This window comes from Thauera sp. 63, assembly GCF_000310165.2.
GTDB lineage: Bacteria > Pseudomonadota > Gammaproteobacteria > Burkholderiales > Rhodocyclaceae > Thauera > Thauera humireducens.
This window is the reverse complement of sequence record NZ_AMXC01000003.1, coordinates 1-56,886: the sequence shown is the minus strand read 5'-3', so window position 1 is coordinate 56,886 and position 56,886 is coordinate 1. Positions and strand designations below refer to the sequence as shown.

The window sequence follows — 56,886 nt, the reverse complement described above, 5'->3', positions numbered from 1 at the left end:
TGCCTCGTTGCGGCGAAGGGCGCGAACGTGACGGTGCCCATCGTTTTCAAGCACCTGATCGACGACCTCACGATCACGCGCGAACAGGCCTTCATCGTCGTGCCCGCGGCGCTGCTCCTTGCCTACGGCGCCTTCCGCTTCTCGACCTCACTGCTCACCGAGCTGCGCGAGGTCGTCTTCGCCCGTGTCACGCAGCAGGCGGTGCGCGAGATCTCGCTGCGCGTGTTCCGCCACCTGCATGCGCTGTCGTTGCGATTCCACCTGGAACGCCAGACCGGCGGCCTGACGCGCGACATCGAGCGCGGCACGCGCTCGATCGGCTCGCTGATCAGCTACACGCTGTATTCGATCCTGCCGACACTGATCGAAATCGGACTGGTGATCGGCATCCTGCTGGTGCAGTACGACGCGGTGTTCGCGTTGATCACCCTCACCGCACTCGTGATCTACATCGTGTTTACGGTCAAGGTCACCAACTGGCGCACCGCGCTGCGCCGCCAGGCAAACGAACTGGATTCCGCCGCCAACGCGCGCGCCATCGACAGCCTGATCAACTTCGAGACGGTGAAGTACTTCAACAACGAGGCGTTCGAGGCGCGGCGCTACGACGAACAGCTGCAGAAATGGACCAAGGCGCAGGTGACCAACCAGTACTCGCTGTCTGCGCTCAACGTCGGCCAGGCGGCGATCATCGCGGTGGCCGTCACCGCGATGATGTGGCAGGCGGCGATCCGGGTCGCCTCCGGCGAAATGACGATCGGCGACATCGTGCTGGTCAATGCCTTCCTGATCCAGCTCTACATCCCGCTGAACTTCCTCGGCGTGCTGTACCGCGAGATCCGGCAGTCGCTCACCGACATCGAACGCATGTTCGGCCTGATGCACCAGCACCGCGAGATCGCCGACGCAGCCGACGCCCTCCCCCTGCCGGCCGGCCCGGCCAGCGTGCGCTTCGAGAAGGTCAGCTTCGCCTATGACGCCAAGCGCCCGATCCTGTTCGACGTCGATTTCGAGGTTCCGACCGGCAGCACGGTGGCGGTCGTGGGCCACTCCGGCTCGGGAAAGTCGACGCTCGCCCGCCTGCTCTACCGCTTCTACGACGTGCAGGGCGGCGCCATCCGCATCAACGGCCACGACATCCGTCAGCTCACGCAGGACAGCCTGCGCGCAGCCATCGGTATCGTTCCGCAGGACACTGTGCTGTTCAACGACACCCTGTTCTACAACATCCAGTACGGTCGCCCCACCGCCAGCCGCGAGGAAGTGGAAGCTGCGGCGCGCGCCGCCCAGCTCGAGGACTTCATCCGCCAGCTGCCAGACGGCTACGAGACGCGTGTCGGCGAGCGCGGGCTGAAGCTTTCGGGCGGCGAGAAGCAGCGCGTGGCGATCGCCCGCGCCCTGCTGAAGAACCCCGCCATCCTGATCTTCGACGAGGCCACTTCGGCCCTCGACTCCAAGACCGAGAAGGCGATCCAGGCGCAGATCGAGCGCGCCGCGCAGGGCCGCACCGCGCTGGTCATCGCGCACCGGCTGTCGACGATCATGGATGCGGACGAGATCATCGTGCTCGACGGTGGACGCATCGTCGAGCGTGGCCGCCATACCCCGCTGCTGGCGAAAGGCGGCGCATACGCGCAGATGTGGCTGCTGCAGCAGCAGGAAGAGGCCGCGGACACACGCGCCTGAACGCCGACAAGAAAACGGCGCCCGCAGGCGCCGAATTCCTTCACTTCAGGCCGAGGCGCTCAGTGGGCGCGTTCGCGACGACGCAGACCCACCATGCCGAGCAAGGCGATGCCGGCGAGCGCGAGCGAGCCGGGTTCGGGCACCGTACCCACACTGGAGCTGGGCGGCTTCACCGTGCCGGTGACGTTGGCAAGCTTGAGGTAGTCGTACTTTGGCTGATCGCCCCAGGCCTTACATTTCCCCCATTTGTCAAAACTGATGCAACCACTGGACGTATCGTTAGTCACACCAACACCCGCCGCGAAACCGCCGGCCCCGATCAGCCAGAAGCTCGAATAGGTGTTCTCGAACGCACCCGAAGTCGTACCGAGGTTCCGCGTGCTGGTACCGATGTCGGCGTAGTTGCCGATCAGCGTCCAGCCACGGCTGGTCAGATTGGAGAAGGTCCCGCCATCGAGCGACTGGACGGCAGTCATCGACCCGAGCCCGGTGAACGCCATCACGAAGATGTCCGTGTCGTTGTAGGTCCAACCCGCCCTGACCGACTCCAGCCGAACCGCACTGTCGAAGCTCAGCAGCGCAAGCTCGTAGCCATCCTTGTTATCGAGCGCGTGCTGGCCATCGGAGGACGACTCGCCGCCGACACCGATACCGCTGCCGCTCCAGTATCCGACCGAAGTCTTGTAGATGTCGGAAGCATTGGATGTGGCCTTCCATCCAGTCACCTCGGGCTCGTTCGCTGCCGAGTTCGTCAGCGTCCAGTTGGTGGCGGCCATTGCGGAGAGGGATCCCGCACACAGCACCGCAGCCAGAATCGACCTCAATACATTTTTTTTCATTTTATTGCCTACTCACAAGATGCTCTGGCTACTATCTAGCAAAAATCGAGCCAAATAAGCACTTCCCATTCAAATCAGCTCATTGCGAAAGGCGCCTTTCGCAATGAGCTACGCGACCGTCAAGATTTCCGACACTATTGAAGCTCCCTGAGCAGCGCGCTGGCTTCGTCGATCCACGCGCCGCCCGGCGCCCCTTGTAGTGCAAGCCGCAGTTCGGCACGTGCTTCGTCGATGCGTCCTTGGCGCGCGAGGGCATAGCCAAGATGCCAGCGGATCTCCGGGTCGTGCGGCGCCCGCAAGCGGGCGTCCCGCAGGTGGCGCATGGCCTCGTCCAGCCTTCCCGCGCGGGCCAGGGACCAGCCCAGGGTATCGATCACCCCAACATTCCCCGGCGACAGCGACAAGGCCTTCTCGGCCAACGCCACCGGATCACCCTCACCCAGCATCAGCAGCACATTGGCCAGATTGTTGTACACGTTCGGCCCGGCACGATTGTCGGCAAGCAGACGCTCATATTCGGCACGCGCCGCCTTCCAGTTGCGGTCACGCATCCACAGTTCGGCAAGCATTTCCCTTACCCCGGCGTCCTCGCCCCTGTCGGCCAACCAGGTCGTCAGCAGGGGCACGGCGGACTTCGGTTCGCCCTTCAGCACTGCGACGCTGGCGCGCCGCTTGAGCAGCTCCAGCGTCGGCTGCAGCCTGAACGCCTCTTCGTAGTGTCGTTCCGCCTCGCCATAGCGCTCGCGTGTGACGGCAACATCCCCCGCAAGACGGAGGCCGCTCGCGCTGCGGGGGTGGGTCGATCGCAGTGAGGCCACGAGCCCGTCGATCGTCGCCGGCCCCACCTCCGCATCGAGCAGCGCTGCCTCGATCTCCAGCACCATTGCCGCCTCGTCCTTCGGCTTGCCCTGCAACGCCTTCTGCGCGGCGTAGGCGGCACCGGTAGGATTCGATGCAGCGAGTTGCAGGTAGCCGACGCGCACCAGCTTCGCGGCATCGTACTCGGCAAGCTTCGTCATCTCGCGCAAGGTCTGCTGCGCAGCCTTTTCGTCCCCGATGCCGATCTGGGCTTCGGCGAGCGCCGCCAGCACCGGGAGATCCGAACTGCGCCGGGACGCCAGTGCCTTGGCCGCCTCCAGGGCGCCGGCCTTGTCGCCCGCCGCCGCCCTGGCCGAAACCAGGGTGATACCGAAAAGCGGATCGGCAGGGCGCTCGGCCACGGCCTTCTCGAACCAGCGTATCGCCGCATCAGGATTGCCCACCCTCTGCTCGAGCAGGCCGGACTCGTACATCGCCACGGCATCGCTGCGATTCGACTTCAGCAGCGCGGCGTAAGCGCTGCGGGCCTGCTCGAAACGTCCGTCGGCCACATCCAGGCGCGCCAGGTTGAGTCGGGCCGGAGGGAAGTTCGCATCACGCTCCAGCGCTTGCGAATAGGCGGTGCGCGCACCGGCTGGATCTCCGGCGGCGGCCCGCATGCCACCGAGCAGATTCAGCGACAGGGGGCTACCCGGCAATGCAACCGCCGCCTTCTCGGCCACGGCCAGTGCCCCCTTTGGATCCCCCTGCCGGATCAGGGCGTTCGCCAGCGCGTTGGCAACGACGAAATCATGCGGCGTCCTGTCGAAGGCCGCCTGCAGACTCTCGACCGCAGCCGCCGTATCTCCTCCCGCGAGACGACTGAAGCCCAGCGCCGCCTGCGCTCCGACGGCCCCGCCCCGTGCCGCCCGCTCGAGCAGTTCGGCCGCCTTGCCATAACGCTGCTGGGCGAGATTGACCCGCCCCAGCAGGTGAAGCGCCTGCGGGTCGTCCGGCTGGACGCGCAACACATGCTCGAGCAAACCGGTCGCTCGCGCATGGTCGCCCATGTCGAGATGGATCGACGCCAGCAGCCTGCGCGCCCCGAGATTGTTCGGGTAGCGGCCAACGGCGGTCTCGAGGTACTTCCTCGCTTTCTCCAGCTGTCGCCCTGCGTGGTGCGCCAACGCCCCAACCATCAGCAACTGCTCATGGCCCGCGACCCAATCCGCCGGCAGGGCATCCACCAGCCCGGCCGCCTCGGCGAGATGCCGGGCTGACTGCCCACTGTCGCCCGCTCGCTCTGCAAGCAAGGCCAGCAGATAGGAAGCCCGCGGCTCCACTGCCCCGTCGAGCACCGGCACCAGCGCTGCGCGTGCCTCATCGCCGCGCCCGAGATCGATGAGGATGCCCGCGCGGGCGACGCTCGCATCGACCAGGCCCGGATCGAGCGCAACCGCCCGCTCATAGTCGCCGAGCGCAGCAGCCAGGCTTCCCGTGGCATGCAGCACCGAGGCGCGCGCATTGAATGCGGGCGCGTACTCGGGCCCGAGCCTGACGGCCTGCTCCGCCCGCTCGCGCGCGAGATCGCGCTTGCCGGCGGCAATCAGCATCGGCACCTCGGCCGCGAGCGGCACCGGAGATGCCGGATCGATCGCCCGCGCCTCGGCGTAGCTGCGCTCGGCCTCGGCATGCTGACCGAGCGCAGCGTGCGCCGAGCCACGAAGCGTCAGCACCTGAAGGCGAACAGCCAGCGGCAGACCTTCGGCCGACACCGTATCGAGCAGAACCTTGGGCCGCCCCTGCAGCAGGTAGATTCGCGCCATCGGCACCGCCACCTCGGCCCGGCTGACGCCGAGCCTCGAGGCCTCGCGAAAGGCCACTTCCGCGGGACCGACATCACCCTGATCGAGGTAGGCACGCGCAAGAAGCAGATGCGCGGCGAGCATGCCGCGGTCCTCCTGCAGGGCGTTCTTGAGCTGGATGATCGCCCCTGCGACATCCCTCGCCTCGAAGCGCTTCAGGCCATCCTCGTAGTAGCGGCCTGCCGCCGCAGAGTCGGCCAGCACGTTGCCCGACAGAAAAATGGCAAGGACGCCCGCAGCGAGCAAACGGAATGGAGCGGTCATGATTTCAAGGGGTACGAAGACGGTCGCGCCGAGTATACCGAGGGCATCCGGGTGACACCTGTGCATTGCGTCACCGCCGCATGCACGCCCGTGTCGATCGGACGATGGCTCCTGACTTGCGCCATCACTTAGAATCCAGACTTGCTCGCTCGCTCGCCCCTTTGATGGATGCCCACGACTCGGTTCCTTTCCTGAAGGAGATCATCCTCTTCCTCACCCTTGCCGGGGTGCTGATGCCCCTGCTCGGCCGGCTGAAGGTCAACCCCGTGCTCGGTTTCCTGACAGTGGGCACGCTACTGGGCCCTTATGGTCTGGCTTCGTTCGCGGCGGACCTGCCCTGGCTGGCGTGGCTGACCTTCGGCCGGCCGGAAGACGTGGAGTTTCTCGCCGAACTGGGCGTGATCTTCCTGATGTTCATGATCGGCCTCGACATGTCGGTCGAACGCCTGTGGTCAATGCGGCGGCTCGTCTTTGGCCTCGGCGGCTTGCAAGTGCTGCTGACGGCCGCAGCGATCGGCCTCGTCGCCGCGCAGTTCGGCAATCCGGTCGAAGCCTCGGTGATCCTCGGCACGGTGCTCGCGTTCTCGTCAACGGCGATCGTGATGCAGCTGCTGATCCAGCGCCGCGAACTCGGCACCCCGCTGGGCCAGTCCTCGTTCGCCATCCTCCTGTTCCAGGATCTCGCGGTCGTTCCGCTGCTCGTGCTGATCAGCATTCTCGGCGCGACCAGCGGCGAGAGCAGCTTCGGATTCCTGCTCGCATCGGCGGCGCTCAAGGGCGTGCTCACGGTGGTGGTGCTGTACCTGGTGGGGCGTCGCGTCATTCGGCCGCTCTTTCACCAGATCGCATCCGACCGCCAACCCGACACCTTCACGGCGCTCACGCTGCTGACGACGCTGGGGGTCGCCGCCCTGACCTGGTCGGCGGGTTTGTCGATGGCGCTCGGCGCCCTGCTGGCGGGCCTGATCATCGCCGAGACCGAGTTCCGCCACGAGGTCGAGATCACCATCGAGCCCTTCAAGGGACTGCTGATGGGGCTGTTCTTCCTGTCGGTGGGCATGGGCATCGACCTGCGGGCCCTCGCCGAGCAGCCGGTCTGGATCCCGCTGTCGGTCCTCGGCCTGCTGGCCCTCAAAGGGCTCATCGTCGCCGGGCTGCTGCGCGTGTTCGGCATGTCCTGGGGGCGTTCGGTCGAGGGCGGCCTGCTGCTCGGCCAGGGGGGTGAGTTCGCCTTCATCGTGATCGGCCTCGCCCTCGGATTCGAGCTGATTTCGCGACCGATCGGCCAGTTCATGCTGATCGTCGTCGGCGTATCGATGCTGGCAGCGCCGCTCGTCGCCCGCCTTGGCCAGGTACTGGGCGACGCGCTGGACCGCAAGATCACGCCCGACGCCCCGCCGCCCGATGAGGAACTGGGCGAACTGCACGAGCACGTGATCGTCGCGGGCTACGGACGGGTCGGCCAGATGGTGGGGCAGATGCTCTCCGAGCAGGGGGTCTCCTTCATCGCGATCGAGCACGACACCAAGCTCATCGACCGCCACCGCGGCGTGGGCACGCCGGTGGTGTTCGGGGACGCGAGCCGGCCAGAGCTGTTGCGCAAGCTGCACATCGAGCGCGCTCGCGCGGTGGTGCTGACCATGGACAACACCGCCGCGGCCACGCACGCGACGCAGGGCATTCGACGCATCGTCCCGGAGATGCGTATCATCGCGCGCTCACGCGACGAGAAGCACGCGCTGATCCTGCGCGAGGCCGGCGCATCGGTCGTCGTGCCCGAGACGCTGGAGTCTGCCCTGAAGCTGGCAGGTGCCGCACTCGAAGCGCTTGGCGTGCCCTCCGATGCGGCGGCGCGGCTCCTCGAACAGGAGCGTGAGCGGCGCATCATGGCCTTGCGTGAATGAGCGCCGTACCGCGCCCTTGCCCGCCACCACACCCCCTGAGCCAAACCTTCAACTGCGGACCACGATACCTTGAGCACGCGCAAGCCTCGCATCGCCCTGCTCGCCACCGGCGGCACCATTGCCGGTGTCGCCAGCTCGCCAATCGAAACGAAGGGCTACACCGCCGGTCAGCTTGGCGCGGACGACCTGCTCGCGGCCGTGCCGCAGCTGGCGACGCTGGCCGACATCCGCGGCGAGGCGCTGTTCGCCATCGACAGCAAGGACATGGGTCCGGCGCACTGGCTGATCCTGCTGCGACGCGTGCAAGCCCTGGTGGACGATCCCGAGATCGACGGCGTCGTGATCACGCACGGCACCGATACGCTCGAAGAGACCGCCTACTTCCTGCACATCACGCTCGCCACCGCCAAGCCGGTGGTGATGACCGCCGCGATGCGCCCGGCCACCGCGCTATCGGCCGACGGCCCGCTGAACCTGTACCAGGCGGTGCAGCTGGCCTGCCGCCCCGCCGCCGGCCGCGCCGGCGTGCTCGCCGTGCTGGGCGACCGCATCCTGCCGGCCGCCCTCGTCACCAAGCGCCACCCCAGCGCGGTCGATGCGTTCAGCACACCGGAGGCGCTCACCGTCAGCGCGACGGACGCCCAACTGCAGGCCCTCGCGCCCTACCGCTACAGCCGCATCAGTCTGCCCGACAGCGTGCAGGTGCTGCCGCCCGTCGAACTGCTCACCGTCGGCGCCGGCAGTTCCGCCGCACTGGCGTCGGCCGTCGTGCGTGCGCTGGCCCGTGCCAGCCTGCTGACCGGCGCGGCCGGGCTCGTGCTCGGACTGCCGGGCAACGCCAGCCTGCCGCAGAGCTGGGAGGCTGCCATCGAAGAAGAACTGCCCGCGTCGGTGCCGGTGGTACTGGCCAGCCGTTGCGGCGGTGGCGTGACCGCAGACCTGGCGGGCCGTCCCAACAACTGGCTGCAATGCGTGGCGCTGGACCCGCTGAAGGCCCGCGTGCGCCTGATCGTGGGTCTTGGCGCCGGCCTGCGCGGGGTGCGCCTGAAACGCTGGTTCGAGCGCGGCTGACGCAGCGCCGACCCGCCTACAGGCCGGCGTCCGTGCCGCCGCCGGCGAGCGCCGCATCCACGATGCGCCGCGTCAGGTGCGGCGCGAAGCCCTCGATGAAGGCATAGATATAGGCGCGCAACCAGGCGCGCTTGCGCAGTCCGATGCGCGTCGTACTCGATTCGAACAGGTGCGATGCCTCCACCATGCCCAGGCGCCGGTCCTCCTCCGGGTTGTAGGCCATGCGCGCGAGGATGCCGATGCCAAGATCCATCTCCACGTACTTCTTGATCACGTCCGAGTCGATCGCCGACAGCACCACGTTGGGCTTCAGCCCACGGCCGAGGAAGGCCTTGTTGATCAGGCTGCGGCCGGTGAAGGCGTCGTCGTAGGTGATCAGCGGATAGCGCGCGATCGCCTCCAGCGTGAGCGGCGCCTCGCGCAGGATGGGATGGCGCGGCGTGGCGACGATGCAGCGGTTCCACTGGTAGCAGGGCAGCATCACCAGGTCGTCGTAGTCGGCGATGGCCTCGGTGGCGATCGCGATGTCCGCGGTGCCGTCGAGCACCATCTCGCACACCTGCCGTGGGCTGCCCTGGTGCAGCGACAGCTTGACCTGCGGGTAGCGCCGCATGAAGTCGCGGATCACCGACGGCAGCACATAGCGCGCCTGCGTGTGGGTAGTGGCGATCGACAGGCTGCCCACGCCTTCGTTGGCGAATTCGTCACCCACCTGCTGCAGGTTGTCGAGGTCGCGCAGCACGCGCTCGGCGATCGCCAGCACCGCACGCCCGGGCTGGGTCACGGCGACAAGGCGCTTGCCGTGGCGCTCGAAGATCTCGATGCCAAGCTCGGTCTCGAGCTGGCGGATCTGCTTCGACACCCCCGGCTGCGAGGTGAACAAGGCGTCGGCCGCCTCCGAGACATTCAGCCCGCGACGGGCGACTTCGTGGATGTAGCGCAGTTGCTGCAAATTCATGGCCGAACTTTATAACTTTCAATTCTTAGAGTTTAACTCCGAACACCTTCTGAGCCCTAAGGCAAGCCTCTACGATCGCGGCACTCCCAGGGATCGGTGCCCCGTCACGGCGCACCGGCTCAAAGAATTGCAATCCGGCGCCTCCGCGGCTCCCCTCGACGAGAGACAGAACATGTACCAGTACGACGAATACGATCAACGCATCGTCGATGAGCGCGTTGCCCAGTTCGCCGACCAGACCCGCCGCTACCTCGCCGGCGAGCTGACCGAGGACGAGTTCCGTCCGCTGCGCCTGCAGAACGGACTCTACATCCAGCGCCACGCGCCGATGCTGCGCATCGCCGTGCCCTACGGCAACCTGAACTCGAAGCAGCTGCGCACGCTCGGGCACATCGCTCGCACCTACGACCGCGGCTATGGCCACATCACCACGCGTCAGAACGTCCAGTTCAACTGGCCGCGCCTGGAGGATGTGCCCGAGATCCTAGACCAGCTCGCCAAGGTGCAGATGCACGCGATCCAGACCTCGGGCAACTGCATCCGCAACGTCACCTCCGACCCGTTCGCCGGCGTGGCCGCGGACGAGATCGTCGATCCGCGCCCGTGGTGCGAGATCCTGCGCCAGTGGAGCACCTTCCACCCCGAGTTCGCCTTCCTGCCGCGCAAGTTCAAGATTGCGGTCAACGGCGCGAAGGAAGACCGCGCGGTGATCCGGGTGCACGACATCGGGCTGGACATCGTGCACAACGCCGCTGGCGAACTGGGCTTTCGCGTGCTGGTGGGTGGCGGTCTGGGACGTACGCCGATCATCGGCGAGGAAGTCGCCGCCTTCGTGCCGTGGCAGCAGATCCTCAACTACTGCGAGGCGATCCTGCGCGTCTACAACCTGCACGGTCGTCGCGACAACGCCTACAAGGCGCGGATCAAGATCCTGGTGAAGGCGCTCGGCGTGCCCGAGTTCGCGCGCCAGGTCGAGGAAGAATTCGCCCACCTCAAGGACGGCCCGTCGACGCTGACCCAGGCCGAAATCGAGCGTATCGCCAGCCGCTTCAACGATCCGGTGTTGAGCGCGCTGGCGCAGGATGCCGGCTATCGCGCGCGGCTCGCCGAGGACAAGGCCTTCGCCGCCTGGGCGCGGCGCAACGTGCGCGACCACCGCGTGCAGGGCTACGCCAGCGTCGTGCTGTCGCTCAAACCCTACGGCGTGGCGCCGGGCGATCTCACGGCAGACCAGTTCGACGCCGTCGCCGAACTCGCCGACCGCTACGCCTTCGGCGAAGTGCGCAGCACCCATGAACAGAACATCGTGCTCGCCAGCGTGCGCGAGGCCGACCTCTTCGCACTGTGGCAGGACGCCCGCGCGATCGGCCTGGCGACGCCGAACATCGGCCTGCTCACCGACATCATTTCCTGCCCGGGCGGCGACTTCTGCGCGCTCGCCAACGCCAAGTCGATCCCGATCGCCAACGCCATCCAGGACCGCTTCGACAACCTCGACTACCTGTTCGACATCGGCGAACTCGAGATCAACATCTCGGGCTGCATGAACGCCTGTGGCCACCACCACGTCGGCCACATCGGCATCCTCGGCGTCGACAAGAACGGCGAGGAGTTCTACCAGGTGACGATCGGTGGCGACCAGGGCAACCAGACCACGCTGGGCAAGGTCATCGGCCCGTCCTTCGCCGCCGCAGAGATGCCCGACGTGATCAGCTCGCTGATCAACAACTTCATCGACAACCGCCAGGACGACGAGCGCTTCATCGACACCGTCCGCCGCATCGGCGTGGAGTCCTTCAAGACCCGCGTCTATGCCGAGCGCACCGCGCGCCTCGAAGCCAAGGAGATCGCCCATGTCTGACATCATCAAGAACGGTCGCGTGCATGCGGACGAGTGGACCGTGCTGCGCCTTGCCGAAGGGGACGAGGCTACCACCATCGCCCTGCCCGCCGGCCGCGTGATCGTGCCGCTGGCGGTGTGGCAGGCGCGCCGCGAGGAACTGCTGCCCAAGGCTGAGGCGGGCGTGCTCGGCGTCTGGCTGGCGGGCAACGAGAATCCGGCCGCGCTGACGGCGGACCTGTCGGCACTGCCGCTGGTTGCGGTCGACTTCCCCAAGTTTGCAGACGGTCGCGGCTACTCGATCGCCACCCTGCTGCGCACCCGCCTGGGCTACGGCGGAGAGTTGCGTGCGATCGGCAACGTGCTGCGCGACCAGTTCTTCTTCCTGCTGCGCTGCGGCTTCAGCGTGCTGCAGCCGCAGAAGGGCAAGTACACGCCGGCTCAGCTCGACGCCGCACTCGCCAGCCTGAACGACTTCTCCGAGCCCTACCAGGCTGCGGTCGACCGACCCGAACCGCTGTTCCGCCGCCAATCGCGCCGCCCGCTGCAGGGGGAGGCCGCCTGATGAACGCGAGCGTCTCGATCCTGCGCCCAGCCACCCGCAACCCGGCAACCCGCCCTGCCCTGACCGACGCGCTGCGTGCCACCGTCGGCGCCAAGGCCGCGGCCGCGCTGGCCCTGCTGCGCGAGGCGGTGGCCGAGTTCGGTGGCAAGGGCGAGCTCGCCTTCGCCAACAGTTTCGGCGCCGAGGACATGGTGCTGACCGACCTGATCCTGTCGAACGGCCTGCCGATCGAGATCTTCTCGCTCGACACCGGACGCCTGCCGGCCGAGACCTACACGCTGATCGGCGAGGTCGAGCAACGCTACGGCACCACGCTGAAGATCTACTTCCCGGATGCGACCGCAGTGGAGACCTTCGTGCGCAGCCACGGCATCAACGCCTTCTACGACTCGGTCGAACTGCGCAAGGCGTGCTGCGGCGTGCGCAAGATGGAGCCGCTGCGCCGTGCACTGGCGGGCAAGCAGGCCTGGATCACCGGCCTGCGCGCCGCCCAGTCGGTCACCCGCAGCGGTCTGCCGCTGCGCGAGTTCGACGGCGCCAACGGGCTGGAAAAGCTCAACCCCTTGTCGGACTGGAGCGAGACAGAAGTCTGGGCCTACATCCGCCTGCATGAGGTGCCCTACAACGCGCTGCACGACCAGTTCTACCCCAGCATCGGCTGTGCGCCCTGCACACGGGCCATTGCCGTGGGCGAGGACGTGCGCGCCGGCCGCTGGTGGTGGGAAGACCCCGCCTCCAAGGAGTGCGGCCTCCACGTCAAGAAGGGGTAAAACGATGAACGCCAAGCACCCGGCGCAGGCCCCGCACACGCCCGTGGTCGGCGCCGGCCGCCGCAGCCTGCAACACCGCCTGGGCGCGCTACGCGCCGGCCTCAAGGCGGCCCTGCGCGCCTTCCGCACACACCCGAACAAGCATCCGCAACGGTAAATTGATCATGTCGACGCTGACCAAACAGACGCTGTCCCACCTCGACTGGCTCGAGGCCGAAGCCATCCACATCCTGCGCGAAGTCGCTGGCCAGTGCGCCAACCCGGTGCTGCTGTTCTCCGGCGGCAAGGATTCGATCTGCCTGCTGCGCCTGGCCGAGAAGGCCTTCCGCCCCGGCCGCTTCCCCTTCCCGCTGATGCACATCGACACCGGCCACAACTACAAGGAAGTGACCGACTTCCGCGACAAGCGCGCCGCCGAGCTGGGCGAACGCCTGATCGTGCGCTCGGTGGAAGACTCGATGGCGCGCGGCACCGTGGTGCTGAAGCACCCGGGCGAGTCGCGCAACAAGCACCAGTCGGTGACCCTGCTGGAGGCGATTGAGGAGTTTGGCTTCGACGCCTGCATCGGCGGCGCGCGGCGCGACGAGGAGAAGGCGCGCGCCAAGGAACGCATCATGAGCTTCCGCGACGAGTTCGGGCAGTGGGATCCGAAGAACCAGCGCCCCGAGCTGTGGAACCTGTACAACGCGCGCAGCCACAAGGGCGAGAACATCCGTGCCTTCCCGATCAGCAACTGGACCGAGCTCGACGTGTGGCAGTACATCCAGCGCGAGCAGCTGGAACTGCCGTCGATCTACTTCGCCCACACCCGCCCGGTAGTGCGCAAGAACGGCCTGCTGCAGCCGGTGACCGAGCTGACCCCGGCGAAGGACGGCGACGTCGTCGAGGACGTACTGGTGCGCTTCCGCACCGTGGGCGACATCACCTGCACGGCACCGGTGGAGTCGGACGCTGACACGGTGGAGAAGATCCTGGCCGAGACCGCGACCACCACGATCACCGAGCGTGGGGCAACGCGGATGGACGACCAGACTTCGGAGGCGTCGATGGAGCAGCGGAAGAAGGAAGGGTATTTCTGAGCGTTGTTTTCTTGCTTGAGTGTCTGTGCTGAAAGGTTCGTTGCGGGGACGCGCACGGGGTGTTCCCTCCGGGGCTGCGGAACTCGCTGCGCTCGGACAGTCCTCGCCCCTTCAGGAACACCCCGTGCGCATCCAGGCATCGTGAGAGCAGCCCAACGCGAGACCAGAACCGGCGGACGTAGAGGGTTTTGTGCCTTCGCGCAGCAAGCACGTAGCTGGGGATGTGTGGGGTATTCGTGAAGAGGCGAGGACTGTCTGAGCCCGAAGGGCGAGTTCCGCAGCCTCGGAAGGAATACCCCGCGCGGCCCCAGCTGCAAGCAAGGCAAACGGCGCCGATCAGCATCCGAATTTGACAGAAAGATTGAAGGAATCATGACCATGTCCGCCCTTGAACACCTCCCCGAGATCGACAACGGCCTGCTGCGCTTTCTCACCTGCGGCAGCGTCGATGACGGCAAGAGCACCCTGATCGGCCGCCTGCTGTTCGACACCAAGACCATCCTCGCCGACACCCTCAACGCCATCGAGAAGACCTCGGCCAAGCGCGGCATGAGCGCGGTCGACCTCTCTCTGCTCACCGACGGCCTGCAGGCCGAGCGCGAGCAGGGCATCACCATCGACGTCGCCTACCGCTACTTCTCCACCGGCCGGCGCAAGTACATCATCGCCGACGCCCCCGGCCACGAGCAGTACACCCGCAACATGGTGACCGCCGCCTCCACGGCCAACCTGGCGATCATCCTCATCGATGCGCGCAAAGGCGTACTGACGCAGACCCGCCGCCACTCCTACCTCGCCAGCCTGGTCGGCATTCCACACCTGGTGGTCGCGGTCAACAAGATGGACCTGGTCGACTATGACCAGGCCGTGTTCGAGCGCATCAAGGCCGAATACCTCGCCTTCGCCGCCAGGCTCGGCATCAATGACGTGCGCTTCATCCCGATCTCGGCGCTGGAAGGCGACATGATCGTCGATCGCGGCGACCGCCTCGGCTGGTACGACGGCCCGACCCTGCTCGACATCCTCGAGAACGCCCCCGCCGCCCACACCGAACAGGCCGAGAACTTCCGCCTGCCGGTGCAGTTCGTGTGCCGCCCGCAGGATTCCGCCAACCCCGAGCTGCACGACTACCGCGGCTTCATGGGCCGGGTCGAATCGGGCGAGATCGCCGTCGGCGACGCCGTCACCGTGCTGCCTTCGGGAGCCACCAGCCGCGTCAAGCGCATCGAACTCGGGGGCGCCAGCCTGCCGCGCGCGATCCACGAGCAATCGGTGACCCTGCTGCTGGAAGACGAGATCGACATCTCGCGCGGCGACCTCATCGTGAAGTCGAGCGAGGCGCCAGAGCCCGTCAAGCAAGTCGACGCCACCGTGTGCTGGCTGTCGGAAACCCCGTTGAATCCGGCCCGAACCTACCTGGTGCGGCACACCACTCGCGAAGTGAAGGCCAAGGTCGCGACCATCGATTACCGGCTCGATGTGAACACTCTGGAGCGAGAAGCGAGCACCGGCCTCGCCATGAACGACATCGCCCGTGTCACGCTCAAGCTCGCACAGCCGATCGTCGCCGACCGCTACAAGGACAACCGCGCCACCGGCGCCTTCATCATCATCGACGAGAGCACCAACAACACGGTGGGTGCGGGCATGATCGGCTGAATGCCTTCACCCATCCCGAGCCGGGCGACGACATCTCCGTGAGGTGTCGTCGCCCGGCTTTTCTTCGTCTACGCCCTACCACCACGCACGCTCTTACGTCTGGCGTTGCGTCGGTTTTTTTTACACCTCACTCCCGCTTGTATGCCTAGACCCTTGAAAACTCTCCGCTTTAAATCTTGGCACGAATGGTGCTTAAGCTATATGCATTATTTCTAATGCAAACTTTGTGATGCGACTGCGATAGAAGGGCGGACCGCGAGAAGCACTCACCTCGTCTCGACGCACTCGGCATCACGCATGGATCAACTCAGGGGACTGAACAATGAAGCATCTTCTTCTCTCCGCGCTGCTCACGACGGGCTTTGCTGCAAGTGCCATGGCCGCGCCGCTGACCCTCACCGGTAACTACGTGCGCGTCGGTATCAGCGACTACGGCACCCTTGGCAGCAACGGCTCGACTTCGCCTGGCATCCTGCACGACTCGACCGGCACGCAGAACTTCGCACCTGGCGGCATCCCGAACGACTACCTGACCCCGGGCACCCCGAGCGAGGGCTTCGCGATCAACAGCGCGGAGACAGGATTCCGCGTCAACAACAATGCGTGGACTGAAGACTTCGGATTTGCCTCGCCGACGCTGCTGACGGGCGGCGCCGCCCAAGGCTACGACAACGCGGCAAGCTGGACCGGCAGCCTCGCCGGTTCGCTGAGCATCACCAACAGCTACTTCTTCAACAACGGCGACGAGCGCGTCGTCGTGCAGACGGTGATCACCGCCCTGCAGAGCCTCGGCGACCTGGTGTTCGGCCGCCACCTCGACCCGGATCCGGACGTCAACCGTTTCAACTCGTATGACACCCGGAACACGCGTGGCAACACCCTGTTTGCGCCCGAGGACCTCGTCTCCGCCGCGGGGCTGAGTACCGGTCTGACGATTGGCATCCTCGACCTGCAGAACGTCTACCGCTCGAACACCGGGATCAACACCTCCTGCTGCAACAACGATGATCCCTACAACGTTCTGGCCGGCTACGGCCCGGTGTTCGGTTCGGCCACCCCTTTCAACGACGGCGACTACGGCCTGCAGATGGCATGGTTCATTGGTGATCTCGAGGCGGGTCAGTCGGCAACCCTGACCTACGCCTACGTGATGGGCGCACGTCAGTCGGATGTCGGTGGCGACGACAACAACGTACCCGAACCGGGCACGCTCGCCCTCCTCGGCCTCGGACTGGCGGCCCTGGCGCGTCGGCGTATGCGCCAGTAAGACCAGAGCGCTTTCCGGCAGGACGAATCGGACCACCAGCGCGTGGTCCGATTTTTTTGTGCAGGCCCAGGTGGTGCTGCCCGGCCCGGCGCCCCTCAGTTCTTTCCGCTTTGCCGCGGCGCCCGCATTGCAGATAATGCGGCGACGATCCACTCGGCAGGACCGCAGCAGGTGACCGGCACAGAACTCAGCGCAACCCGTCTCGATAAATGGCTGTGGGCAGCCCGCTTCTTCAAGCATCGTACTGCTGCCACCGAGGCCGTCGATGGCGGCAAGGTCAAGCTCAATGGCGCAGCGGTGAAGCCCGCCCGCGAGGTCAAGGCTGGAGACCGGATCGACGTCACCATCGGCGAGGACACCCGCTCGGTCGTCGTGCGCGCGATTGCCGAAAAACGCGGATCGGCGACGGTCGCGCAAACGCTTTACGAAGAAACGACCGAAAGCATCGAACAGCGTGAGCGCGCGCGCGAGCTGCGCAGGTTCGCCGCACCGCCGGGCGCCGACCTGCATGGCCGCCCGACCAAGCGTGATCGCCGTCGGATCGACCGCTTCGGCGGATACTGAAATCGGCCCGCGGCGGGCGGGCACATCGCAGTCAGGCCCGCCCTTCACCGGCACCATCGCCACCCATGCAGCCGAAGCGCTGAACTTCGGCCACCCTCCGACACTCCGATCATCAGGATTCGCCACACTGATGCCGCGACCGCCCGAGGAGAGTGTCGATGTCGACCCGACATGGGATTGTCTTCCGCCATGTCGTCGCCCTGCTGTTTCTCTTGCTCGGCAGTGCCGGCCTGACCCTCCTTGCCGCCAACGGCAGTTCCGGCTTCGCGCTTGTACTGCGGATCGACGGCGTCATTGGCCCGGCCAGCGCCGACTACATCCACAAGGGACTGGCTCAGGCCACCGCGCGCGGCGCGCAACTGGTCGTGATCGAGATGGACACCCCCGGCGGGCTCGACACCTCGATGCGCAGCATCATCAAGGACATCCTCGCCTCGCCCGTACCGGTCGCAGGCTTCGTCGCCCCGGAGGGCGCCAGAGCGGCGAGTGCGGGTACCTACATCCTCTACGCCAGCCATATCGCCGCGATGGCGCCGGCGACCAACCTCGGTGCCGCGACGCCCGTCGCCATCGGCCTCGGCGGCCCTCAACCCGGCAGCACTGCGCCGCGGGAAGAGGAGACGGACACTCCCGCCGCCACGTCCGATGAGCGGACGACAGAGCAGACGCCTGCAAGCCCCGCAACCGCCCGCAGCCCGGCCGATGCCATGGCCGCCAAGTCCATGTCCGACGCCACGGCCTACATCCGCAGCCTTGCGCAACTGCGCGGTCGCGATGTCGATTTCGCCGAGCGCGCGGTGCGCGAGGCGGCCAGCCTGTCCGCCGAGGAAGCGCTGGCGAAGGGGGTGATCGACATCATCGCCATGGACACCGCCGACCTGCTGCACAAACTCGACGGCCGGGAGATCGCGGTCCTCGACGGCAAGCGCACGCTCGCCACGGCGGACCTGGCCATCGAGCGTCTGGAACCGGACTGGCGCAACCGTATCCTCGCCGTACTCGCCAACCCGCAGGTGGCGCTGATCCTGATGATGATCGGCATCTATGGCCTGTTCTTCGAGTTCACCTCACCCGGCTTCGGCGTACCGGGCATCGCCGGGGCGATCTCGCTGCTGGTCGCGCTCTATGCCTTCCAGTTGCTACCGGTCAATTGGGCCGGCGTGCTGCTGCTGGCGGTCGGCGCCGGCCTGATGCTTGCCGAGGCTTTCCTGCCCAGCTTCGGCGCACTCGGCATCGGCGGCATCATCGCCTTCGTCGTCGGCGGCCTGTTCCTGATGGACGCCGAGGTGCCGGGATTCGGCATCCCGCTGGCGCTGATCGTGGGCCTGGCCCTGGCCAGCGCCGCGATCCTGCTCGCCATCGGCAACCTCGCGGCACGCAGCCTGCGCCGCGCAGTCGTCAGTGGGCGCGAGGCGATGCTCGGCGCGCGCGGCACGGTGATCGGCCCTGCACCGGACGGCACCTGGTGGATCGCGGTGCACGGCGAGAACTGGCGCGCCCGTGCCGATCGTCCGCTCGTGCCCGGCGCGCCCGTCCGCGTCGAGCGCATGGATGGCCTCGTCCTCCACGTTTCCCCCACCGATCCCCCCCACCCTCCCGGGAGTCCGCCATGATGCTCGATCTTCAGTTCGGTCTCGCGCCCTTGCTGGTGCTGCTGATCTTCCTCGTCGTCGCCTCGGTCAAGATCCTGCGCGAGTACGAGCGCGGCGTGATCTTCCTGCTCGGCCGCTTCTGGCGCGTGAAGGGGCCAGGCCTGGTCATCGTGATCCCCGGCGTGCAGCAGATGGTGAAGGTCGACCTGCGGGTGGTGACAATGGACGTGCCGCCGCAGGACGTGATCTCGAAGGACAACGTCTCGGTGAAGGTCAATGCGGTGGTGTATTTTCGCGTCGTCGATCCGCAAAAGGCCATCATCCAGGTGGAAAACTACCTGATGGCGACCAGCCAGCTCGCACAGACGACACTCCGTGCGGTGCTCGGCAAGCACGAACTCGACGAGATGTTGGCCGAGCGCGAGAAACTCAACCTCGACGTGCAGCAGATTCTCGACGCCCAGACCGACGCCTGGGGGATCAAGGTGGCAAACGTCGAGATCAAGCATGTCGATCTCAACGAGAGCATGGTTCGCGCCATTGCGCGCCAAGCCGAGGCGGAGCGTGAACGCCGCGCCAAGGTGATCCACGCGGAAGGCGAAAAGCAGGCTGCGCAATCGCTGCTCGAAGCCGCCGAAATGCTGTCGCGCGAGCCTGCGGCAATGCAGTTGCGCTACCTGCAGACCTTGACCCAGGTGGCAGGCGACAGGACCTCGACGCTGGTGTTTCCGGTGCCCGTCGACCTGATCGGGCAGCTGATGGGGCAGGCGGACAAGTCCCGGGGCGCAGGCATGAGGGCGGAACCCTGACCGCCCTCCGACTCAGCCGGGCGCTGCCCCCGAACGCGAACCATGCACGGCCAGCCACACCGTGGCCAGGGCCGTCGACAGCACGCGGTGCCTGCAGCCGGCGGGAATCTCCACCCAGTCGCCGGGCGTCAGCGCAATCCGCCCGCCATCGTCAAAACCCAACTCCGCCGCCCCCTGCAGCAGCACGACCCACTCGTCCTCGGCCTGCTCGTACCAGAAGCCCGGCGGACTGGCATGGCGGTGCGACACGATGCGCTCGACCCGGCAAGCGGTTCCCGCGAAGAGCGTCTGGAAGTGCTCTTCGACGCCCGCCTCGGGCAACGGTACGTAGAGGTTGCCTCGCCGCAGCCGGCTCGCCTCCGACATGTCAGTCCAGCACGAGCGCGAGTGCCAGCGGCAGGAACACCACCGCCGCAAGGTTGCCGATGAGCACCATCGAGGCCACCTTGCCCGGCTCCTGCTGGTAACGCTCGGCGAACATGAAGTTGAGCACCGCCGGCGGCAGGGCGCCGAACACCAGCACCAGGGCCTGTTCGCGCTGCGGCAGTTCGATGACCTGCAGCACGGCCCACGCCAGCGCGAGCCCGATCAGCGGACGCGCCAACCCGCCGCCCAAGACCCCGACACCAAGCGCACTGATGCGCGAATCCGCGAGCCGCACGCCCAGACCGAACAGCATCAGCGGGATGGAGATCTCGCCAAGCATGCGGATCGCCGTTAGCAAGGGGGGCCAGACCTCGAAGTGCGTCAGGCTGACGGCAAGGCCGAGGAAGGTCGCCACCACCGACGGGACTTTCCACACCGTCAGCAACCGGACCCGGTGATCGAGCAGCCAGGCGCCGAATGAAAAGTGGATGAGGTTCGACACCATGAACAGCACCACCATCGGCGCCAGCGCCGCCTCGCCGAAGGCCAGCACGGCCAAGGGCAAGCCCAGATTGCCGCAGTTGTTGAACATGATCGGCGGCACCAGCGTCTTGGGATCGATGCCGACCGCACGCGCCAGCACCCACGCTGCGAGACCGGTCCCGACCACCATCAGCGTCGCGGCGCAGATCAGCGGCAGGAAGGCACCAACATCGAAAGCCTTGTTCGCCAGCGCAGCGAACACCAGTGCCGGCACGAAGACATCCATGTTCAGCTTGTTGGCGTGGGACAGATCCGGCTTGACGCGGCGTCCGACGAAATAGCCGAGCGCGGTGATCGAGAACAGCGGGAAGAGGATTTCGACGATTCGGATCAGCATGACAGGGATCGGTGGAGGGAATGGAGCTGCGCCCCCGGGGCGCACAGCGCATGCCTTGCCTAGAAAAGCCTGCGCCCCGGCCGCGACAACCCGCCGCCGGGGCGCATCTGGGCAGGAAACGGCACCCCGCCGCTCAGAGCACGTAACGCGCCAGGTCCTCGCGTTGCGCCAGCATGTCCAGACGCGAGTCGACGTAAGCGGCATCGACCATCACCGTGTCGAGCCCGCCCTTGCCCGCCTCGAACGAGACCTCCTCGAGCAGCTTTTCCATCACCGTGTACAGACGACGGGCGCCGATGTTCTCCGTCTTCTCGTTGACCCGGTAGGCGATCTCGGCAAGACGGCGGACGCCATCGGGCGCGAAGCGCAGCGTGACGCCATCGGTGGCCAGCAGCGCCTCGTACTGACGGGTCAGGCAGGCGTCGGTGCTGGTCAGGATGCGCTCGAAATCCTCGACCGACAGCGACTCGAGCTCGACCCGGATCGGGAAGCGGCCCTGCAGTTCCGGGATCAGGTCGGACGGCTTCGACAGGTGGAAGGCACCGCTGGCGATGAACAGGATGTGATCGGTCTTGATCATGCCGTACTTGGTGGAGATCGTCGTACCCTCGACCAAGGGCAGCAGGTCGCGCTGGACCCCCTGGCGCGACACGTCGGCGCCATGCACGTCGCTGCGCGCGGCAATCTTGTCCACCTCGTCGAGGAAGACGATGCCGTTCTGTTCCACCGCACGGACCGCCTCGAGCTTGACCTCCTCGTCGTTGATCAGCCGTGCGGCTTCCTCGTCGGCGAGCAGCTTCAGCGCCTCGCGGATCTGCAGCTTGCGCTGCTTGCGCTTGCCGCCGCCCAGGTTCTGGAACATGCCCTGGATCTGCTGCGTGAGCTCCTCCATGCCCGGCGGGGCGAAGATCTCGGCGCTCATCGACGGCGCGGCGACCTCGATCTCGATCTCCTTGTCGTCGAGTTCGCCTTCGCGCAGCTTCTTGCGGAATTTCTGCCGGGTCGCCGAATCTGGCGCAGGCTCCGGTTCCGCGTTGAACGCCACGGGGCGGGCCGGCGGCAGCAGGGCGTCGAGAACGCGGTCCTCGGCGGCATCGAGCGCGCGGTCGCGTACCGACTTCATCGCGCGTTCGCGCCCATCCTTGATCGCGATCTCGATCAGGTCGCGGATGATGGTGTCCACGTCGCGGCCGACGTAGCCCACTTCGGTGAACTTGGTCGCCTCGATCTTGATGAAGGGTGCGTTGGCAAGCCGCGCCAGGCGACGGGCGATCTCGGTCTTGCCGACGCCGGTGGGCCCGATCATCAGGATGTTCTTGGGCGTGATCTCGCTGCGCAGCGGCTCGGCGACCTGGGCGCGGCGCCACCGGTTGCGCAGCGCGATCGCGACCGCCTTCTTGGCCTTGTCCTGCCCGACGATGTGCTTGTCGAGTTCGGAGACGATCTCCGGCGGGGTCATCTGGGTCATGCGTTCAACCTCAATCCAGCACTTCGATGGTGTGGTGGTGATTGGTGTAGATGCAGAGGTCGGCGGCGATGCCAAGCGCCTTCGACACGACCTCCTTGGGCTCGAGCGCCGTGTTCTCGATGAGCGCCCGCGCTGCCGACTGGGCATAAGCGCCGCCGCTGCCGATGGCCACGATCCCCTGCTCCGGCTCAAGCACGTCGCCATTACCAGTGATTACCAGCGAGTGCTCGCGATCGGCCACGGCGAGCATGGCCTCGAGCCGGCGCAACATGCGGTCGGTACGCCAGTCCTTGGCCAGTTCCACCGCGCTGCGCAGCAGGTTGCCCTGATGCTTGTCGAGCTTGGCCTCGAAGCGCTCGAAGAGCGTGAACGCGTCGGCCGTGCCGCCCGCAAACCCCGCAAGGATATTGCCGTCATAGAGCGTGCGGACCTTGCGCGCCGACGCCTTGATGACGATGTTGCCCAGGGTGACCTGGCCGTCCCCGCCGAGCGCAACGCGATTGCCGCGCCGCACCGACAGGATGGTGGTGCCGCGATACTGTTCCATGCCGATTCCTCGCCGGCTGAAGGCCGGCGTCGATGATGCAATGAGTTCTAACTGCGCAGCGTGACGTGCGCGACCTGGTCGACGCTCATGACCCGCAGCAGTGCGGCAACCATGGCATTGACGTTGCGTAGGCCCACGAGTTTACCCTGAGCCTGGAGCGTCGCGAGGATGTTGAACAACTGCCCCGCGCAGACGAAATCCAGCCGGCGCAACTGCGTACAGTTCACCGTCACCTCGCGCCGGTCGGCCACATAGGCAGCAAAACGCTTGAGCGCGTCGTTCGATGCGCCACAGAGCTCTCCTTCCAGCGCAAACCCGTCCGGCTCCGGTGTCGTGGCGGGCTCGGGTGTCGTCACCGGCTTCATTCCGGAAATGGCCGCTGCCGGGGGCGGCAGGCCTTTCCATGAGGGCGGCGACTCCTCGAACGTGATCGCATAGTCGATGGCAAGGTTCTCGAAGCGCTCCTCGTCGCCCGAGTGCTGCAACAGTTCGAGCAACAGCAACCAGGTGTCGCGATCTTCCGCGCGCCCGGCCTCGACGCGTTTGCCAAGTTCATCGACCAGCGGCCCCACATTGACCAGAGAGACCTTGATCCGTTCGGCTGCAAGCTCGTCGAGCACCGCGCGCAGCTGCCCGCAAGCGCCGTCACCCAAGCCCTTGAGCCGGCCGACGTCGATGCGGGCAGAGCCCGTCCGACGCGCGGCGACCGCGATCTGTCGCAACTGCGCCTCGGCCTGTGCCGACAAGCTTCCTGCCAGGCTGACCGTCGAGGGGCGCGGCTGGGCCGGCTTTGCGACGCCGACCGACAGATCGACCCAAGGTGGTGGCGAACGCTCGAAGCGCGTCGCGTAGTCGAGCACCCGCGACTCGAACTGCTGGCGCTTCCCCGTCAAGCGGTAGAGGTCGAGCAGCATCATCCACAAGCCCTCGCCGGGATTCGACGACGGCTCGTCCAAGGTGGCGACCAGCACCTGCTCGGCTTCCGCCACATTGCCGTTTGCGTAGAGAACCGCAGCTTCCTCGTAGGCGGCGCCGATCCCCGCACCGACCTCCTGAACCTCGACCTCGGCCAGACCGCGCCCCGCATCGGTCGCGGCGAAATCGAGTTCGGACAGTTCCGTAGGCGGGGGCGGGAGGGTGAAGCTGTCGCCTTTCACGGACGGCTCTTTCCCCGCGGGCGCAGCGCTACCCGTTGGTTTCCGACCGAAAAAAGGAATTGCCACGCCGCCGTCCGTCCTGAATGATCGATGCAGTCCCGAAAGATTCTCGGTCAAGGATAGCACTTCCTGCAGCGCGGCTGGGTTGGCGCCCACCGCGGCCCATTACGTTTTGCAAAACTCGGCATCACCGCCCCCCTTCCCTTGCACCGGGGCTCGGATAGAATGCTGCAATGCAACTGAACTCCCCCGCCACAGCGGCTGCGTCAGACGAGACATCGCCTGCGCAGCCGTCTTTTGTGCTGCCCGTCCGTGTCTATTACGAGGACACTGACGCGGCCGGTGTCGTCTACTACGCCAACTATCTGCGCTTCTGCGAGCGGGCCCGCACCGAATGGCTACGGGCGCTCGGTTTCGAGCAGCAGGCGATGATGACATCTGCCGGCACGGCCTTCGTCGTGCGATCGGTGCAAGCCGACTACCTTGCCCCCGCTCGCCTCGACGACGCACTCGAGGTCGTCACGCGCATCGCAACACTGCGCCGCGCCAGCCTCCTGTTCGACCAGGCGATCCGTCGCCAGGGGCAACTTCTGTTTACCGCGCAGGTCCTAGTGGCCTGCATCGACACCCGCCGCCAGAAACCGGCATCCATTCCGGCCGACCTGCATTCCCTCTTCGAAAGAAGCTTCGCATGACCGTCACTCACGACCTCTCCATTCTCAGCCTGATCAGCCAGGCCAGCGTCCTCGTCCAACTGGTGATGGCGCTGCTCGCCACGCTCTCATTGGTCTCCTGGTACTGGATCTTCCGCAAGTGGTTCCAGATCCGCGCCGCACGTGCCCAGACCGACGAATTCGAACGTGACTTCTGGAGCGGCGGTGATCTCAATACCCTGTTCGAGGCCGCCACGCGTCACGAGACCGGCGGCATGGAGCGTATCTTCGAAGCCGGTTACCGCGAGTTCACCAAGCTGCGCGCCAAGGGCCACGACCATTCGGCCATCCTCGACGGCGCCCGCCGCGCCATGCGCGCCACCTATCAGCGCGAGGTCGACGACCTCGAGGCACACCTCGCCTTCCTCGCCTCGGTCGGCTCGGTGTCGCCCTACATCGGCCTGCTCGGCACCGTGTGGGGGATCATGAACTCGTTCCGCGGCCTGTCCAGCGTCGGCTCGGCCACACTGGCCCAAGTCGCCCCCGGCATCGCCGAAGCGCTCGTCGCCACTGCCATCGGCCTGTTCGCCGCGATCCCGGCCGTCGTCGCCTACAACCGCTTCGCGCACGACATCGACCGCCTCGGCATCCGCTTCGAGAGCTTCATGGAAGAGTTCTCCAACATCCTGCAGCGCAACCTGCGCTGACGGCCCCGGAGACCTGTGATGCGCCAACGCCGTCTCATGAACCAGATCAACGTCGTGCCCTACATCGACGTGATGCTGGTGCTGCTCGTGATCTTCATGGTCACCGCGCCGATGATCCAGCAGGGCACGATCAACGTGCCCTCCGCCGGCGCGGGAACCCCTCCGCCGCAGGCCGAGGCCATCTTCATCGAGGTCAAGGCCGACGGCGCGCTTGCGCTACGTCCAGGCAACAGCGGCAACTCGCGCCCGGTACGCAAGGACCAACTGGAGATAGCACTCAAGGAAACCCTGGCGAAGAACCAGGAACAACCGTTTCTGGTCGCAGCCGACCCGAAGCTCGATTACCAGAAGGTGATCGACGTGCTCGAGGTCGCCCGTAGCGCCGGGGTGCGCAAGATCAGTCTCGTCACCCAGAACACCAGCCCGCAGAAATGAGGGAACGCGCAGCAACGCCCCGCGAAGCGCCGGGCAAATGGCAATCCCTCGGGTTGACCGTCGCGGTCCATCTGGGCCTGTTCCTGTTCCTGTTCTTCGGGATTCGCTGGCAGAGCGCGCCCCCCGCCGCACTGGAGGTCAGCCTTGCCAGCGCGCCGCGCATCGCCGCGCCCGCGCCCGCGCCCAAGCCGGAACCGACTCCGCCCCCCAAGCCGGAGCCGAAACCCGAGCCGAAGCCGGAACCCAAGCCCGAAGTGAAGCCGGAGCCGAAGCCGGAACCCAAACCGCAGCCCGAGCCACCCAAGCCCGCACCCAAACCCGAGATCGCCACAAAGGCGCCGGAGAAGAAGCCGGAGCCGCCCAAGCCTGCGCCCAAGCCGGAGCCGAAACCCGAGCCCAAGCCCCAACCCAAACCGGAGCCCAAGCCCGAACCGCCCAAGCCGCAACCCAAGCCGGAGCCGAAACCAGTACCCAAGCCGGAGGCCAAGCCCGAGCCCAAGCCGGTGCAGGACGACTACATGAAGCAACTGCTCGCGCAGGAAACACAGGCCGCACAGAACGCGCGCCTGGAGGGCCTGCTCAAGCAGGAATCCGCACGCGCCGGCGCCCAGGGCGACATGGACAAGTACAAGCTCGCCATCGCCACCAAGGTGCGCGGCAATCTGCTGCGTCCGCCGGGCCTCAGCGGAAACCCCGAGGCGACGTTCGAGGTCGATCAGCTGCCTTCGGGCGAGGTGCTCAACATCCGGCTCAAGCGCTCGTCGGGCGTCCCTGCGCTGGATGAGGCCATCGAGCGTGCGATCCGCCGCTCGAGCCCGCTGCCGCTACCCGCCAACCAGAGCCTTTTCCAGCGCACGATCGAGTTCAAGTTCCGCCCGTTGGCAGACGAGTAAGTCTGCCTTATCTACTTAATTTGTCTATATAATCCGCGGCTGGAGTACGCCCACATGATCCGATTCCTCACCGCCTTCCGCCTCCTGCTGATTCTCGCGCTCGCCAGCCTCGCCTTTGGCGCCCGCGCCCAGCTGTCCATCGAGATCACCGGTGCAGGCGCATCGCGCTTCCCGGTGATCATTCCGATCTTCGAGAATGAAGGCCAGCTGCCGAACAGCGTCACCGACGTCGTCCGCGCGGACCTCGATCGCAGCGGCCTGTTCAGCCTCGTCGACCTCGGCCCGCTCGCGCTGCCCGAGTCGGCCATGCCCGATCTGCCCGCCATGCGCGGCCGCGGTGCCGATGCCGTCCTGACCGGCAGCGTCATTCCGCTCGGCGGCGGACGCTACGACGTGCGTTTCCGCCTGTTCGACACGCAGAAGCAACTCGAGCTCGGCGCCATGGCCATGCCGATGATGGCCTCGCAGAACCGCCTGATCGGACACCGCATCGCCGACTTCGTGTACGAGAAGCTCACCGGGCAGCCGGGCTACTTCTCGACCCGCATTGCCTACGTCATCAAGAGCGGCCCCAACTTCGAGCTGCAGGTCGCCGACGCCGACGGCATGAACGCCGCAACGGCACTGCGCTCGCGCGAGCCCATCATCTCGCCTGCCTGGTCGCCGGACGGCCAGCGCCTGGCCTACGTCTCCTTCGAGCAGAAGAAGCCGATCATCTACGTACATACGCTCGCCACCGGTCAGCGCCGCGTGGTCGCCAACTTCAAGGGCTCGAACTCCGCACCCACCTGGTCACCGGACGGCAACCAGCTCGCCGTCGTGCTGACCAAGGACGGCCAGTCCCAGCTCTACGTGCTCAACGCCGACGGCTCAGGCGTGCGGCGCCTGGCCAGCTCCTCGGGCATCGACACCGAACCCTTCTGGGGCAACGACAGCAACATCTACTTCACCTCGGATCGCGGCGGCAGCCCGCAGATCTACCGTATCTCCGCTGGCGGCGGCAGTGCCCAGCGGGTGACCTTCGACGGCAGCTACAACGTGACTCCGCGCCTCTCGGCGGATGGCACGCTGCTGGCCTTCATCACCCGCAACGCCGGCCGCTTCCAGGTGGCCGTGCAGGACCTTGCCACCCGCCAGACGACGATCCTCACCGATTCGGCGCGTGACGAATCCCCCAGCTTCGCTCCCAACGGCCGCATGATCCTCTACGCCACCGAAAGCGGTGGTCGGGGCGTGCTGTCCGCGGTGTCGTCGGATGGACGGGTGAAGCAACGCCTGACGGTGCAGGCAGCCGATGTGCGCGAACCCGCCTGGGGTCCGCAGCCGCGGCAATAAAAAAGCTGTAATCACTGCTGTCTTCAACTCAAGCAACCGGAGCATCACCCATGAAGAAACTTGCACTCCCCGCCCTGCTGTCGCTCGTCCTCGCCGCGTGCTCGAGCACCGGCACCGACACCGCCGCCACCAAGGTCGAAGACCGTTCGGGCGCCGGCGTCACCACCGTCACCGCCGGCAGCCCGTCGGGTTCTGGCATTGCCGCCCTGACCGATCCGAACAACATCCTGTCCAAGCGCAGCGTGTTCTTCGACTTCGACAGCTACGTCATCAAGTCGGAAGCCAAGCCGCTGGTCGAAGCGCACGCCCGCTTCCTGGTGCAGAACCCGCAGATGAAGATGCTCATCCAGGGCAACACCGACGAGCGCGGCAGCCGCGAGTACAACCTGGCGCTGGGCCAGAAGCGTGCCGACGTCGTCAAGCAGGCACTGATGCTGCTGGGCGCCAAGGAAGCGCAGATCGAGTCCGTCAGCCTGGGTGAAGAGAAGCCGCGTTGCGACGACGCCTCCGAAGCCTGCTACGCCGAGAACCGTCGCGGCGACATGCTGTACTCGGGCGAGTTCTGAGATGAAGCGCCTGCTGCCGCTGGCGGCGCTGCTCGCACTGTCATCGGCCGGACCCGCGCAAGCGGGTCTGTTCGATGACGCCGAGGCCCGTCGCCAGATCACCGAAATGCGCCAGGATCTCGAAAGCCGACTCGAAACCACCAGCCGTGGCCAACTCGAGCTCGCCAACCAGAACGAACAGTTGCGTGCCGAAGTGGCGCGCCTGAACGGCCAGATCGAACTGCTGGTGAACGAGGTTGAAACCCTCAAGCAGCGGCAGCGGGACTTCTACGTCGATCTCGACACCCGTCTGCGCCAGATCGAAAGCGCCGGCCCGGGCGCGGGTGCAGCCAATGCCGATCCGGCCGCGGAGTCCGGCGAGTACGAAGCCGCCCTCAACCTGCTCAAGGACGGCAAGCACAGCGAGGCGCTCGCCGCCTTCGACGCTTTCCTCGCCAAATACCCGTCGGGCAGTTTCAGCGCCGGCGCGCATTTCTGGGCCGGCAATGCCGCCCTGCAGGCCAAGGACGTCAACGCTGCCAACAAGCATTTCAACACCGTGCTGACGCGCTGGCCGAATGAGAACGTCGCACCCGACGCCATGCTCGGCCTTGCCAACAGCCAGCAGGCACTGGGCGATGCCCCCACGTCCCGCCGCACCCTGCAGGCGCTGGTCGAGCGCTACCCGCAGAGCAACGCCGCACAGGTCGCCAGGCAGCGCCTGGGCCAGCGCTGAGGCGTAGTCGTGACGAAAGCGACGATGACGGCACCCGCCGTCAAGCTGCGCATTACCGAAATCTTTGCCTCGATTCAGGGCGAGTCGACGTGGGTCGGCCTGCCGACCGTGTTTGTCCGTCTCACCGGCTGTCCGCTGCGCTGCAGCTGGTGTGACACTGCCTACGCCTTCACCGGCGGCGAAAACCGGTCGCTCGACGAGGTTCTCGCCGAGGTAGCGCGTCACGGCCTCAAGCACGTGTGCGTCACCGGCGGCGAACCGCTGTCGCAGAAAGGCTGCCTGCCGCTGCTGAGCGCCCTGTGCGACGCCGGCTACGCAGTCTCGCTCGAAACCAGCGGTGCACTCGACATCGGCGCGGCAGACCCGCGCGTGTCGCGCATCATGGATCTCAAGGCGCCGGGGTCGGGCGAGGTGGAGCGCAACCTTTACGACAACATCGCCCACCTGAAGGCCGAAGACGAGGTCAAGATCGTGCTCGCCAACGCGGACGATTACGCGTGGGCGAAGCAGCAGATCGCCACTCATCGGCTCGCCGAACGCTGTACCGTGCTGCTTTCCCCGGTCGCCGGCGAACTCGATCCGGCGCAGCTGGCCGAATGGATCGTGCGCGACCGCCTGCCCGTGCGCTTTCAGCTGCAACTCCACAAGATCCTCTGGAACGACGCGCGCGGACGCTGATCCGGACCGCGCTGCGCCCATCCTCGCCGGAACCCGCTTCGATGAACCACGCCAAACGCGCCGTCGTCCTGCTTTCGGGCGGCCTCGACTCCGCCACCTGCCTCGCCATCGCGCGCGACATGGGTTTCGAGACCTATGCGCTGTCGGTTGCCTATGGCCAGCGCCATGCTGCCGAACTGACCGCATCCGCCCGGGTCGCCCAGGCCCTCGGTGCAAAGGAGCATCGCCTTGCCCGCGTCAATCTCGGCCAGTTCGGCGGCTCCGCGCTGACCGACCCGGGCATCGCCGTGCCCGAGAACGAGGACAACGGCGGCATCCCGGTCACCTACGTACCTGCCCGCAACACGGTGATGCTGTCGATCGCGATGGCGTGGGCGGAGGTGCTGGGCGCGCAGGACATCTTCGTCGGCGTCAATGCCGTGGACTACTCCGGCTACCCCGACTGCCGCCCCGAGTTCATCCAGGCCTTCGAAGCCATGGCGAACCTGGCAACCAAGGCTGGGGTCGAAGGCACGAGGTTGCACATCCATGCGCCGCTGATCGAACTCAGCAAGGCCGACATCATCCGCCGCGGCGTCGCGCTCGGGGTCGACTACGGCATCACGGTGACCTGCTACCAGGCCGACGACGACGGCCGCGCCTGCGGCCGCTGCGAAGCCTGCCGCCTGCGCGCCGCCGGCTTCGAGGCGGCAGGCATCCCCGACCCGACCCCGTATCAGTTGCGCACGGACTGATTACGCACGCATCCCGCGGCGCGAGATGCCCGGCGGTGCGTCGAGCATTTTTCAACGATGCCGGCCTTTTAACCTAGAATGGCCGGCCATTTCGCCGCTGATCGCATCATGGAAGAAACGCTCGTATCCGCCTCCACCATCGTGTGGTTCGCCTTCGTCATCGGCACGGTGTTCGGACTCGTCGCCAGCCGTACCAACTTCTGCACGATGGGCGCCGTCTCCGACATCGTCAACATGGGTGACTGGAGCCGCATGCGCATGTGGGCGCTGGCCGTCGCCGTCGCCATTCTCGGCACGGCGGCGCTGCAGTACGCCGGTGTGTTCGACGCATCCAAATCCATCTACACCGGCAGCCGACTGGCCTGGCTGTCGCACATCGTGGGCGGCCTCGCCTTCGGCGTGGGCATGACGCTCGCCTCGGGCTGTGGCAGCAAGACACTGATCCGCATCGGCGGCGGCAATCTGAAGTCGCTCATCGTGTTCGTCTTCCTCGGCATCAGCGCATACATGACGCTGCGCGGCCTGTTCGGTGTCTGGCGCGTGCGCTATCTCGACAGCGTCGCCACCGACCTGACGCACGGGCAGGACATCCCGTCGTTCATCGCGGCGGCCGGCGTTGATGCGCCGACGGCGCTGGCGCTTGCAGCGGGCGTCATCGGCGGCGCCCTGCTGATCTGGACGCTCGCCAATCGCGAGGCGCGCCAGGCCGACGTGCTGCTGGGCGGGGCGGTGATCGGTGCGACGGTGGTGGCTGCATGGTACGTCTCCGGGCACATCGGCTATGTCGCCGAACATCCCGAGACGCTGGAGGAAGCCTTCATCGGCACCAACAGCGGGCGCGCCGAATCGCTCACGTTCGTCGCGCCGATGGCGTTCACGCTCGAATTGCTGATGCTGTGGAGCGACAGCAGCCGGGTCGTCACCTTCGGCATCGCGAGCGCGCTCGGTGTCATCGCCGGCGCCGCACTGCATGCAGTCGTCACGCGCAGCTTCCGCATCGAAGGCTTCCGCGACGCGCCCGACCTCGTCCGCCACATGATCGGCGGCATCCTGATGGGCTTCGGTGGCGTCACCGCCCTGGGCTGCACCATCGGCCAGGGCATTACCGGCTTGTCCACCCTGGCACTTGGCTCGATCATCACGACCGCCGCCATCATCGCCGGTTCGGCGGTGACGATGAAAATCCAGTACTGGATGATGATGCGAGAGGCCTGATCAGCGCCTGCGCTGCAGTCCCGGCCAGCCCCGCGCGCCGGCCTGCAATTTGCACCTTGACGCGCGTCGACTGGCACCCTAAAATTCTGCCTCACTTTTGGGTCGTTAGCTCAGTTGGTAGAGCAGCGGACTTTTAATCCGTTGGTCGCAGGTTCGAGTCCCGCACGGCCTACCAGAATCAGGGAAATGCCTCGGCTTCGGTCGGGGCATTTTCTTTTTCAAGGACGCTCGCGCCATGCATATCTGGGTCGATGCCGACGCCTGCCCCGTCGTCGTCAAGGAGATTCTCTTCCGCGCGGCCGAGCGCACACGACGCCCCCTGACCCTGGTCGCGAATCAGTACCTGCGGGTGCCGGCCTCGCCGCATATCCGCATGGTCCAGGTTCCAGGAGGGTTCGACGAGGCCGACAAGTACATTGCCGCTCACGTCTCCGCGGGCGACCTCGTAATCACCGCCGATATTCCGCTGGCAGCCGATGTTGTCGCCAGGGATGCCCAGGCTCTTTCGCCGAGAGGCGAACTTTTCGGCAAGGAAAACATCCGCGAGCTACTGGACATGCGCAACTTCATGGATACGCTGCGGAGCACCGGCGTCGACACCGGCGGGCCCGCGGCCTACAGTGCCGGCGACAGCAAGGCGTTCGCCAACCGGTTGGACAGCCTCCTGCGCCAGCGCCCGCAAGGCTGAACCAGCGGCCGAGCTGCACGGGTCGATTGGACAGACCCGCCTCGTGGCAGGTAGAATGCCGGGTGCAGAGAACTGGCTTTTGGCCCATTGATCCCGGCAACGGGCTACATCGGCGCCAAAGTCGCAACGGCATCGTGCGCGCGTGGTCTGGATGACATCACGCGACCTGCGAAGGCGTTCCCCTCCTCCCGCAAACCCTTGCCGTGTCATCCGGCGTTCCCTTGCGGTACCGCCCGGTTTCTCCGAGACACCTCCTGCGCCCAAGCGTCGCAGGACAGACGCGATCTCCCTTCGCAGACGGGGTCGTCCGTAATGCAGCGCGCCACCGGTATCAAACGCGCCGCTCACGCCTGCGCCTTGTGGCGCGCGCGTGCAATCGTTCCAGATTTTCGCGCGGCCTGCCCCTTTTTCGCAGGCCCGGCCGGTCCGCCTGCTGCGCCACTCGCGCAGCCCTCCGGCCTCATGCTCGCCCCGGCGGAGACGAGCGCCTAGCCGCCGCACTCTTCAGGCATGCGCCGGCACAACGACAAGGAGCCCAAACATGGCCAAGGAAGAACTCATTGAAATGCACGGATCGGTTACCGAAGTCCTGCCCGACGGACGCTATCGCGTTACGCTGGACAACGGCCACAACCTGATCGCCTACTCCGGCGGCAAGATGCGCAAGCACCATATCCGCATCATCGCCGGTGACAACGTCTCGCTCGAGATGTCGCCCTATGATCTGACCAAGGGGCGGATCACCTTCCGCCACCTGCCCGGCCGCCCGGCCGGCTCGGCCTCGGCACCGCCGCCGCGCCGCCGCTGAAACGCTCAGCCCCGCAGACCCCTGCCGATTCGCAGGGGTCTTTTTTTGTCAGTCTGCCGGGCGAGCAGGAGCGTCGGAGCACCGTGATGCGGAACATTGCGTCGCGGGTGCTGTCACGATGGGGCTTGTGCCCGCACACACGGCTCAGCGCCCTCTGACCGCCATCGCCAAATGGCTCAGCCCCCCTGGAAAACGGAGAACAACATGAGTGAACGCAGCACCGAACTCGACCAGGCCGCCTTCGACAGCCTGCTGCCTACCGCACAGATGAACCGCCGCGGCTTCGTGACGACCCTCGCCGCAGCAGGATTCGCGCTTGCGGTCCAGCCCGTGCAGGCCAGTACCGTGATCACGACCGACGCCAGCGGCCTCGACGCCGGCAGCGCCACGGTCAAGGTGAGCGGCGGCGAACTGCCGGTCTACTACGCCCGCCCTGCCCAAGGCGACAAGCTGCCGGTCGTGCTCGTCGTGCAGGAGATCTTCGGCGTCCACGAGCACATCCGCGACGTCTGCCGCCGCCTGGCCAAGCAGGGCTACCTGGCGATCGCGCCGGAGCTGTTCTTCCGCCAGGGCGACCCGACCAAGCTCGAGAATGTCGCCGACATCCTGTCGTCGATCGTGTCGAAAGTACCGGACGCGCAGGTCATGGCCGACCTCGACGCCTGCGCCGAGTGGGCCGTCACCCGCGGCGGCGATGCTGCGCGCCTGGCCATCACTGGCTTCTGCTGGGGTGGACGCATCACCTGGCTGTACGCTGCGCACAACCCGAAGCTCAAGGCGGGTGTCGCCTGGTATGGCCGGCTCGACGGCGCCCCCTCGGACAACCAGCCGAAGCAGCCGATCGACATCGCCGCAAACCTGAACGCACCGGTGCTCGGCCTCTACGGCGGCCAGGACCAGGGCATTCCGCTCGACGATGTCGAGGCCATGCGCGAGGCGATCAAGGCTGCCGGCAAGCCGGGCGACATCATCGTCTATCCCGACGCCCCGCATGCCTTCCACGCCGACTACCGCCCGAGCTTCCGCAAGACCGAAGCCGAGGATGGCTGGAAGCGCCTGCTGGAGTGGTTCTCCAAGAACGTCTGATCGGCGCGCATCGCACCGACAACCCGGGCGGCGGGCGCGCTCGCCGCCACGGGAGGCGGGTCCGCGCGCGCCACGCCGGTGCCCGCCACCCAGCCGAATGCAACCCCGCACATTGCCGCGATCGCAGCGGACAACCAGCGCCACCAGCCACGCTTCATCCGTGCCTCCATCCTTGCTTGCACCCCGAAGTGCCAGGTTGGACGCGCGTGTGCCGTCAGTGTTCCGGCGTTGTGGCGGAAGCTTTCGAAACGGCGCGTGCCGTGCCATGCAGTTCCTCGAGCAGGCGCGCCGCGACGAGACCGTTGACCAGCCCGAAGACCACGGCAGCCAAGGCGAAGACCGGCAGCAGATAGAACACGCCGTCGTGCGGCACCAGCCACAGGCGGGCCACGACCAGTTGCGCACCGATATGCGCAAACGCGGCCAGGATGCTGTGGCTGACCGGACCGAACCAGCGCCGGGGCAAGTGCATTGCCAAGCCCAGCACCACGAGGCTGGCAATGGCGCCCGACAGGCTCAGGAAGAAGCCTGGCGCGAGGAACTGGCCCAGCAGCAGACTGCCCGCCAGCACGCGCAACAATGCCACCCACACCGCCTCGCGCCATCCCCAGCGCGCCAGCACGATCAGGGTGACGATGTTCGCCAAGCCCGGTTTGACCCCCGGCAGCGGCAGCGGGATGGCTGCCTCGGCCACCGTCAGGACGATGGCCGCCGCCGCATGACGGGCAATGCGGCGGTCTTTCTCCGTGGGGACGAGTTCAATAGTTGAGGGAGTCATAATCGGTGCCGCGCCCGCTCAGGCTCAGGCTGACCTCGTTAGGCGCACAGATCGCCACAGCGCCGGCCTGGGTCAGCCACCCCTGACGCACGCAGTACTGGCGCGGACCGGGGTCCGCCGCAACGCGGGCGCGACCGGGCTGGATCTCGATGCGGGTGGTGCCGATCGGGCCAGGCACGTCGATGATGCGGGCGGACTTGAGATCGACCTCGGCGACGACCTTGCCGCCCGCGCGGACAATGGCGGCATCCGGCCGCCCTCCCTGCCACAGCGCGACCAGCGAATACCCGCACACCAGCAAGCCGCCCAGCACGACCAATATGTCGCCCGGGCGGAGCAAGGCCCGCCAGGCGGCAGGCTCCGGACTCACGACGTAGACGAGACCACCGGCCGGGCAGACTGTGCAGCGGCCGCTTCACGGTCGGCGGCGCGCCGCGCGGCGGACCGATGGCGGACGATCACCCGAACCTGGTCACGGAAGCGGGCCGCCAGCCATTCGGCCAGATAGACCGAGCGGTGCTGCCCGCCGGTGCAGCCGATTGCAACCGTCAGATAGCTGCGGTTGTCGCGCACATAGGCCGGCAGCCAGTTGCCGATGAACTTGCGGATATCCTCCGCCATCCTTCCGACTTCGGGCAGCTTCTGCAAGAACTCGATCACCGGCTCATCACGACCGGTCAAGGGACGCAGAGCCGGGTCGTAATGGGGATTGGGCAGGCAGCGGACATCGAACACCAGGTCGGCATCGAGCGGAATGCCATACTTGAAACCGAAGGACTGGAACATCAGCGTCAGCCCGTCGCTCGCCTCGATCTCGATGAAATCCTTCACCCACGCACGCAGCGTATTGGGATGCAGGTCGCTGGTGTCGATGCGGTGGCCGAGTTCGGCAATCTGGGCCAGCGCATCGCGCTCGCGCTGGATGGCCTCCGCGACCGTGACGCCCTCGCCTGCCATCGGGTGGCGCCGCCGCGTCTCCGAGAAGCGCGCAAGCAGCGCATCATCGCGCGCCTCGAGGAAGATGAAACGCAGATCGTGCCCCGCTTCGCGCAAGGCATCGACCTGGTTCGGGAGGGCCGCGATGCTCGCACCCGAGCGCATGTCGACCGCCACCGCCACACGCCGCCAGCCCGCCCCTCGCAGATGCGTCACAAGTTGCGGCAGCAACACCGCCGGCAGGTTATCCACGACGTAATAGGCGGCGTCCTCGAGCACGTTGAGGGCGATGCTCTTGCCGGATCCCGACAGGCCGCTGATGAGTACGATCTGCATGCTTCTCCTTCAATGACGAAAGATACGCCAGCGGACACGACCGCCAGCGCATTCGACACCGTTCAAGCGCGACCGTCGCGCTTGTCTGCGCGTTTGACCCACAAGTCGGCGTTTTCGATCCCGAGCGCACGCGGATCGAACACAGGCTGGATCCGGCCCTTTGCCTGCTGCGCCTCATAGTCCCTCAGCGCCAGCATCGCCGGCTTCTGCAGCACCAGGATGGCTACGATGTTGAGCCACGCCATGATACCCACGCCGATGTCGCCCAGCCCCCAGGCGAGGTCGCTGGTCCGTACGCAGCCGTAGAGGGCAGAACCGATCAGCGCGATCCGCAACACGAACATCAGCGCATCGGAACGGATGTTGCGGGTCAGGTAGGCGAGGTTCGTCTCGGCAATGTAGTAGTAGGCCAGCACCGTCGTGAAGGCGAAGAAGAACAGCGCGATGGCCACGAACACGGCGCCGAAGCCCGGCAGCACCGACTCCATCGCCGCCTGGGTGAAGCCCGTACCCGCGGCGATGTTGGCCAGGCCGGTGAATACCTGCGTCCCGTCCGCGCCGGTCACGTTGTAGGTGCCGGTGATCAGGATCATGAAGGCAGTCGCGGTGCACACGAAGAGCGTATCGACATAGATCGAGAAGGCCTGCACCAGGCCCTGCGCCGCGGGGTGGCTCACCTCGGCCGCGGCGGCTGCATGGGGGCCGGTGCCCTGGCCCGCTTCGTTCGAATACACGCCACGCTTCACACCCCACTGGATCGCCAGTCCGATCATCGCGCCGAAACCCGCCTCGACACCGAAGGCCGACGAGACGATCAGGGAAATCACGCCCGGCAGCTTCTCGATGTTGAGCAGCACGACCACGGCCGCGGCGAGGATGTAGCCCAGCGCCATGAAGGGCACCACGATCTGCGTCACCTGTGCGATGCGACGCACGCCACCGAAGATGATCAGGCCCAGCAGGATCACGATGAGGGTGCCGGTCACCGCCGGCGCAATCCCGAAGGCATTCTGCATGCCCGCGGCGATGCTGTTCGTCTGCACGCCCGGCAGCAGCACGCCGCACGCGATCAGCGTCGCCACTGCGAACACGATCGCGTACGCGCGCCAGCCCAGGCCCTTTTCAATGAAGTAGGCCGGGCCGCCGCGATACAGGCCATGGTGCTCGGTCTTGTAGATCTGCCCCAGCGTCGATTCGATGTAGGCCGTTGCCGCCCCGAGGAAGGCGACCATCCACATCCAGAAGATCGCACCCGGACCGCCGAAGCCGATCGCAGTCGCGACTCCCGCGATGTTGCCGGTGCCCACGCGCCCAGAAAGGGCGATGGTCAGCGCCTGAAAGGAAGACACACCGGCCGACGAACTCTTGCCGGAGAACATCTGCCTCACCATCTCGCCAATATGGCGAACCTGCAGGAAGCGGGTGCGAACCGAGAAGTACAGGCCCACGGCGAGGCACAGGTAAACGAGTGCGGGACTCCACACCCAACCGTTGATCCAATCCACTGCTGCTTGCATGTTCTTGATTCCGAATGCACAGAAAGCAGGATTGTATCCGCTTGTTGCAGAACGCTGAGTTGATGCGTGGCCCGCCGTGCTCCGCCCGCGGCCGGCGCATCAACTCGTCGCGCCGCGCCGCCCCCGACGCACGCCGCGCGCGCCGGACAAGGCCAGCCACGCGCTGCCGAACAGGAGCAGCAGCAGGCCGATCCACAACAAGGACATGAAGGGGAACACCTTCACCACCACGATCGCAGGTCCGCCGCCTGACCCATCGAGGGCCCCGACGACAGCGGCCGGCGACACCCAGAACTGCACCGAGCGCGCCCAGCCCTGGTCGATCAGCGGCTGCAGCAGATAACCCGGCGTGCCGACATGACGTGCGTAGCGATAGTCGAGCAGCTCGCACACCTGCCGCAGCGGCCCATCGAAGCGCTCGGACGGCGCCCTCGCATCCCGGTACAGGGTCTGCCCGTCGAGCCGTTCACCGTCCGGGCCGCGCACCTCGATCGTCGTCAAGGCCTGCACCACGGACTGCGCGCCGACCGCACCATCGTTCGCCGCCCCGACACGGATCTCCGCAAGCCGGAGCGCATAGCCATGGCGATCCGTCGCCCAGGCGCTCGGGCCGCCGTCGAAGGCAATCTCGTGCTGGGTATAGCTGTTGAGCGCCGTCGCCAACAAGCCCCCCCACAAGGCCAGCGCGACGCCGGCGTGAATCGCAGCCAACGGCACGACGCTCGCCACCGCCTTGCGACCCTGCCGGCGCAGGACGTGCGCCGCCCACGCAATGCCGCCGAGGGCAAGGTAGGCACCACCGATCAAGCTGGCATCGAGCCACGGCAACACGGCCACGATCTGCTGCGACAGGATGCCCTCACCCGCATACGACCGCGTCACCACGCCGCCCCACGCCGCGTTGCCCCCGATAGCCACCACCGCCAGCAGCAGGGACAGGCGCCCAGCCACCACCGAGATCCGCCGGAAGAAGTACCAGCCGCCAACCAGCCCGAACCCGGCCAGCGGCAACAGGAGGTGAGCTGCGAGCACATAGCCGTCCACGTCCCACTGCTCGAAGGCCGCGCGAAGGGCTGCCAGCTCGCTGCCGGTCGTCAGGTTGCTCAGCATCGCAAGAAACGGCTTGTACGCCTCGGGCCGGGGCAGCTGCAGCACACCGGCACCAAACGCAGACAGCAACTGCACGGCGGCGACCGCCGCGGCGCCCAGGAAGCACAGCTGTGCCAGCCACAACCCGGAGGGCGCGCGCAGCCCCATGAGCCCGGCCCGCCGGCCCCCGTCGTTCTCCGTTGCCCTACCCGCGCCCCGGCCCGCCACCGCGCACCCCGTGGCGATCAGCAAGAGTGCAGCACCGAGCGCAAGATGCGCCATCCAGGAATCGGCGCCCACGTAGCGATGCGAACTTGCGAGTACCGGATTACGCGTTACTGCCATCGCCAGTGGCACGGCCGCCGCAGCGAGCACGCCGGCCCACGGCATCGCCCGCCAATGCGGGCGTCCCACGCCCCAGCCGGCCACGCCGTGCAGATGGGCACCCAGCAGGCACCACAGGCAGAAGACCGCAGTCTGTACCGGATCCCAATGCCACACCTGCCCGTACATCGCATCCTCGAACGCCCACAGCATGCCAAAGCCGATGCCCGCGGTGAGCACCAGCCAGGCACGGCGCGCATGCACTTGCGCAAGCACGGACCACGGCGCCGACACGCCGCGCAGGGCATCGAGCGCCGGTGCCGCGAGCGCCAGTGTCCACGCATAGGCGGCCAGCACCAGCGGCGCATGGAACAGCATCCAGGGCTTCATCAGGTGGGCGTTCATGCCCTGCGACGGCGACTGCGCCAGCCACTCGGCCGGCGTCGTGGCAAAAGGCGCCAGCCACAGCGCCGTCAGCCCAAGCCAAGCGGCGATCGCGGCGCTGAGCGAAAAACGGGTCGGATCGGCGCCAACGCCTGCCCGGCGCGCTGCAAGGCCGAGACAGCAGGCGGCGAGCATCAGCGTCGTGCCCTCGTCGCCGCCCCACAGGTTGGCGACCTTCAGGTGCAAGGGCAACTCGGCGCTGCTGTAGAGCCAGACATAGCGCAGCTCGAACCGGTCGGTGCCGAAGTGCCAGGCGAGGGCGACCACACACGCCCATGCCAGCGTCGCCGCAAGCGCCAATGCGCGCGCCCGCCCGGCCGGGCGTAGCGCGGCATGCAGGGCCAGCCCTACGGCCACCGCGAGAAGCAGCGAGCCGAATGCAGGCCACAACGCCACCAGCACAACGCCCGCCCCCATCGGCGCCCCACGGGACAAGGCGCCCATCTCAGCAGCCCTTCGCCTTGAAGACGTCGAGGAGGCCGGGCAAGCAGCCGGTTGCCCCAGCTGCTTCCGCAAGCCGCCCGATCACGAACGCACGCACTGACATCGCCGCCAGTTCAGGGGGGTTCATTCCGATTCCTCCTCGCTGCCCGTCAGGATCCTGAGCCGCCGACCCGCAAGCGCCGTCCTGCGCGCCGCCGCGTGGAGGCGGCGCGCAGGATGCTCACAGGGCCATGATCACCGACTTGCTCTCGGTATACAGATCGAGCACCGCACGCCCCATCTCGCGCCCGATGCCCGACTGCTTGTAGCCGCCGAAGGGCATCGAGGCGTCGAGGATGTTGTGGCAGTTGACCCACACCGTTCCGGCCTGGATCTTCGGCAGCAGCCGATGCACCCGCGACAGGTCGTTGGACCAGATGCTGGCACCCAGGCCGTAGGGCGTGTCGTTGGCGCGGCGGGCGACCTCGTCGAGATCGTCGTAAGGCATCGCGACCACCACCGGGCCGAAGATCTCCTCGCGCACCACCTTCATGTCGTCACGGGTGTCGACCAGCACGGTGGGCTTGACGAAAAAGCCCTCGCCCTCGCCCGCCATGCCGCCCGCCAGGGCGCGCGCGCCCTGGTCGAAGCCGCTGCGGATGTAGCCGAGCACGCGCTGCTGCTGGGTGGCCGAGACCAGCGGACCGATCTGGGTCGTGGGGTCGATGCCGGCACCGAGCTTCATGCCGGCGGCGATCTCGGACAGGCCCTCGACCACGCGTTCGAAGCGGCTCTTGTGCACATACAGGCGCGAACCCGCGCAGCACACCTGGCCCTGGTTGAAGAAGATCGCCTGCGCCGCGCCCGCGGCCGCCACCGCCGGATCGGCATCGTCGAGCACGATCACCGGGCTCTTGCCGCCGAGTTCCAGCGACACCCGCGTCATGTTGTCGAGCGCCGCCTTGCCGACCAGCTTGCCGATCTCGGTCGAGCCGGTGAAGGCGACCTTCTCGATGCCGGTGTGCGAGGCCAGCGCGGCGCCCGCGGTGTGGCCGTGGCCGGTCACCACGTTGAACACCCCGGCCGGGTAGCCCGCCTCCCGCACCAGCTCGGCGAAGCGCAGCGCCGACAAGGGGGTTTCCTCCGCCGGCTTGAGCACCATCGTGCAGCCCGAGGCCAGCGCCGGTCCCGCCTTCCACGCCGCCATCAGCAGCGGGAAGTTCCACGGGATGATCGCGCCGACCACGCCCACCGGCTCGCGCCGGGTGAAGCCGAAGAACTCGCGGTTGCGCACCAGCGGCACCGACACTTCCATCGTCGAGCCCTCGAGCTTGGTCGCCCAACCGGCCATGTAGCGCAGGAAATCCACCATCAGCGCCAGGTCGACCGCGCGCGCCATGGTCACCGGCTTGCCGTTGTCGAGCGCCTCGATCTCGGCCAGTTCCTGGGCGTTCGCCTCCACCAGGTCGGCCAGGCGCAGCAGCAGGCGCTCGCGGTCCACCGGGCGCATCTTCGGCCACTCGCCCTGCTCGAAGGCCTTGCGCGCCGCCGCCACTGCGCGGTCGATGTCGGCCGCCTCACCCGCCGGCACGCTGGCAAACACCTGCGCGCTGGCCGGGTCGACCACCTCCAGCGTGCCGCCGCCGACGGCCTCCAGCCACTCGCTGCCGATCAGCATGCGTTTGGGCTGGGCCAGGAACCGGCGTGTGTTGGCGCTCAGCAATTCGCCCTTGTATCGATCCATCTCTTGTCTCCGACTACTTGTGTATTGGTCTGGGGAAGGCGTCGTCGCCATCAGAAGTTGAACAGCATCACCGCCTGCAGATAGACGTTGCGCCGGTCGTTGCCCTGCGCCGCCTTCACGCTGTCACCGCGCGGCTCGTAGATACCGATCAGCGGCACGAAGGTGAAGTTGTCGTTGATCTGCCAGAAGGCGAACAGGTCGATCTCGCGTCCGTCGAGATCCGGGGCGTCGCCGATGGACTTGATGTCCCAGTACTGCAGGCTCACCGACAGGTCCGCACGCGGGGCCACCGTCAGCTCGACGCGATCGAGCTTGTTGCCGCTGTTGGCCGGGCCGGCGTAGTTGGCGGCGACTTCGCCCTGGAACCAGGTACCGAGGCCACGGCTCAGGCCGAAGAACAGTGGGTCGAAAGCCTCGTTGCGAGCGGTTCCGGCCTTGTCGGCCGAGAAGCGGGCGTGGCGGTAGTTCAGCGTCGGGCTCCACGGCAGGTCGGCAAAGGTCCAGCCGCCCTCGACCGTCCACGCGTCGGCGTCGTTCTTCACCGCGGCGCTGCCACCGCGCTGGTCGACGTACTCGAAGGACAGGAACAGGTTCTCCACCCCCAGGCTGCCCTGGCCGCGAACGCTGGTGATGCGCATGCCGTCGCGGCGGTCGAAGATGCCCAGCCCGGCGCCCTTGTCCACGTCGAGCACCTTCATCCAGCTCAGGCCCAGGGTGCCGTGGGTCTCGGACACGTACTCCACATTCAACCCGCCGAGCTCGGTGTCCTGCTGGTAGGGGTTGTCCGACTGCAGCCAGAAGGCATCGCCACGCAGCGGGCCGTCGGGGTCCACGCGCAGGATGGCCGTGTTGCGGAAACTCTTCTTCGCCGCCAGGTAGTAGGCGCCGCCACGGTCGACATCAACACCCAAGGCGTCAAGCCCCCTGCCGAGGTTGATGCGGTCGCCTGCAATCAGGAAGCCGTCTCCGAGCTGGAACTGCTGGCGACCGAACGAGAAATCGAGCAGGCCGCCAGCGCTGCGCCAGCCGAGGTAGGCATCCTCCAGATCGACATCGCGCTCGCGTCCGTTGGTGTAGCCGCCCGCGTCGCCGTCGCCCCAGGTGCCCTGCGCGATCGCGCCCAGCCCGCCATACAACTCGCCTTCGCCGGCGCGGGTCTTGCCGACCAGCACGCCATGCACGAAGGCTTCGCGCCACTTCTTGCCGCCCTCGGCAAGGTAGTCCTCGCTCGTCGAAAAGGCACCGGCCATGCCGTCCACGTTGAACCCCAGGGTGGTGCCATCGCGTTCGTAGAAATCTGCGGCCTGCGCGCTGCCCAGCGTGGCCAGCCCCGCGAGCAGGGCGGCCACGGTCGTGTGAATGCGCATGATGTTCGTCTCCTGATTGATTTTTTTTGGCGTGCGCGGGGCTCTCGGGGACGGTGAGGCCCCGATGAACGCCCCGCGACGCGGGTCAGCGGATCAGTACGTGTGCGTGCGGATTCAGCGCACGAAGACCTGCCCGGTGCCGAGCGACATGTCCCCGCCCGGCAGCTTCACCTGGCCGACCTTGCCCAGGGTGTCGGCGTCATGGATGGAGATGTCGTTGAAGGTGCCGGTGAGATAGAGCCGGCTACCTGACTGGTTGGTCAGCACCGTGTAGTAGGTGTGATCAAGCTCGGCGGCCTGCAGCAGCTTCTGCTGGGCGATGTCGTACTTGGTCAGGCGATGCAGCAGGCCGTAGATGATGTTGCGGTCTTTCGGCGAGCGGATGCCGGTGAAGTAGATCTCGGTCAGCGGTCCGAACTCGCGCGCCTCGGTCTCGCCATTTTTCAGGTTGACGTTCAGGAAACCGTACTGGTACTCGGCCGTCGCCATGTCCTGCTTGTCGTCCTGGAACTTCGCCGTGGTGTACAGGATGGTGAAGTCCCGGGTGGGCGTCTGCACCGGCCACAGGTAGAGCACGTCGAGCGGGGCATGCGTCGAACGTTGCCAGTCCCGGATCGGCAGCGCCACCGTCATGGCACCGGTCTTCACATCCACCTTGTAGATGTTCGGGCCCGCCAGGTAGACCGCGCCGTCGTCGCCCGACTGCATGATGTTGGCCTGGCGCGGGGCCGGGAAGGTGCGCACCGGCCTGGCCTCCAGGCCGGCACCGGTGTCGTAGACCGCGAAACGTGGCTCGCCGACACGATAGTGGTCGCGGTTGATCGTGGTCGGGTTCTGCACCGCATACAGTTCCTTGCCATCGGGGCTGATGGTGAAGGAGGCGATCGATTTGGCGCGCTCGTTATCGCCCTGCGACATCTCGGCGCGGAACGTGAGCTTGCAGGTATCGAGGTCGACGCCGTAGATCGTGCCGAAGCGGTTGTTGAGGATGTAGGCGGTGCGGCGGTCGGGGGCAATCTGCGTGACGCCCGGCCCGAACGCGTCGGGCAACGCGCAGGTCTTGTAGACCGTCTCGCTGGCCAGGTCGACCACGTTCAGGTTGTTCGGATAGTTGGCCACCATCAGGTACTCGCTGCCGGGCTTGAGCGCCAGCGACTCGTTGGCGGCGGCGTGCAAGGTGCCGGCGGCCAGGCAGGCGAGCGCAGCCGCGGTGCGGCGCAGGGCGCAGCCGATCATCGTTTTCTTCATGTCCGCCCCCTTCACAGCTTGTCGCCCGGGAAGACCGAGCCGAGATTGCGCCAGTCCTCGCGGGTATTGGCCGCGTCCTTGTTCCAGTCCGGGTAGGTGTTCATCACGTCCGGCACCTGGGCCGGCCACCAGCACGGATCGGCACAGCCATAGAGATCCGACTCCATCGGCTGGCACAGCGAAGCCACGCCGCCGAAGGCGTCCACTTCCCAGCCCGGGTCCACCGTCGCCGTGCAGCCGGCGATGGCGCTCATCGCCACCACTTCCTCGACCCGGTCCTCTGCGACCGCCTTGTCCAGCAGTCGCGCCTTGTTGTTGATCGCCTTGAGATGCTTCATGACGCCCTCCTCGGGGAAATGTGCTGTTCGATGAAGGCCGGGTTGCCGGCCATGATGCGGCTGTAGACCTCGATGCCGAAGTCCACCCAGTCCCGCATCAGATCGCAGTAGTGATAGGTGGGATGTGCCGGATCGCCGTAGCGCGCGTAGCTCTCGTGGTAGCAACCACCCGAGCACAGGTTGCGGATGCGGCAGCTCGCGCAGCCGGTATCCGTACGATCCAGGCGCTGGGACAGGAAGTCGCCGAGCTGCTCGCGCTTGATGCCGTTCTTCACATCGCCGAAGGTCGGCAGCGTGGAGCCGGTGAAGCGGTGGCACAGGTTCAGTTCGCCCTTGTGATCGACCGCGAGCATCTTCAGCCCGGCACCGCAGGGCAACGCCTTCTTGTGGCCTTCATGCAGGTCAGTGATCAGCTGGTGCATGTTGGAGAAGCCGATGTTGCGCCCCTCCAGCGCCGCCTCCAGGTAACGCTGACCAAGCCGCTTGAGTCCGGCGAAGACCTCGACCAGCTCCTCGCCCGTCAGGTTGAAGGTGCTGATGTCGCCCGAGGTCACCGGCGCGAAGCCGACTTCGGCAAAGCCGAGCTCGTTGAACAGGTGGTCCCAGATGCGCTCGACCTCGGTGGTGCCGTGGGTCAGCGTGACGCGCGCGCCGACCGGCCGCGCGCTGTAGCGCGACAGCAGGCGCTCGGCCTTGCGCCGCACGGTCTCGTAGGTGCCCTGACCGCCGACCGTGAGCCGGTTGCGGTCATGGATCGCCTTGGGACCGTCGATGCTGATCGACAGGCCGAAGCGGTGGGCGTTGAGCCAGTCGATCGTGTCGTCTGCAAGAAGCGTGGCGTTCGTCGTCATGACGAAATCGACCTGCTTGCCGAGCTCGGGGAAGCGCGTCTCGCAGTACGCCACCACGTCCTTGATCAGCGGCAGGTTGCTGAGCGGCTCGCCACCGAAGAAGACGACGGTGTAGCGCGGTTCGTCGGGCGATTCGCGCAACATCATCTCGATCGCGTCGCGTGCGGTCTCGAAGGCCATCTTGCGACCCGCCGAGGGCTTGTCGAGATCTTCCTTGTAGCAGTAGGTGCAGCTCAGGTTGCAGCCCGTGTTGACGTTGAGCACCACCGTGGTGAGCGGGAAACGCTCGAAGGTGTGCGCGAGCGCAGTGGCGCCGGCCGGACGACCGTCGTCGACCAGCTCGAGGGCCACCAGCTCGCGGATCGCCTCGGCCACCTCGTCGGCGTCGAACTCGGTGCGCAGGCCGTCGATCAGCGCCTCGGCGGTAAGGCTCTGACGACGGATGCGATCGATCAGCGCCGCAGTCAGCGGGTCGAGCGCGAACAGCGAACTGCTCGGGATGTGGAACAGCATGCGCGTTTCATCGACGCGCAGCTCGTGCAGGTTGTTCTGCACCAGATTCAAGACGGCACCCATGGGAGCCTCCTTCGGTGTCGGGATTGCGGAGGGCAGGCCGCGCCTGCCGGAACGAAGCGCACCACCGATCAGGGCAGCGGCGGGTTGTTCCAGCGCGGCGGCGCCACGATGACCTGGCCTTCGCCCCGTAGTCTTTCGCCACCCTGCTCCACCTCGGCCACCACCTTGAGGTTGCCCACGTTGCTCGCCGACATGCGGCGTGCCGGGTTGGGACCAGCGTCTCCGGGCACGAATACGCCGCTCGCGGCATCCATCAGACCGGCGAACTTGACGTCCTGATCGTGTGCCGCCACCTCGTTGAAAGGCTCCACCGACCACTTCGCCGGCATCACGCCGATGCGGAAATCATCCTCGGTGCCGGCCTTGCCGTCGGCGCCAGCCGCCCACGCCTCGGCATCGAAGCGCGCCTCGACCTTGGCCGTCGGCGTCCCGTTGCCGCCAATGCGGGCGACCGCGAACGCGGGCAGCACCTTCACCGCGGCCACGCTGTCGTACAGCGCCAGCGCGCCACCCGAAGCCTTGCCGACCATCACCGGGTGCACGCCGCGGGCCGCGGCATCGGCCTGCACGCGAACCACCACCTCGGTCGCGGAACGCTTGACCGTGTCGATCAGCTTCACGCCCGCGGGCAGCGTCACGTCGCCCGCCAGGCCGGAACCGACGATACGCAGCTCGGCGCTCTCGCCCGCCTTCAGGTACGAAGGATGCACCGCCAGCACGCGGCTGTTGCCGGCCCCTTGCAGGCTGGCGACCACGTCGGCGCCGACCTCATCCTGATCACGCATGAACATGCGGCCGCGCATCACACCGTCTTCCACCGCGAACACCTGGCGCATTGGCGTGCCATCCACCATCAGGTCACCGCGCCACTCGTAGCCGGTGTAGATCAGCGCCTGCCCCTTGCCCTGCATCGGCCTGCCGTCGTCCCAGCGACCGTCAAAGGCAAGCGTGTAGCGATCCTTGCCTTTGCCCGCCGCGACCTTCATCACGCCCGAGAAGCCGCCACGGCCGGTCATGTGGCCGCTCATGCTCCACTCGCCCTTCACCGCCTGCGGCGCGTGCGCCTGCCACTGCTTCCAGGCTTCCGACTCCAGCGGCAGCTTGCTCGCCAGCTCCGGCACCATCTCCTTCAACGCGGTGCCGAACCAGTCGCGGTCGCGGCCCAGGGCCTGGTACTCGGCGGTGGGGTACTGGCCGAGGTGGAAATGCACCAGATGCTCCCACTCGGATGCGGGGCGGCGCTGCAGGAGCACGCGCGCGCCGGTATGGCAGCGCGCGCACATCTGGGTGAACTGCTCGGACTCGAAGGCCTCCATGGTGTTGAGGCGGCGTTCCATCGCGTAACGCGCACCGGCGGTCTCCGACGGTGCCAGGCCCCGGGTGTCGGCCAGATACTTGACCACCGTACGGCGCTCCTCGTCGGTGATCTTCAGGCCATGGACGATCTGCATGCGCGCCACCGACATCAGCCAGCCTTCAGGCGTCTTGCGCTGTTGGCTGATACGGCTGATGCCGTCGTCGCTTTCGGTGTGACAGGGCAAGCACTTTGCGCGGATCAGCGCTTCGGCCGAGGCGTGCGCCTGGGGGTGCGCCAGCGAGATGCCAATCACAGCCATGCTGCTCAGGGCAGTGGCAAGGGTTCTGATTTTCAAGACCGGATCTCCTCTTCATATCCTTTGATGAAGCATCCCCCCGGCGGGCCGGCCAAGCCGACCCGTTTGAGGAGAACACCGCAGCGCTGCGCAGTCCGAGGGCGACAACGGACACCGTTCGCAACGGGCGATCCGATCCTGTCTCCTCCTCACGCCACCGCAAGGTCACGCGAGTCCGCGTCCAGCCCTTCTGCGAGGGCCTGCACAGCTGCTGGCTTTGCCTCCAGCTGTCCGGTCGGCGCCGGATCCATGCAGAAGGCGAGCAGATCGTAGGCGCGGACCTTCCGTGCGCGTTATCCGAAAACGGCAAGCGAGGGCGAGGGCCCGGCCACGGCTCCAGGTTGCAAAGTCACCCACCACCGTGCCATCCTGAAAACCGACCGCGCAGCAGGGGAGAAACGTTCACTTAACCCCTGTTCCGGCAGGGACATACATAACGACAAGCACGATCGGACACCGATCGAGAGAGGACGAGACATGTTCACCAACGCCACCTGGCACCTGCCGAGGGGGTGCGGGCAATGAGCCCGGCTGCCCAGCCTTCGGTTCGCGCCCCCTACTCCTACACCTTGCGCGACACGCTCGACGCCGATGATCACGCGGCCTGCCTGACCAACTGGCAGCAGCGCTACGACCAGCTGACGGCGGGCGCTTTCGCCGGCGTGTTCGAGGAGTTCTGCTTCGGCAAGGTGCAGCTCTTTCGCGAGGGCCTGAACCAGTCGGTGCATCAGGCTGGCGGCGCGTGGCGCGGCTCACGCACCTTCGCCGTGCCGATCGCGATCGAAGGCACGGGCTGGTTCGGCGGCGAGGTCTATGACGCGCAGTCCATGCTGACCCTCGGGGGCGACGACGAGCTCGATTTCCGCACCCCGCGCCGGCTCGAGATCCTCGCCTGTACCGCCGATTCGGCGGCGCTCCGCGACTATGCGCAGCAGGTGGACCACCGCAACCTCGAGGCCGAGCTCGCCGGGCGCAAGCTGGCGCCCGCCACGCCCGAGGGAATGACAGCGCTCGGCCAACTGCTGGCGACCATGATGGCCAGCCTGCGTGCGACCCCCGAACTGCTGCTCCACCCGCAGATGCGCAAGGCCATGGAGCAGGCCTTGTTCGCCACCCTGCTCGACACGCTGTCGGCCGGCAGCGGACAGGCGGCACCGGCCCCGTCCTGTCGCGCCCGCCAGCTCGTGGTGGCGCGCGCACGTGCCTACATGGAGGCCCACATCGACGAGCCGATCACGGTCGCCGACCTGTGCATCGAGCTCGGCGTGTCGCGCCGCACCCTGCAGTACAGCTTCCAGGACGTGCTCGATCTCAACCCGGTGAGGTTCCTGCGCGCCATCCGCCTGAATGCGGTGCGCCGCGCGCTCAAGGCCGCCGACCCCAGCGGCCGCAGCACGGTCGCCGACATCGCCGCGCGCTGGGGCTTCTGGCACCTGTCGCACTTTTCCGCCGAGTACAAGACGATGTTCGGCGAACTACCGTCGGACACGCTCAGGCGTGCCGGCTGAAGCGGAGCGGCGCGCGCGCCAAATAGAATTTTTTGCTGGAACCATTAGCCCAAATCGGCAACGCGCTCTCCGCTTCGACCACAAAATTCCTGCCGTCAGCGTTCAAACGAGCCAGTTCTGGGCCTGCATCCATGCCAGCAAGGCCGCAGCGCGCGCCGGCTCGAGTCCGAAACGGGCACACAGCAGTGCCTCGCACCTTCCTTTGTCGGACGAAGAACCGCCCGCCGCACGCAAGGCGGCCAGCATGGGCGCCACCGCCAGGCCGTCGACGTGCCACACGCCGAGCGGCTGGTCGGGCGTCACCACCACGTCCTCCTCGACGATCCGTCCCGCGCACACCACCGGCCCGCGCGCGACGCGCACGGTCTCGGGCGTCACCGCGGCGTGCAGCGGTGCGGCATCCGGCCAGCCGCGGCGTGCGGCCCAGAACGGGGCCTGGGGCCAACGCGTTTCCTGGGCGTAGAAGTCGCGCCCGATGCGGGCGAAGCGGAAGAACAGATGCTCGATCCGACGCGTGTGGAACTGTCGCGCAAGCGCGGCGCGGCGGCGGTCGTGGCGCAGGGTGGCCACCACGGCCGGCGCCTGCAGTGCGGACGACAGGGCCTGGAAGATGCCATTGCCCGACAGCGGATCGACCGCCATTGCCGCATCGCCGACGCGGATCCAGTCATCGCCCGCCGCCACTTCGTTGAGCACCGCCGTGCTGGTGCGCGCGTGCGGTTCGCCGACCGGCTCCGCATCGCGCAGGAAAGGCGCCGCTGCCTCCACCGCGCGAAACCGTGCGCTGCAGTAGTCGCCGAGCGCCTTCTTCGGCGGCAGGTCGGCGCTGGCGACGTCCATCGTCAGCTGGAGGTAACGCCGCCCGTCGGCCAACGCGGCCATCCACATCCAGCCATCCTCGACGCTGAGCACCGCCGAAGCCGCCGCGCCAGGCGGCCCCTGCCAATACTGCAGCAGCGACACCGTCTCCACCCCGCGCACGCGCGGCGCTCCGCCACCGGGCGCGGCACGGCCACGGGCTTCGACGAGGAAGTCCGCCGCCAGCGTGCGCGGCCCGGCGTCGGAGTCGATCTCCAGTTCGTGACGTCCGGACGCCGAATGCAGTGTCGTCACCCGGCCGCGCACCACCGGCACGCCCAGGCGTTCGAGATCGTCGAGCAGCCCGCGGTCGAAGCGCTGGCGGTCGACCAGGCTTTCCACGTTGGCTTCGGTATAGGTGCCATTCCACACCGCCCGCCGCGGCGAGGGCGGCGCAAAGGCCGTCAGCGCCTGCTGCAGACCGAGGCCGCGCAAGGCGTCGATGACGCGCGCCGAAACGCCTTCCACCGCGGCGAAGCGGCGCGGCTCGCCCACCAGCGTCACCGGCTCGCCCATCCGCGCCAGCCCGATCGCCGCTGCCGCGCCCGCAGGCCCGGCGCCAATGATCACAATGCCTTCAGCCGCCATGATGTCTGCTCCTCGGATTGTCCACGCCGTGGTGGCTGGCCTGTTCCGCCAGCCAGGCGCGCAGGGTGCCTACGCCCCCACCGTCCGCCAGGTGCCGCGCCGCCTGGCCGCTGAGCCAGGCGCAGGCCATGCTTGCGCCCGCGCCGGCGAGACCGCCATCGAGCGGGCGCACATGGGCACCGAAATCGACCTCGGCGGAGCCGATCGCGGCGAGCTCGCCAGGCGCGCAGCGCGCATCGCCGCTCACCCGCAGCACACCCGCGAAGCCTGCCGGATACACCGCATCGCCGCGCGCCGGCGCCGCCGCGCACAGCACGACACCGGCCGCCACCGCGCGCGCGCAGGCTTCGGCCAGCGCCGGCCGCGGTTCGCGCAGGCCCAGGCTGAGATTGACGAGTTGGGCGCCGTTCGCCACCGCCCAGTCGATCGCCGCCGCCACCTGCGTCGCAGTGGTCGTCAGACGATCGCGGAACACCTGGGCGACCAGCAGCTCGGCCTGCGGCGCGCAATGCAACAGGATGTCGGCCACGCGGCTGCCGTGGCCGAGCGCGTCGGCGGTCACCGGCTCCTGGCGAACGCCGTTGTCATCGAGCACGAAGGCAGCCGCCGCCCGCACCCGCAATGCATGCACCGCGGCGCAGCCACTATCGACCACCGCGATCCGCGCTGCCATCCCTACACCGTCTCCGCAGCCAGCGGCAGCACCTCGAGCCGCCCGGCGTCGAGCCGCAGGCGCAGATCGCAGCCCGCGAGCGTCGCCGCGCGATGGCTGATCAGAATGCGGGTCCGCCCGGCGAAGAGCGCATCGACCTCGGCAATGATCGCCGCCTCGGTCGCCTCGTCGACCGCCGAGGTCGCCTCGTCCATCACCAGCACGCAGGGGTCCTGCAACAACGCACGCGCAATCGCGATGCGCTGGCGCTGGCCGCCGGAGAGCTGCTGCCCGCGCTCGCCCAGCGGCGTATCCAGGCCCTGCGGCAGGCTGGCAACGAGCGTATCCAGATGTGCCCGCCGCGCCGCCGCACGCACCGCCTCGTCGTCCGCCTGCGGCGCGGCGTAGCGGATGTTCTCGGCGAGCGTGCCGCGGAACAGCACGATGTCCTGGCTCACCACCGCCACCGCGCGGCGCAGCTCGCCGAGCGGGATCGCGCGCAGGTCGACGCCGTCGAGACGGATGCTGCCGGCGTAGGGATCGTAATGGCGGTGCAGGAGGTCGATCAGGGTGGACTTGCCGGCGCCCGAGGCGCCGGTGAGCGCCAGCTTGCTGCCGGCAGGAATCGTCAGCCGGGCGCCGTCGAGCACCGCCTCGGCGCGCCCCTGGTGGCGGAACACGACCTCCTCGAACTCGATCCTGCCCTGCCAGGCCCGAATGACGGCCTGCGCCGAGGCGGCATCCTCCACGACATCGGCCGCGGCCTCGCGCAGCTCGCTGACCCGCATCAGGCTCACGCTCATGCGCTGGATCGCGACATAGAGGCCAAGCAGACTGTTGACCGGCCCGGTCGCCATGCCGAGGTAGGTGGAGAACGCGATCAGCGCACCGAGCTGCCAGCTGCCTTCGATCACCCACCAGCCGCCGATCAGGAAAGCCGCGGCGCGCGTCAGCGAAGTCAGCGTGGACGGCACGGCCTGGGTGAAGAACTCGGTGCGCTGCAGCCGCAGCAAGTCGTCGAGGTAGCGCCCGCCCAGGCCGTCGAGCCGGGCGCGTTCGTCGGCTTCGCGCCGCGAGGCCTGGATGAACTTCATCGCCGGCAGGGTCTCGACCAGGAAGCTCGACACGTCCGCCGCGCGCTCGCGCACGGTGCGCGTGCGTGCCTCCACCTTGCGCCGCATCCAGCGCAACCAGGCCGCTTCGACCGGCACCAGCACCAGCACCAGCAGCGACAACTGCCACGACAGGCTCAGCATCAGCGCCAGCGCGCCGAACAGGCCGATGAGGCTGCTGACCGCGGCGAACAGGCTGTCGACGGCGAAGCGCTGGATTTCCGCCACGTCGCCGTCGAGGCGCGACATCAGGTCGCCCATGCGCTGGCGGCCGTAGAAAGCCGGCGACAGGGTCTGCAGGTGGCGGTAGAGATCGCTGCGCAGCGCGAACAGGATGCGGCCGGACAGGCGGGTGTGCAGCTGCCGGTTGACGCCGGCCAGCACGGTGCCGGCAATGCCGGCCAGCACCATGCCGCAGGCAACCGCCACCAGGGTCGGATAGTCGCGCGCGAGCAGGCCGTCGTCGATCAGCATCTTGGTCAGCCACGGCTGCAGCAGCACCAGCAGGGTCGCGCACAGCGACAGCAGCAGCAGTCCGGCGATCGCGCGCCGCTGCGGCCGCACGAAGCCGTACAGCCAATGCAGGCCGCGGCGCAGCTCGTCCGGCCGCTCGCTATGGACCAGGCGGCTCAGCACGGGACGCCCTCAAGCAGTTGCATGCCCCATCCTTGCGACCGGCGGGCTACCCTGGCCCGTTCCATTTCTCCGATCAACCAAATCACCAAGGTCAAGCCCGAGGAGAGGCTGGCGAGCACTCGCAGGTCCTTGCACCCTTCTCACCACCCGAGTTCCAGGTTAATTCGGCGACTATTGATATAGGGCAGAGCAGACTCATCGTGGTGCTTTCCAAAGCGCGTGAAGGGATCAGCATGCATGTCAACCGGTTGCTAAACAATAGATAAACTCATCGCTGGCATCAGCGCAACGACCGGCTGGCACTAAGCCGCGAGCCATGGATGCTCACCTGGATACACATCAAAGGCGAGGAGGGACGACGGCCAGGGACTGGCGAAGCGCTTCCAGGCTGCGGCGGCCGATTCTGCGGGACGGGCCACGCAGGCGGGCGCCGCGCCTGGGGAGTCAGAAGCTGCGCGTCAGGTGGACCAGCCACTTGCCCGACGCCGTGTTCTTGCAGTGCCGGCCGTCGTCGCACACGGTATAGAGCGGCTTGTCGGCGTCGGTGTCGACCCAGGCGAGTCCCGCCTGCCAGCCGCAGTCGAAGCTTTTTTCCACACCGATCTTCCAGTCGGTGAAGTTGTATTCGCCATAGTTGCGCACGTACTGGTGGCCGACGTGGGCACTGACGGTCCAGCCGGACAGGAATTCATGCGCCACATTGGCCTCGACGTAGTGCGAGCCCTTCGAATCGCCCCGCCCCAGGCCGAAGGATTTGTCGTTGAAACCGAAGTAGTCGCCCAGGGTGTGCGAATACTTGAGGTTCAGGAACTTCCACGTGACGCCGGCGTAGAGTTCCAGCGTGTCGTACTTTTCGCCCGTGCCATCGATCCTGCCGCCGGGGAAGATGAACTGCAGCAGGCCGATGTCGTAGCTGACGTCGCCGAGGGTGTTCGCGTAGCCGCCATAGACGTCGATTTCGCCCGATGCATTGTTGAGTGCATCGTCGCTGACGCTGGTGCCCCACACGCCGAGGTAGAGTCCGCTCTCATGCGCCAGATCGAAGCCGCCCTGCATGGCGGGTCTTTTCTGGGAATACGAGATGCCGCGGAACACGTACTGCGAAACCAGGCTGACGTTCGCGCTGAGGGCAAGGGGCGGCGTGGCCGTGTCGCTGGCATGCACGGCGGAGGCCGCGGCCAGCAGGCTTGCGAGCAGGACGTTCAGGGCCGTGCGTTTGATGTATGGCTTCACTTCGGGTGTCTCCTTGATTTGTTGTGGGCCGGTGGGGGCGGTTAGAGGCGCTCGGAAGCGCCGGCTTGTGGGCCCCGGGCAATGCCGGGGTGCTGCTGCCTGCGAGGCGCCCGGGAAGTCGTGCAAGCTTGGCAACGGTGTCAGGCGAGGTCCGGCGCGGGTTTTGGAGGCCGGGGGGGGCGTGGTGCGAATGCGAGCCACAGCGCACCGGCCAGGGTCAGCGTCAGGCCGAGCCAGAGCAGCGAGATGAACGGGAAGTGGCGCAGCACCACTGTCGCCTGTGGAGTCTGTGGCCCGCCTTCGAGGGCGGCCACGGCCGCGGCGGGGGACACCCACAACTGCACGTCGCGCGCCCAGCCGCGTTCGATGAAGGGGTGCAGCACGTAGCCTGGGGAATCGGCATAGCGCGCGTAGCGGTAATCGAGGATCTCGCAGATTTCGCGCATCGGGCCGCTGTAGCCTTCGATGGCACTGCGGCCGTCGCGGTACAGGGTCTGGCCGCTGACGAGGCTTTGCGAAGGCGTCAGCAGCTCGATGTGGGCGAAGGCGCGGAAGCCGTCGCCGTCCGCGCGGCCGCCGTCGGCCGTGCGCTCGACATCGACGCCGGTGACGCGGAAGGCGTAGCCATGATGGTCGCGCTGCCAGTCGTCTGACAGGGTGATGACGTGCTGCGAGTAGCCGTTGAGTGCCGTCGACAGCAGGGCGCCCCACAGCGCGCACATTGCCCCCACATGCACCAGCCCGACGGCGAGGACGTAGCCCCTGGCGCTCGTCCTTGCTGCCGTCCGGATGCTCCAGGCACTCGCCGCCAGGGCCAGGTAGGCGCCCGCCGCGAGGCTGGCGTCGATGCGCGGCAACACTGCGACGATCCGTTGCGACAGCACCCCGGTGCCGGTGTATTCGTGCGTCAGCAGGCCGCCTTCGAGCCAGACGCCACCGCAGGCGAGCGCCGCCAGCGCCAGCGATATCCAGCCCAGCCGCGGCGACAGGCGGCGCATGAAGAACCAGCCGCCGAGCAGGCCGATGAGGATCAGTGGGTACAGCGCCGCCCGTGCCAGCGCGTAGCCGTCCACGTCCCACTGCGAGAAGGCCGCCCTCAGCGCCGGCAGCTCGCTGCCGCGCGCCCAGCCGGCCAGCGTGGCGAAGAAGGGCTTCAGGTCGTCCGGCCGCGGCAGTTCCTGGGCGCTGGCATGGAAGGCCCAGGCCAGATGCGCGGCGGCGGCGGCCGCGACGACGGCGAAGGCATACTGGGTGAGGCGCAGGCCCCACGCGGCGAACCCCTGGCGCAGCGGTGTGGGCGCGACGCGGGTGCGTCCGCGCCACCACATCGCCGCGCCGGCGGCCGCGAGCAGCGCGGCGAGGGCGAAATACACCGGTGCGCTGGCCGCGCCGACATAGCGGTGCGAACTGGCGAGCGCCTCGTGCCGGGTCACGCCCATGGCGACCAGGGTGAGCACCGCCGCGAATAGCGCGGCTGCCGGCATCCAGCGCCATGCCGGCCGTCCCGCCCGCCAGCCCGGGACACCGTGCAGGTGGGCACCGAGCAGACACCAGACGGCGAAGACCGCCGTCTGCACCGGGTCCCAGTGCCAGACCAGGCCGTACATCGCATCCTCGAAAGCCCACACCATGCCGAAGCCGATGCCGGCGGTGAGCAGCATCCAGGCGCGGCGCGCGCGCATGTGCGCATCGTGCGGCCACTGGGTGGCGTGGCCGCCGAGCGCGGCCAGGGCCGGCGCGGCGAGCGCCAGTGTCCACGCGTAGGCCGCCAGCACCAGCGGCGCATGCAGCAGCATCCAGATCTTCATCAGGTGGGCGTTCATGCCCTGCGATGCCGCCTGCGCCAGCAGCTCGGCGGGCGTGGCGGAGAACGGCCCCAGCCAGGCGGCGAGCAGCGCGATGGCTGCGGCGATGAGCGCGGTGGCGTCGACGCGCATGGGCTGGCCGCGGCCGCGTGCCGCCAGGCTGGCGCAGAAGGCCGCCAGCAGCAGCGTCGTGCCTTCGTCGCCGCCCCATACGTTGCCCAGCTTCAGGTGCGGCGGCAGTTCGGCGCCGCTGTAGAGCCAGACGTAGCGCACTTCGAAACGGTCGCCGAGCAGCAACAGGGCAAGTCCGAGCAGCGTGCCCCACAGCAGCGCCGCCGCGGCCCGTGCCCAGGCCGCGCGGCCATCTGGCCGCAGGCCGGCGGCAAGCGCGCACAGGCCGGCGCCCAGCA

The 56,886-nt window shown here is 67.3% G+C and carries 52 protein-coding genes and 1 tRNA gene (1 of these 53 only partly in view); 28 read left to right on the top strand and 25 right to left on the bottom strand.

Translation table 11 applies throughout. The features are described 5' to 3' along the window. A protein-coding gene (locus C664_RS04105; protein WP_004253700.1) for an ABCB family ABC transporter ATP-binding protein/permease crosses the window boundary here: on the top strand, nt 1-1,686 show its 3' portion. It extends 126 nt beyond the left edge of the window; 1,686 of the gene's 1,812 nt are visible here — the last part of the coding sequence; its start codon lies off the left edge, out of view; its stop codon occupies nt 1,684-1,686. Between the two features lie 59 nt (nt 1,687-1,745). On the opposite strand, the gene C664_RS04100 is transcribed toward C664_RS04105, so the two are convergent. Both C664_RS04100 and prsT read right to left on the bottom strand, forming a co-directional pair. Continuing rightward, on the bottom strand, nt 1,746-2,525 hold the full coding sequence (locus tag C664_RS04100; RefSeq protein ID WP_038010906.1) for a PEP-CTERM sorting domain-containing protein: 780 nt from the start codon (nt 2,523-2,525) through the stop codon (nt 1,746-1,748). A gap of 134 nt (nt 2,526-2,659) precedes the next feature. Next, nucleotides 2,660-5,452 (bottom strand): XrtA/PEP-CTERM system TPR-repeat protein PrsT, encoded by a 2,793-nt coding sequence (gene prsT / locus C664_RS04095; RefSeq protein ID WP_038010903.1) that lies wholly within the window; start codon nt 5,450-5,452, stop codon nt 2,660-2,662. A 164-nt stretch (nt 5,453-5,616) separates the two neighbouring features. Here prsT and C664_RS04090 point away from each other — a divergent pair, with 164 nt between their 5' ends. Together C664_RS04090 and C664_RS04085 are read left to right on the top strand one after the other, a co-directional pair. Continuing rightward, nucleotides 5,617-7,356 carry a cation:proton antiporter domain-containing protein gene (locus C664_RS04090; RefSeq protein ID WP_004253690.1) on the top strand — a complete coding sequence of 580 codons (1,740 nt, stop codon included), beginning with the start codon at nt 5,617-5,619 and terminating at the stop codon, nt 7,354-7,356. A gap of 69 nt (nt 7,357-7,425) precedes the next feature. Then, nucleotides 7,426-8,427: an asparaginase gene (locus tag C664_RS04085; protein ID WP_004253688.1), complete on the top strand. Its 1,002-nt coding sequence runs from the start codon at nt 7,426-7,428 to the stop codon at nt 8,425-8,427. 16 nt (nt 8,428-8,443) lie between these two features. Here C664_RS04085 and cysB read toward each other — a convergent pair whose 3' ends face one another. Then, complete coding sequence (cysB, locus tag C664_RS04080; protein ID WP_004253687.1) at nt 8,444-9,385, bottom strand: HTH-type transcriptional regulator CysB; 942 nt, start codon at nt 9,383-9,385, stop codon at nt 8,444-8,446. Nucleotides 9,386-9,557: 172 nt separating this feature from the next. On the opposite strand from cysB, the gene C664_RS04075 reads away from it, so the two are divergent. The 10 genes from C664_RS04075 to C664_RS04035 all read left to right on the top strand — a co-directional run bounded on the left by C664_RS04075 (nt 9,558) and on the right by C664_RS04035 (nt 19,530). Then, nucleotides 9,558-11,246 (top strand): nitrite/sulfite reductase, encoded by a 1,689-nt coding sequence (locus tag C664_RS04075; protein WP_004253684.1) that lies wholly within the window; start codon nt 9,558-9,560, stop codon nt 11,244-11,246. Beyond that, a complete protein-coding gene (locus tag C664_RS04070) occupies nt 11,239-11,790 on the top strand; it encodes a DUF934 domain-containing protein (RefSeq protein ID WP_004253683.1) in 552 nt (183 codons plus the stop codon). The genes C664_RS04075 and C664_RS04070 overlap by 8 nt, the downstream gene beginning before the upstream one ends. Then, nucleotides 11,790-12,560 (top strand): phosphoadenylyl-sulfate reductase, encoded by a 771-nt coding sequence (locus tag C664_RS04065; protein WP_004253679.1) that lies wholly within the window; start codon nt 11,790-11,792, stop codon nt 12,558-12,560. Before C664_RS04070 ends, C664_RS04065 begins: the two co-directional genes overlap by 1 nt. A gap of 4 nt (nt 12,561-12,564) precedes the next feature. Beyond that, on the top strand, nt 12,565-12,717 hold the full coding sequence (locus C664_RS20775) for a hypothetical protein (protein ID WP_004253676.1): 153 nt from the start codon (nt 12,565-12,567) through the stop codon (nt 12,715-12,717). A gap of 7 nt (nt 12,718-12,724) precedes the next feature. Beyond that, nucleotides 12,725-13,639, top strand: coding sequence for a sulfate adenylyltransferase subunit CysD (gene cysD, locus C664_RS04060; RefSeq protein ID WP_004253673.1), 915 nt, complete (start codon nt 12,725-12,727; stop codon nt 13,637-13,639). Between the two features lie 378 nt (nt 13,640-14,017). Then, the gene (cysN, locus tag C664_RS04055) at nt 14,018-15,298 is read left to right on the top strand and encodes a sulfate adenylyltransferase subunit CysN (protein WP_004253670.1); all 1,281 of its coding nucleotides are present in this window, start codon (nt 14,018-14,020) and stop codon (nt 15,296-15,298) included. Between the two features lie 322 nt (nt 15,299-15,620). Continuing rightward, nucleotides 15,621-16,565 carry a PEP-CTERM sorting domain-containing protein gene (locus C664_RS04050; protein ID WP_004253666.1) on the top strand — a complete coding sequence of 315 codons (945 nt, stop codon included), beginning with the start codon at nt 15,621-15,623 and terminating at the stop codon, nt 16,563-16,565. A 171-nt stretch (nt 16,566-16,736) separates the two neighbouring features. Next, the gene (locus C664_RS04045) at nt 16,737-17,129 is read left to right on the top strand and encodes an RNA-binding S4 domain-containing protein (protein ID WP_004253663.1); all 393 of its coding nucleotides are present in this window, start codon (nt 16,737-16,739) and stop codon (nt 17,127-17,129) included. A 158-nt stretch (nt 17,130-17,287) separates the two neighbouring features. Then, nucleotides 17,288-18,742 carry an NfeD family protein gene (locus C664_RS04040; RefSeq protein ID WP_004253660.1) on the top strand — a complete coding sequence of 485 codons (1,455 nt, stop codon included), beginning with the start codon at nt 17,288-17,290 and terminating at the stop codon, nt 18,740-18,742. Beyond that, complete coding sequence (locus tag C664_RS04035; protein WP_004253657.1) at nt 18,739-19,530, top strand: slipin family protein; 792 nt, start codon at nt 18,739-18,741, stop codon at nt 19,528-19,530. The genes C664_RS04040 and C664_RS04035 overlap by 4 nt, the downstream gene beginning before the upstream one ends. 12 nt (nt 19,531-19,542) lie before the next feature. Here the strand turns inward: C664_RS04035 and C664_RS04030 are convergent, their stop codons facing one another. The 5 genes from C664_RS04030 to C664_RS04010 all read right to left on the bottom strand — a co-directional run bounded on the left by C664_RS04030 (nt 19,543) and on the right by C664_RS04010 (nt 24,014). After that, on the bottom strand, nt 19,543-19,896 hold the full coding sequence (locus C664_RS04030; RefSeq protein WP_038010901.1) for a cupin domain-containing protein: 354 nt from the start codon (nt 19,894-19,896) through the stop codon (nt 19,543-19,545). Nucleotide 19,897: 1 nt separating this feature from the next. Then, entirely contained in the window at nt 19,898-20,776 is an 879-nt protein-coding gene (locus tag C664_RS04025) for an AEC family transporter (RefSeq protein WP_004253653.1), read from the bottom strand. Between the two features lie 133 nt (nt 20,777-20,909). Further along, the gene (gene hslU, locus C664_RS04020) at nt 20,910-22,244 is read right to left on the bottom strand and encodes an ATP-dependent protease ATPase subunit HslU (RefSeq protein WP_004253650.1); all 1,335 of its coding nucleotides are present in this window, start codon (nt 22,242-22,244) and stop codon (nt 20,910-20,912) included. A 10-nt stretch (nt 22,245-22,254) separates the two neighbouring features. Further along, nucleotides 22,255-22,791, bottom strand: coding sequence for an ATP-dependent protease subunit HslV (gene hslV, locus C664_RS04015; protein WP_004253647.1), 537 nt, complete (start codon nt 22,789-22,791; stop codon nt 22,255-22,257). A gap of 47 nt (nt 22,792-22,838) precedes the next feature. After that, the gene (locus C664_RS04010; protein WP_038010898.1) at nt 22,839-24,014 is read right to left on the bottom strand and encodes an STAS domain-containing protein; all 1,176 of its coding nucleotides are present in this window, start codon (nt 24,012-24,014) and stop codon (nt 22,839-22,841) included. A gap of 167 nt (nt 24,015-24,181) precedes the next feature. Here C664_RS04010 and ybgC point away from each other — a divergent pair, with 167 nt between their 5' ends. The 14 genes from ybgC to C664_RS03940 all read left to right on the top strand — a co-directional run bounded on the left by ybgC (nt 24,182) and on the right by C664_RS03940 (nt 34,461). Further along, nucleotides 24,182-24,643 (top strand): tol-pal system-associated acyl-CoA thioesterase, encoded by a 462-nt coding sequence (ybgC, locus tag C664_RS04005; protein ID WP_082794364.1) that lies wholly within the window; start codon nt 24,182-24,184, stop codon nt 24,641-24,643. After that, entirely contained in the window at nt 24,640-25,308 is a 669-nt protein-coding gene (gene tolQ / locus C664_RS04000; RefSeq protein WP_004253640.1) for a protein TolQ, read from the top strand. The genes ybgC and tolQ overlap by 4 nt, the downstream gene beginning before the upstream one ends. A gap of 18 nt (nt 25,309-25,326) precedes the next feature. Then, nucleotides 25,327-25,743, top strand: a complete 417-nt coding sequence (tolR, locus tag C664_RS03995; protein ID WP_004253638.1) for a protein TolR — start codon at nt 25,327-25,329, stop codon at nt 25,741-25,743. After that, nucleotides 25,740-26,636 carry an energy transducer TonB gene (locus tag C664_RS03990; protein WP_038010895.1) on the top strand — a complete coding sequence of 299 codons (897 nt, stop codon included), beginning with the start codon at nt 25,740-25,742 and terminating at the stop codon, nt 26,634-26,636. Before tolR ends, C664_RS03990 begins: the two co-directional genes overlap by 4 nt. 54 nt (nt 26,637-26,690) lie before the next feature. Beyond that, nucleotides 26,691-27,971, top strand: a complete 1,281-nt coding sequence (gene tolB, locus C664_RS03985) for a Tol-Pal system beta propeller repeat protein TolB (RefSeq protein WP_004253634.1) — start codon at nt 26,691-26,693, stop codon at nt 27,969-27,971. A 50-nt stretch (nt 27,972-28,021) separates the two neighbouring features. Continuing rightward, the gene (gene pal, locus C664_RS03980) at nt 28,022-28,537 is read left to right on the top strand and encodes a peptidoglycan-associated lipoprotein Pal (RefSeq protein ID WP_004253631.1); all 516 of its coding nucleotides are present in this window, start codon (nt 28,022-28,024) and stop codon (nt 28,535-28,537) included. A gap of 1 nt (nt 28,538) precedes the next feature. Beyond that, nucleotides 28,539-29,252 (top strand): tol-pal system protein YbgF, encoded by a 714-nt coding sequence (gene ybgF / locus C664_RS03975; protein ID WP_004253628.1) that lies wholly within the window; start codon nt 28,539-28,541, stop codon nt 29,250-29,252. Between the two features lie 24 nt (nt 29,253-29,276). Beyond that, nucleotides 29,277-29,930 (top strand): 7-carboxy-7-deazaguanine synthase QueE, encoded by a 654-nt coding sequence (gene queE, locus C664_RS03970; RefSeq protein ID WP_004253626.1) that lies wholly within the window; start codon nt 29,277-29,279, stop codon nt 29,928-29,930. Nucleotides 29,931-29,971: 41 nt separating this feature from the next. Further along, the gene (gene queC, locus C664_RS03965) at nt 29,972-30,664 is read left to right on the top strand and encodes a 7-cyano-7-deazaguanine synthase QueC (protein WP_004253622.1); all 693 of its coding nucleotides are present in this window, start codon (nt 29,972-29,974) and stop codon (nt 30,662-30,664) included. A 108-nt stretch (nt 30,665-30,772) separates the two neighbouring features. Further along, entirely contained in the window at nt 30,773-31,879 is a 1,107-nt protein-coding gene (locus C664_RS03960) for a YeeE/YedE family protein (protein WP_038010947.1), read from the top strand. Between the two features lie 99 nt (nt 31,880-31,978). Further along, nucleotides 31,979-32,054: transfer RNA gene (locus C664_RS03955), tRNA-Lys, on the top strand. Nucleotides 32,055-32,114: 60 nt separating this feature from the next. Beyond that, nucleotides 32,115-32,567, top strand: a complete 453-nt coding sequence (locus C664_RS03950) for a YaiI/YqxD family protein (protein WP_004253617.1) — start codon at nt 32,115-32,117, stop codon at nt 32,565-32,567. Between the two features lie 541 nt (nt 32,568-33,108). Further along, entirely contained in the window at nt 33,109-33,375 is a 267-nt protein-coding gene (gene infA / locus C664_RS03945; RefSeq protein WP_004253614.1) for a translation initiation factor IF-1, read from the top strand. 204 nt (nt 33,376-33,579) lie between these two features. Next, nucleotides 33,580-34,461, top strand: coding sequence for a dienelactone hydrolase family protein (locus C664_RS03940; protein WP_004253612.1), 882 nt, complete (start codon nt 33,580-33,582; stop codon nt 34,459-34,461). Between the two features lie 214 nt (nt 34,462-34,675). On the opposite strand, the gene C664_RS03935 is transcribed toward C664_RS03940, so the two are convergent. The 12 genes from C664_RS03935 to peaA all read right to left on the bottom strand — a co-directional run bounded on the left by C664_RS03935 (nt 34,676) and on the right by peaA (nt 48,084). Beyond that, the gene (locus tag C664_RS03935; RefSeq protein ID WP_198291473.1) at nt 34,676-35,239 is read right to left on the bottom strand and encodes a Gx transporter family protein; all 564 of its coding nucleotides are present in this window, start codon (nt 35,237-35,239) and stop codon (nt 34,676-34,678) included. Further along, a complete protein-coding gene (locus C664_RS03930) occupies nt 35,220-35,609 on the bottom strand; it encodes a NusG domain II-containing protein (RefSeq protein WP_038010893.1) in 390 nt (129 codons plus the stop codon). Before C664_RS03930 ends, C664_RS03935 begins: the two co-directional genes overlap by 20 nt. Then, nucleotides 35,606-36,511 (bottom strand): RNase adapter RapZ, encoded by a 906-nt coding sequence (rapZ, locus tag C664_RS03925; RefSeq protein WP_004253598.1) that lies wholly within the window; start codon nt 36,509-36,511, stop codon nt 35,606-35,608. Before rapZ ends, C664_RS03930 begins: the two co-directional genes overlap by 4 nt. A gap of 62 nt (nt 36,512-36,573) precedes the next feature. After that, nucleotides 36,574-38,028: an alanine/glycine:cation symporter family protein gene (locus tag C664_RS03920; protein WP_004253595.1), complete on the bottom strand. Its 1,455-nt coding sequence runs from the start codon at nt 38,026-38,028 to the stop codon at nt 36,574-36,576. 99 nt (nt 38,029-38,127) lie between these two features. Beyond that, nucleotides 38,128-40,329 carry a cytochrome c biogenesis protein CcsA gene (gene ccsA / locus C664_RS03915; protein ID WP_004253586.1) on the bottom strand — a complete coding sequence of 734 codons (2,202 nt, stop codon included), beginning with the start codon at nt 40,327-40,329 and terminating at the stop codon, nt 38,128-38,130. A 1-nt stretch (nt 40,330) separates the two neighbouring features. Next, complete coding sequence (locus tag C664_RS21150; RefSeq protein ID WP_269745292.1) at nt 40,331-40,456, bottom strand: hypothetical protein; 126 nt, start codon at nt 40,454-40,456, stop codon at nt 40,331-40,333. 93 nt (nt 40,457-40,549) lie between these two features. After that, nucleotides 40,550-42,052, bottom strand: a complete 1,503-nt coding sequence (locus tag C664_RS03910) for an aldehyde dehydrogenase family protein (RefSeq protein WP_004253584.1) — start codon at nt 42,050-42,052, stop codon at nt 40,550-40,552. A gap of 50 nt (nt 42,053-42,102) precedes the next feature. Beyond that, nucleotides 42,103-43,419 (bottom strand): alginate export family protein, encoded by a 1,317-nt coding sequence (locus C664_RS03905; RefSeq protein ID WP_004253581.1) that lies wholly within the window; start codon nt 43,417-43,419, stop codon nt 42,103-42,105. Between the two features lie 114 nt (nt 43,420-43,533). Further along, nucleotides 43,534-44,667, bottom strand: a complete 1,134-nt coding sequence (gene peaD, locus C664_RS03900; protein WP_004253579.1) for a quinohemoprotein amine dehydrogenase subunit beta — start codon at nt 44,665-44,667, stop codon at nt 43,534-43,536. Between the two features lie 11 nt (nt 44,668-44,678). Then, the gene (gene qhpC, locus C664_RS03895) at nt 44,679-45,005 is read right to left on the bottom strand and encodes a quinohemoprotein amine dehydrogenase subunit gamma (protein ID WP_004253576.1); all 327 of its coding nucleotides are present in this window, start codon (nt 45,003-45,005) and stop codon (nt 44,679-44,681) included. Then, nucleotides 45,002-46,432 carry a quinohemoprotein amine dehydrogenase maturation protein gene (gene peaB / locus C664_RS03890; RefSeq protein WP_004253573.1) on the bottom strand — a complete coding sequence of 477 codons (1,431 nt, stop codon included), beginning with the start codon at nt 46,430-46,432 and terminating at the stop codon, nt 45,002-45,004. Before peaB ends, qhpC begins: the two co-directional genes overlap by 4 nt. Nucleotides 46,433-46,500: 68 nt before the next feature. Next, nucleotides 46,501-48,084, bottom strand: coding sequence for a quinohemoprotein amine dehydrogenase subunit alpha (peaA, locus tag C664_RS03885; RefSeq protein ID WP_004253571.1), 1,584 nt, complete (start codon nt 48,082-48,084; stop codon nt 46,501-46,503). A 521-nt stretch (nt 48,085-48,605) separates the two neighbouring features. Here peaA and C664_RS03880 point away from each other — a divergent pair. Further along, a complete protein-coding gene (locus tag C664_RS03880) occupies nt 48,606-49,592 on the top strand; it encodes a helix-turn-helix domain-containing protein (protein WP_004253568.1) in 987 nt (328 codons plus the stop codon). Between the two features lie 102 nt (nt 49,593-49,694). Here the strand turns inward: C664_RS03880 and qhpG are convergent, their stop codons facing one another. The 5 genes from qhpG to ccsA (C664_RS03855) form a co-directional block, all read right to left on the bottom strand. Then, a complete protein-coding gene (qhpG, locus tag C664_RS03875) occupies nt 49,695-51,038 on the bottom strand; it encodes a flavin-dependent monooxygenase QhpG (protein WP_004253566.1) in 1,344 nt (447 codons plus the stop codon). Beyond that, entirely contained in the window at nt 51,028-51,711 is a 684-nt protein-coding gene (gene qhpE / locus C664_RS03870) for a subtilisin-like serine protease QhpE (RefSeq protein WP_004253564.1), read from the bottom strand. Before qhpE ends, qhpG begins: the two co-directional genes overlap by 11 nt. A gap of 2 nt (nt 51,712-51,713) precedes the next feature. Next, on the bottom strand, nt 51,714-53,438 hold the full coding sequence (locus C664_RS03865; RefSeq protein ID WP_004253563.1) for an ABC transporter ATP-binding protein: 1,725 nt from the start codon (nt 53,436-53,438) through the stop codon (nt 51,714-51,716). Between the two features lie 444 nt (nt 53,439-53,882). After that, a complete protein-coding gene (locus C664_RS03860; protein WP_004253560.1) occupies nt 53,883-54,671 on the bottom strand; it encodes a TorF family putative porin in 789 nt (262 codons plus the stop codon). A 140-nt stretch (nt 54,672-54,811) separates the two neighbouring features. Then, entirely contained in the window at nt 54,812-56,884 is a 2,073-nt protein-coding gene (gene ccsA, locus C664_RS03855) for a cytochrome c biogenesis protein CcsA (protein WP_004253558.1), read from the bottom strand. Nucleotides 56,885-56,886: the final 2 nt, after the last annotated feature.

What these genes read in the sequence shown, in the direction of transcription:
- qhpG (WP_004253566.1), bottom strand. Translation starts at nt 51,038, where the DNA reads ATGGCGGCTGAAGGCATTGTGATCATTGGCGCCGGGCCTGCGGGCGCG.
- ybgF (WP_004253628.1), top strand. Translation starts at nt 28,539, where the DNA reads ATGAAGCGCCTGCTGCCGCTGGCGGCGCTGCTCGCACTGTCATCGGCC.
- prsT (WP_038010903.1), bottom strand. Translation starts at nt 5,452, where the DNA reads ATGACCGCTCCATTCCGTTTGCTCGCTGCGGGCGTCCTTGCCATTTTT.
- ccsA (WP_004253586.1), bottom strand. Translation starts at nt 40,329, where the DNA reads ATGGGCGCCTTGTCCCGTGGGGCGCCGATGGGGGCGGGCGTTGTGCTG.
- C664_RS03920 (WP_004253595.1), bottom strand. Translation starts at nt 38,028, where the DNA reads ATGCAAGCAGCAGTGGATTGGATCAACGGTTGGGTGTGGAGTCCCGCA.
- C664_RS04040 (WP_004253660.1), top strand. Translation starts at nt 17,288, where the DNA reads ATGTCGACCCGACATGGGATTGTCTTCCGCCATGTCGTCGCCCTGCTG.
- hslU (WP_004253650.1), bottom strand. Translation starts at nt 22,244, where the DNA reads ATGACCCAGATGACCCCGCCGGAGATCGTCTCCGAACTCGACAAGCAC.
- C664_RS04050 (WP_004253666.1), top strand. Translation starts at nt 15,621, where the DNA reads ATGAAGCATCTTCTTCTCTCCGCGCTGCTCACGACGGGCTTTGCTGCA.
- peaB (WP_004253573.1), bottom strand. Translation starts at nt 46,432, where the DNA reads ATGGGTGCCGTCTTGAATCTGGTGCAGAACAACCTGCACGAGCTGCGC.
- C664_RS03950 (WP_004253617.1), top strand. Translation starts at nt 32,115, where the DNA reads ATGCATATCTGGGTCGATGCCGACGCCTGCCCCGTCGTCGTCAAGGAG.
- C664_RS04070 (WP_004253683.1), top strand. Translation starts at nt 11,239, where the DNA reads ATGTCTGACATCATCAAGAACGGTCGCGTGCATGCGGACGAGTGGACC.
- hslV (WP_004253647.1), bottom strand. Translation starts at nt 22,791, where the DNA reads ATGGAACAGTATCGCGGCACCACCATCCTGTCGGTGCGGCGCGGCAAT.
- C664_RS03880 (WP_004253568.1), top strand. Translation starts at nt 48,606, where the DNA reads ATGAGCCCGGCTGCCCAGCCTTCGGTTCGCGCCCCCTACTCCTACACC.
- tolR (WP_004253638.1), top strand. Translation starts at nt 25,327, where the DNA reads ATGCGCCAACGCCGTCTCATGAACCAGATCAACGTCGTGCCCTACATC.
- infA (WP_004253614.1), top strand. Translation starts at nt 33,109, where the DNA reads ATGGCCAAGGAAGAACTCATTGAAATGCACGGATCGGTTACCGAAGTC.
- C664_RS20775 (WP_004253676.1), top strand. Translation starts at nt 12,565, where the DNA reads ATGAACGCCAAGCACCCGGCGCAGGCCCCGCACACGCCCGTGGTCGGC.
- C664_RS04065 (WP_004253679.1), top strand. Translation starts at nt 11,790, where the DNA reads ATGAACGCGAGCGTCTCGATCCTGCGCCCAGCCACCCGCAACCCGGCA.
- tolQ (WP_004253640.1), top strand. Translation starts at nt 24,640, where the DNA reads ATGACCGTCACTCACGACCTCTCCATTCTCAGCCTGATCAGCCAGGCC.
- tolB (WP_004253634.1), top strand. Translation starts at nt 26,691, where the DNA reads ATGATCCGATTCCTCACCGCCTTCCGCCTCCTGCTGATTCTCGCGCTC.
- C664_RS04075 (WP_004253684.1), top strand. Translation starts at nt 9,558, where the DNA reads ATGTACCAGTACGACGAATACGATCAACGCATCGTCGATGAGCGCGTT.
- cysB (WP_004253687.1), bottom strand. Translation starts at nt 9,385, where the DNA reads ATGAATTTGCAGCAACTGCGCTACATCCACGAAGTCGCCCGTCGCGGG.
- C664_RS03910 (WP_004253584.1), bottom strand. Translation starts at nt 42,052, where the DNA reads ATGGATCGATACAAGGGCGAATTGCTGAGCGCCAACACACGCCGGTTC.
- cysD (WP_004253673.1), top strand. Translation starts at nt 12,725, where the DNA reads ATGTCGACGCTGACCAAACAGACGCTGTCCCACCTCGACTGGCTCGAG.
- C664_RS03990 (WP_038010895.1), top strand. Translation starts at nt 25,740, where the DNA reads ATGAGGGAACGCGCAGCAACGCCCCGCGAAGCGCCGGGCAAATGGCAA.
- C664_RS03905 (WP_004253581.1), bottom strand. Translation starts at nt 43,419, where the DNA reads ATGCGCATTCACACGACCGTGGCCGCCCTGCTCGCGGGGCTGGCCACG.
- C664_RS04035 (WP_004253657.1), top strand. Translation starts at nt 18,739, where the DNA reads ATGATGCTCGATCTTCAGTTCGGTCTCGCGCCCTTGCTGGTGCTGCTG.
- peaD (WP_004253579.1), bottom strand. Translation starts at nt 44,667, where the DNA reads ATGAAGAAAACGATGATCGGCTGCGCCCTGCGCCGCACCGCGGCTGCG.
- cysN (WP_004253670.1), top strand. Translation starts at nt 14,018, where the DNA reads ATGTCCGCCCTTGAACACCTCCCCGAGATCGACAACGGCCTGCTGCGC.
- pal (WP_004253631.1), top strand. Translation starts at nt 28,022, where the DNA reads ATGAAGAAACTTGCACTCCCCGCCCTGCTGTCGCTCGTCCTCGCCGCG.
- C664_RS03960 (WP_038010947.1), top strand. Translation starts at nt 30,773, where the DNA reads ATGGAAGAAACGCTCGTATCCGCCTCCACCATCGTGTGGTTCGCCTTC.
- queE (WP_004253626.1), top strand. Translation starts at nt 29,277, where the DNA reads ATGACGGCACCCGCCGTCAAGCTGCGCATTACCGAAATCTTTGCCTCG.
- qhpE (WP_004253564.1), bottom strand. Translation starts at nt 51,711, where the DNA reads ATGGCAGCGCGGATCGCGGTGGTCGATAGTGGCTGCGCCGCGGTGCAT.
- C664_RS21150 (WP_269745292.1), bottom strand. Translation starts at nt 40,456, where the DNA reads ATGAACCCCCCTGAACTGGCGGCGATGTCAGTGCGTGCGTTCGTGATC.
- ybgC (WP_082794364.1), top strand. Translation starts at nt 24,182, where the DNA reads ATGCAACTGAACTCCCCCGCCACAGCGGCTGCGTCAGACGAGACATCG.
- C664_RS03940 (WP_004253612.1), top strand. Translation starts at nt 33,580, where the DNA reads ATGAGTGAACGCAGCACCGAACTCGACCAGGCCGCCTTCGACAGCCTG.
- rapZ (WP_004253598.1), bottom strand. Translation starts at nt 36,511, where the DNA reads ATGCAGATCGTACTCATCAGCGGCCTGTCGGGATCCGGCAAGAGCATC.
- C664_RS04030 (WP_038010901.1), bottom strand. Translation starts at nt 19,896, where the DNA reads ATGTCGGAGGCGAGCCGGCTGCGGCGAGGCAACCTCTACGTACCGTTG.
- C664_RS04090 (WP_004253690.1), top strand. Translation starts at nt 5,617, where the DNA reads ATGGATGCCCACGACTCGGTTCCTTTCCTGAAGGAGATCATCCTCTTC.
- C664_RS04025 (WP_004253653.1), bottom strand. Translation starts at nt 20,776, where the DNA reads ATGCTGATCCGAATCGTCGAAATCCTCTTCCCGCTGTTCTCGATCACC.
- qhpC (WP_004253576.1), bottom strand. Translation starts at nt 45,005, where the DNA reads ATGAAGCATCTCAAGGCGATCAACAACAAGGCGCGACTGCTGGACAAG.
- C664_RS04100 (WP_038010906.1), bottom strand. Translation starts at nt 2,525, where the DNA reads ATGAAAAAAAATGTATTGAGGTCGATTCTGGCTGCGGTGCTGTGTGCG.
- C664_RS03935 (WP_198291473.1), bottom strand. Translation starts at nt 35,239, where the DNA reads ATGACTCCCTCAACTATTGAACTCGTCCCCACGGAGAAAGACCGCCGC.
- queC (WP_004253622.1), top strand. Translation starts at nt 29,972, where the DNA reads ATGAACCACGCCAAACGCGCCGTCGTCCTGCTTTCGGGCGGCCTCGAC.